General features: G+C 58.8%; 37 protein-coding genes. 1 reads left to right on the forward strand and 36 read right to left on the reverse strand.

The features are described 5' to 3' along the window. The 13 genes from HUN39_RS16650 to HUN39_RS16710 all read right to left on the reverse strand — a co-directional run. Positions 1 to 371: hypothetical protein (locus tag HUN39_RS16650; RefSeq protein ID WP_175095569.1), on the reverse strand; the 371-nt coding region annotated here is incomplete at its 3' end. Between the two features lie 946 nt (positions 372 to 1,317). Further along, a complete protein-coding gene (locus HUN39_RS16655) occupies positions 1,318 to 2,298 on the reverse strand; it encodes a Gfo/Idh/MocA family protein (RefSeq protein WP_210267029.1) in 981 nt (326 codons plus the stop codon). A gap of 34 nt (positions 2,299 to 2,332) precedes the next feature. After that, positions 2,333 to 3,688: a nucleotide sugar dehydrogenase gene (locus HUN39_RS16660; RefSeq protein WP_175095570.1), complete on the reverse strand. Its 1,356-nt coding sequence runs from the start codon at positions 3,686 to 3,688 to the stop codon at positions 2,333 to 2,335. 146 nt (positions 3,689 to 3,834) lie between these two features. Then, on the reverse strand, positions 3,835 to 5,643 hold the full coding sequence (locus HUN39_RS16665) for a carbamoyltransferase family protein (protein WP_175095571.1): 1,809 nt from the start codon (positions 5,641 to 5,643) through the stop codon (positions 3,835 to 3,837). Further along, a complete protein-coding gene (locus tag HUN39_RS16670) occupies positions 5,640 to 6,287 on the reverse strand; it encodes a class I SAM-dependent methyltransferase (protein WP_175095572.1) in 648 nt (215 codons plus the stop codon). Before HUN39_RS16670 ends, HUN39_RS16665 begins: the two co-directional genes overlap by 4 nt. Before the next feature lie 315 nt (positions 6,288 to 6,602). Continuing rightward, positions 6,603 to 7,400, reverse strand: coding sequence for a glycosyltransferase family 2 protein (locus HUN39_RS16675; RefSeq protein ID WP_175095573.1), 798 nt, complete (start codon positions 7,398 to 7,400; stop codon positions 6,603 to 6,605). Next, the gene (locus tag HUN39_RS16680; protein WP_175095574.1) at positions 7,393 to 8,574 is read right to left on the reverse strand and encodes a glycosyltransferase; all 1,182 of its coding nucleotides are present in this window, start codon (positions 8,572 to 8,574) and stop codon (positions 7,393 to 7,395) included. The genes HUN39_RS16675 and HUN39_RS16680 overlap by 8 nt, the downstream gene beginning before the upstream one ends. After that, complete coding sequence (locus tag HUN39_RS16685) at positions 8,574 to 10,043, reverse strand: hypothetical protein (RefSeq protein ID WP_175095575.1); 1,470 nt, start codon at positions 10,041 to 10,043, stop codon at positions 8,574 to 8,576. Before HUN39_RS16685 ends, HUN39_RS16680 begins: the two co-directional genes overlap by 1 nt. Before the next feature lie 544 nt (positions 10,044 to 10,587). Continuing rightward, positions 10,588 to 11,850: a glycosyltransferase family 4 protein gene (locus HUN39_RS16690; RefSeq protein WP_175095576.1), complete on the reverse strand. Its 1,263-nt coding sequence runs from the start codon at positions 11,848 to 11,850 to the stop codon at positions 10,588 to 10,590. After that, positions 11,843 to 13,018, reverse strand: coding sequence for a glycosyltransferase family 4 protein (locus HUN39_RS16695; protein WP_232366170.1), 1,176 nt, complete (start codon positions 13,016 to 13,018; stop codon positions 11,843 to 11,845). The genes HUN39_RS16690 and HUN39_RS16695 overlap by 8 nt, the downstream gene beginning before the upstream one ends. Further along, positions 13,018 to 14,241: a glycosyltransferase gene (locus HUN39_RS16700; protein WP_175095578.1), complete on the reverse strand. Its 1,224-nt coding sequence runs from the start codon at positions 14,239 to 14,241 to the stop codon at positions 13,018 to 13,020. Before HUN39_RS16700 ends, HUN39_RS16695 begins: the two co-directional genes overlap by 1 nt. Before the next feature lie 183 nt (positions 14,242 to 14,424). Beyond that, a complete protein-coding gene (locus tag HUN39_RS16705; RefSeq protein ID WP_175095579.1) occupies positions 14,425 to 14,820 on the reverse strand; it encodes a class I SAM-dependent methyltransferase in 396 nt (131 codons plus the stop codon). Positions 14,821 to 15,257: 437 nt separating this feature from the next. Next, positions 15,258 to 15,980 carry an FkbM family methyltransferase gene (locus HUN39_RS16710; protein ID WP_175095580.1) on the reverse strand — a complete coding sequence of 241 codons (723 nt, stop codon included), beginning with the start codon at positions 15,978 to 15,980 and terminating at the stop codon, positions 15,258 to 15,260. A 116-nt stretch (positions 15,981 to 16,096) separates the two neighbouring features. Here HUN39_RS16710 and HUN39_RS16715 point away from each other — a divergent pair, with 116 nt between their 5' ends. Then, positions 16,097 to 16,384, forward strand: a complete 288-nt coding sequence (locus HUN39_RS16715; RefSeq protein WP_175095581.1) for a hypothetical protein — start codon at positions 16,097 to 16,099, stop codon at positions 16,382 to 16,384. A 120-nt stretch (positions 16,385 to 16,504) separates the two neighbouring features. Here the strand turns inward: HUN39_RS16715 and HUN39_RS16720 are convergent, their stop codons facing one another. The 23 genes from HUN39_RS16720 to HUN39_RS16830 all read right to left on the reverse strand — a co-directional run bounded on the left by HUN39_RS16720 (position 16,505) and on the right by HUN39_RS16830 (position 41,150). Further along, positions 16,505 to 17,554 (reverse strand): glycosyltransferase family 4 protein, encoded by a 1,050-nt coding sequence (locus HUN39_RS16720; RefSeq protein ID WP_175095582.1) that lies wholly within the window; start codon positions 17,552 to 17,554, stop codon positions 16,505 to 16,507. Continuing rightward, a complete protein-coding gene (locus HUN39_RS16725; RefSeq protein WP_175095583.1) occupies positions 17,551 to 18,762 on the reverse strand; it encodes a glycosyltransferase in 1,212 nt (403 codons plus the stop codon). The genes HUN39_RS16720 and HUN39_RS16725 overlap by 4 nt, the downstream gene beginning before the upstream one ends. 67 nt (positions 18,763 to 18,829) lie before the next feature. Beyond that, positions 18,830 to 20,032, reverse strand: a complete 1,203-nt coding sequence (locus tag HUN39_RS16730; RefSeq protein WP_332310780.1) for a DegT/DnrJ/EryC1/StrS family aminotransferase — start codon at positions 20,030 to 20,032, stop codon at positions 18,830 to 18,832. Then, positions 20,010 to 20,591: an acyltransferase gene (locus HUN39_RS16735; protein WP_210267030.1), complete on the reverse strand. Its 582-nt coding sequence runs from the start codon at positions 20,589 to 20,591 to the stop codon at positions 20,010 to 20,012. The genes HUN39_RS16730 and HUN39_RS16735 overlap by 23 nt, the downstream gene beginning before the upstream one ends. Before the next feature lie 428 nt (positions 20,592 to 21,019). Then, the gene (locus HUN39_RS16740) at positions 21,020 to 22,363 is read right to left on the reverse strand and encodes a glycosyltransferase family protein (RefSeq protein ID WP_175095586.1); all 1,344 of its coding nucleotides are present in this window, start codon (positions 22,361 to 22,363) and stop codon (positions 21,020 to 21,022) included. Then, complete coding sequence (gene wecB / locus HUN39_RS16745) at positions 22,360 to 23,412, reverse strand: non-hydrolyzing UDP-N-acetylglucosamine 2-epimerase (RefSeq protein WP_232366167.1); 1,053 nt, start codon at positions 23,410 to 23,412, stop codon at positions 22,360 to 22,362. The genes HUN39_RS16740 and wecB overlap by 4 nt, the downstream gene beginning before the upstream one ends. Then, the gene (locus HUN39_RS16750; RefSeq protein ID WP_175095588.1) at positions 23,402 to 24,592 is read right to left on the reverse strand and encodes an N-acetyl sugar amidotransferase; all 1,191 of its coding nucleotides are present in this window, start codon (positions 24,590 to 24,592) and stop codon (positions 23,402 to 23,404) included. The genes wecB and HUN39_RS16750 overlap by 11 nt, the downstream gene beginning before the upstream one ends. Beyond that, positions 24,589 to 25,359, reverse strand: coding sequence for an AglZ/HisF2 family acetamidino modification protein (locus tag HUN39_RS16755; RefSeq protein WP_175095589.1), 771 nt, complete (start codon positions 25,357 to 25,359; stop codon positions 24,589 to 24,591). The genes HUN39_RS16750 and HUN39_RS16755 overlap by 4 nt, the downstream gene beginning before the upstream one ends. A gap of 2 nt (positions 25,360 to 25,361) precedes the next feature. Then, a complete protein-coding gene (gene hisH, locus HUN39_RS16760) occupies positions 25,362 to 26,000 on the reverse strand; it encodes an imidazole glycerol phosphate synthase subunit HisH (RefSeq protein ID WP_175095590.1) in 639 nt (212 codons plus the stop codon). A gap of 118 nt (positions 26,001 to 26,118) precedes the next feature. Next, positions 26,119 to 26,994, reverse strand: a complete 876-nt coding sequence (locus HUN39_RS16765; protein ID WP_175095591.1) for an FkbM family methyltransferase — start codon at positions 26,992 to 26,994, stop codon at positions 26,119 to 26,121. Next, a complete protein-coding gene (locus HUN39_RS16770) occupies positions 26,991 to 27,875 on the reverse strand; it encodes a class I SAM-dependent methyltransferase (protein WP_175095592.1) in 885 nt (294 codons plus the stop codon). The genes HUN39_RS16765 and HUN39_RS16770 overlap by 4 nt, the downstream gene beginning before the upstream one ends. A gap of 59 nt (positions 27,876 to 27,934) precedes the next feature. Further along, entirely contained in the window at positions 27,935 to 29,473 is a 1,539-nt protein-coding gene (locus HUN39_RS16775) for an oligosaccharide flippase family protein (protein ID WP_175095593.1), read from the reverse strand. A 1-nt stretch (position 29,474) separates the two neighbouring features. Further along, positions 29,475 to 30,233 (reverse strand): class I SAM-dependent methyltransferase, encoded by a 759-nt coding sequence (locus HUN39_RS16780; protein ID WP_175095594.1) that lies wholly within the window; start codon positions 30,231 to 30,233, stop codon positions 29,475 to 29,477. Between the two features lie 10 nt (positions 30,234 to 30,243). Beyond that, positions 30,244 to 32,109, reverse strand: coding sequence for an asparagine synthetase B family protein (locus HUN39_RS16785; protein WP_175095595.1), 1,866 nt, complete (start codon positions 32,107 to 32,109; stop codon positions 30,244 to 30,246). Between the two features lie 8 nt (positions 32,110 to 32,117). After that, positions 32,118 to 32,666, reverse strand: coding sequence for a class I SAM-dependent methyltransferase (locus HUN39_RS16790; protein WP_175095596.1), 549 nt, complete (start codon positions 32,664 to 32,666; stop codon positions 32,118 to 32,120). 251 nt (positions 32,667 to 32,917) lie between these two features. Further along, complete coding sequence (locus tag HUN39_RS16795; RefSeq protein ID WP_175095597.1) at positions 32,918 to 34,000, reverse strand: glycosyltransferase family 4 protein; 1,083 nt, start codon at positions 33,998 to 34,000, stop codon at positions 32,918 to 32,920. Between the two features lie 58 nt (positions 34,001 to 34,058). Beyond that, positions 34,059 to 34,418 (reverse strand): hypothetical protein, encoded by a 360-nt coding sequence (locus HUN39_RS16800; RefSeq protein WP_175095598.1) that lies wholly within the window; start codon positions 34,416 to 34,418, stop codon positions 34,059 to 34,061. Between the two features lie 13 nt (positions 34,419 to 34,431). Next, a complete protein-coding gene (asnB, locus tag HUN39_RS16805) occupies positions 34,432 to 36,282 on the reverse strand; it encodes an asparagine synthase (glutamine-hydrolyzing) (protein ID WP_175095599.1) in 1,851 nt (616 codons plus the stop codon). Next, positions 36,282 to 37,301, reverse strand: coding sequence for a UDP-glucose 4-epimerase GalE (galE, locus tag HUN39_RS16810; RefSeq protein ID WP_175095600.1), 1,020 nt, complete (start codon positions 37,299 to 37,301; stop codon positions 36,282 to 36,284). The genes asnB and galE overlap by 1 nt, the downstream gene beginning before the upstream one ends. Before the next feature lie 27 nt (positions 37,302 to 37,328). Further along, positions 37,329 to 38,021 (reverse strand): FkbM family methyltransferase, encoded by a 693-nt coding sequence (locus HUN39_RS16815; protein WP_175095601.1) that lies wholly within the window; start codon positions 38,019 to 38,021, stop codon positions 37,329 to 37,331. Between the two features lie 433 nt (positions 38,022 to 38,454). After that, positions 38,455 to 38,964, reverse strand: a complete 510-nt coding sequence (nusG, locus tag HUN39_RS16820; protein ID WP_175095602.1) for a transcription termination/antitermination protein NusG — start codon at positions 38,962 to 38,964, stop codon at positions 38,455 to 38,457. Between the two features lie 319 nt (positions 38,965 to 39,283). Next, the gene (locus HUN39_RS16825) at positions 39,284 to 40,360 is read right to left on the reverse strand and encodes an O-antigen ligase family protein (RefSeq protein WP_175095603.1); all 1,077 of its coding nucleotides are present in this window, start codon (positions 40,358 to 40,360) and stop codon (positions 39,284 to 39,286) included. A gap of 352 nt (positions 40,361 to 40,712) precedes the next feature. Continuing rightward, positions 40,713 to 41,150, reverse strand: coding sequence for a hypothetical protein (locus HUN39_RS16830; protein ID WP_175095604.1), 438 nt, complete (start codon positions 41,148 to 41,150; stop codon positions 40,713 to 40,715). Positions 41,151 to 41,252 lie beyond the last annotated feature (102 nt).

A 41,252-nucleotide genomic window follows, 5' to 3' on the forward strand; every position in this document is an offset into this window, starting at 1 on the left:
TCATTGGCGCTTCCTTTCGGAAGCTGTGAATCACGACATCGCGCCCAAGCCAACAACTTTATAGGTCCGAGCCCTAGTTCGATCTTTCTGGCCCGAGCCGCCTCGGCAGTCGCGCGAGCGGCGGCGAGCGCCTGCATATGATCATTGCGCGTGTCGGGGTTGCCATAGCCGTTCAAGGCGTGGCCGGTCGCTTTGCCCGCGTCGCTGAACGCGAGCAACGCCTGCATTGCCAGTTCGGTCGGATACTTGCGATACTTGTCTCGCTTGATCTTCGCGGTATCGAGGACCTGCTTCGCACGATCGCGCGAGAGGCCCGCCGCTTCCGCAAGCTCGGTTATTCCCGCCTCGGCCGGGAGCGTGTAATCGTGCATGCAAGGTTTCCCGTCAGGTGGAGGCGTAACGCCAATGTCGCCAAGTAGTCTCTTCGCCGTATCGACCATAGTCATCGCAGTTATGTTAAAATTGGCGACAGAACTATCGTGTCCACCCGCCTCCTAATGCCGCTGGATAGCGGCCTAATCCCACTGAACTTTCAAACTCCAGAGCAAGCAGCCGTCGCCCTCAAAGGTCTCCGAAACGGCACTTGGGCATTGTCAGTCGGCGTTCACGATTAGCGGCCATAAGAATGCGAACGGTCAATGGAGCAACAGCGCCTCTTAAAAGAGTATCCATTTTCGCCGAAATGCGGATTTAGGGGCGAACGCCCTCAATAAAGAATGCGTCAAAAATCTTGAGTTTTGAATATGCGGGCGGCCTCGCAAAGCGCGCTCGTACATAGCGCTGTAGCCAGCGAGGCTGCGTCGATCAGCCTAGGCATTGTCACTATCGAATTCGGGGGTGTTTTCAATGAAAATCATGCGGCAGCGGACCCGCGGCGCGTTTTAGGGCCTCGGGAAGGACCCGCTCACTCACCTTGTGAGGTGGTCGGGACTGTGCCACCCCCAAGGGTGACTCCAAGGTTCGCCGCAGCTTCGCGTCTCCGCCCGATTCAGAAAAGGCGGCCCTCAGCGAAGGGATACTCGGATGGCGCGATGATGCTAATTGCAGGGGTTGATAGCGGCGCTGCGGACTTGGGCATCGTGTTCGATGTCGTGTTGCCTACATTGGATGATGGACAAGGTTTTTTGCGACGACGAATGTCAGGTGCGCATCGAAGATGCGTCCGCCAATTTCAGCACATGCCAACAATCTGATCCGGCCCGCGCCGGGAACGGATTTTCACACGCCTCAAACGTATGACCGCTCTCTGGGACGCAGGACGAAATCGTTCAGCCGTTTCCCCTGGGCACGCCCAGCAGCCAAGGACGCTCTCGCAGGTCAAACTGGCCATCCATGCTCGTACCTGTGTTGATCGCGCTCTAATTTGGCGATGAAAGGATGAACCTGGTCGAAAGCTTTATCGACATCTTTGGTTCTGATCGCGGCGACGGTCTCGATCGAAGGCCGCACATCCGCCAAGCGGAAGCCGCGCCCGTTCAGAACTTTCTGATAGCTGGCAATATGGAGGTCGGTGAAGCCGTCCGAAAACTCAATCTCCTCCCCGTCAATCGTAATAGAACGATAGGTCTTCCTGGACGTTGCAACAGCTTCGGGAAGATCACGCGAATTAATCGAAAGGAACCAGTGAACCCGCGCCCGATCATACTCCAGGTAACCAGCGGCACAATCGATGGCACGATGATAAACGATATTCTCGCGCAGGTCGCCGAAAACGAAACTAAGCATGTCGTAGAAATGTACGCCGATATTGGTTGCGATGCCTCCCGACTTCGCCTCGTCGCCTTTCCAAGAAGCGAAATACCACCGACCACGCGATGTGATGTAGGTTAACTTGACGTCGTGCAATTTCGATTTCGGTTCGCCGGCAATCTTTTCCTTAAGGGCTATGATCGATGGATGAAGTCGCAGCTGCAGTATCGTGAATACATTTTGACCCGTTTCCCTCTCCAACTCCTCCAAGCCGCCAATATTCCACGGATTGAGAACCAGCGGCTTTTCGCAAATTGCGTCGGCGCGCGAGCGCAGTGCGAACCGCACATGCGCGTCGTGGAGATAATTTGGCGAGCAAATCGACACATAATCGATCTTATGCCCCTTCCGCCGCATGAGATCGATGTGACGATCGAAGCGCTCGAATTCTGTGAAAAAGTGCGCATCAGGGAAATAACTATCGATCACCCCCACAGAATCGGAGCGGTCGACAGCAGCCTTCAGGACGCCCCCGGTTTCTTTGATCGCACGCAGGTGGCGCGGAGCAACATATCCGGCCGCTCCGATCAACGCATAGCTTTTGATCATATTAGTCTCGCGGTTTCATGTCCGTACGAGCCCGTCACGCTTTGATGATGTTTGCGCCAGACAGATTTTTTCGCTGGCAGACGTTGCGGGTATCGACGATTAGTTTGGCGGACTCGACCACGAGAGGCCAATCTAGCTCGTCGTGATCTGTCGATACGAGCACGGCGTCGTAGGCCGCGATCCGCTCTGCAGTCAGTTGAATCGAGCGTCGGCCAGCGAGCTCGGGATGCTCGCGTGTGCGCGGTATTTCCGGAATGAAGGGGTCGTGATAGTCGACTAAGGCTCCGCGCTTCTCGATCAGCTTTGTTAGCTTGAGGGACGGGCTCTCGCGCATGTCGTCGATTTTCTTTTTGTAGGCCATGCCGATGATCAGAATGCGCGAGCCGTTGAGGGCGCGCTGGAAGCGGCGGTCAAGCGCTTCGGCGAGTCGCTCAACCACATAATGCGGCATCGAGGTGTTGATCTGGCCAGCGAGCTCAATGAAGCGAGTGGCGACCTCGTGCTCGCGCGCTTTCCAAGTTAGGTAAAACGGATCGATCGGGATGCAGTGGCCGCCGAGCCCCGGTCCGGGATAGAACGGCATGTATCCGAACGGCTTAGTTTTTGCCGCCTCAATCACCTCCCAGACGTCGATCCCCATCTTGTCGAAAACTATCTTGAGCTCGTTAACCAGCGCAATATTGACCGATCGGAAGATGTTCTCAGTGAGCTTGGCCGCTTCGGCTGTCGCGCTGGATGACACCGGCACGACCTTAACGACAAGCGCCTCGTAAACCGCCTTGGCGATCGCCAAAGAGGCCGGATGATCCGCGCCAATGATTTTCGGGATGGTCGCAGTTCCGTAATCCACGTTGCCTGGGTCCTCGCGCTCGGGTGAGAACGCGAGGAAGAAATCCCGTCCCTCCCTGAGGCCACCAGCCTCGAGAATGGGCTTCATGATCTCCGTCGTCGTCCCTGGCCACGTCGTCGATTCCAGCACCACCAACTGGCCTGGACGAAGAGTCTTGGCCACATCGCGAGCGCTCTGTTCGATATACGTTAGATCTGGCTCGCGATACTTATTGAGGGGGGTCGGCACCGCGATCAAGATTGCGTCCGGCGTCGACAACTCTCTGACATCGGAAGTTGCGCGGAAATGTCCGCCGGCGCGAGCCGCCACGATCGCATCGATGGGAATGTGCTTTATCGACGTTCGGCCAGCGTTCAATTCCTCGACGCGCTGCTCGTCGACATCGAACCCGAGCACTTTGAAACCGGCTCGAGCTGCGACTAGCGCCAACGGCAGGCCCACGTAGCCAAGGCCAATGATACCGATCGTATAGTCGCGAGCGGAAATGCGCGAAATAAGCATTTCCAGATTTGCGGTGCTCGTCTCAAGGAGAGTGGTCATTAGAACTCCGTGGCCCTCTTAAAAGTCAGAATGCGTGGGAAGGGGGCAGAGACCTTTTTGGCCCTGTCCGCCGTTGGCTTGTGTTGCACCGAGTGTCACGATGCTGCGCATTACTCGCAGGATGGCGCACAGCTTTCGATCGCGCTTCAGCTATTGGCGCGGTGCATGAACCAATCCCCCAGCACCAAAACATCCATTTTAGTGCGTAAAAAGCAGTCTAGCGCTTCGACGGGCTTGCAGACCACAGGCTCGTTCTCGTTGAATGAAGTGTTGAGCACCATAGGCACGCCTGTGATCTCCCGGAACGCCTCGATCAAGCCCCAATATCGCCGATTTGTCTGTCGGTAAACCGTCTGCAGCCGACCCGACCCATCGACGTGGGCAACCGCCGGCACGAGCGTGCGTTTCTCAGCGCGGATCTGGTAGACCTGCATCATGAAAGGCACGTCGCCGTCCTCCTCGAACCACTCGAGCACATGGTCTTTCAGCACTGAGGGAGCGAAAGGTCGAAAGCTCTCGCGGCGCTTGATCTTCAGGTTCAGGACGTCCTTCATATCGGCACGCCGTGGATCACAGACGATCGACCGGTTACCGAGGGCTCGCGGGCCCCATTCCATCCGTCCCTGGAACCAGCCGACAACCTCACCGCGAGCGATGGCCTCCGCCGTCATCTGGCAGAGGCGCGCCTCATCCGTGGCGCGTGTGACCCGGCAACCGCTGTCATGGATGTCTGCGCCTCGCTCCTTAAGCAGCTCTGCGATCTCGTCATCGTTTGCCGAAGGACCAAGGTACGCATGATCCATGACAGTACGTCTGATCAGCGCATCACCCGCCAGCACGCAGATTGGCGCGTCGGGGTTAGTAACGGTTGCTTCGGATTGCTCCCTTTGATGCCAAGCGTAAATCGCCGCGCCGATGGCGCCACCCGCATCTCCTGCAGCCGACTGCACGTAGAGGCGTCGGAAAGGCGATTGACGGACAACTTTGCCATTTGCCACCGAATTCATTGCGCAACCGCCGGCTAGCGTAAGGCTATCCAGCCGATGCTTATCGTGCAGATGATTAATGAGATGAAAAAAGGCTTCCTCATATACCGTTTGAACGGAGCGCGCGATATCCCGGTGTTTCTGCTCCAGCGGCTCATTCGTGTGGCGCGCCGGACCCAATAAGGCCTCAAGCTCTTGCGAGAAGAGCGTCCCCACGCGCGGGGCGCCACCCTCCCAGGCATAATCGATTTTTTCGCGATGATGCCGAAAGAAACGAGTGTCGATTTCGAAGCGGCCACTGTCACGGAGCTTCACGACGCGGCGCAAGGCGGCGACGTATTCCGGGCGGCCGTAGGGCGCGAGCCCCATGACTTTGTACTCATCGCCATAATGCGGAAAGCCAAGGTACTGTGTGAGTGCTTGATAGAACACACCGAGCGAGTGCGGGAAATGCACGCGCCCTTCGACGTTGATCGACTTATCGCGTCCGACGCCCCACGCGGCTGAGGAAAAATCGCCGAAGCCATCGATCGACGCCACGCAGGCTTCCTTGAAGGGTGAGACCAGGAATGCGGAGGCAATGTGCGCGAGGTGATGCTCTACGCGCTGGAGCTTTCCCTTGAAAGGCGCTGCGGGAAATGCGGCAGAGAGCTCGCTCTCTATCGATTGACGCTTGGCGTGATTGCGCAGGCGGTCTACGACGAAGCGGAAGTCGGGCCTCTGCCGTAGGGTAAACTCAATCTTCTTGAGGAAGCTAGCAGAAGGTTTCGAATTAATGGCGACGATGTCGACGTCAGCGAGCGTCGCGCGCGCCTCGTTGAGGCAATAGTGTATCGACTCGGACGGAAATCCGGCCCAGTGCTTGATTCGCCGAAACCGCTCCTCCTCCGCCGCCGCGACGATCACACCGTCGCGAACGAGACAAGCGGACGAATCGCCATGGTAGGCATTGAGGCCGAGGATGATCATGTTAAGTCTGAACTACCATTCTGTTGTGGCCGTACCGCAATCGCCATCAGGGATTTGGCGAGCGGGGGAACGCGTCCAACCCTTAAGAACCTGATCGACTCGAAGCCGACGTCGGCCAATAGCTTGCCTAGTGTCGCGATGGAGAAAAATTTGATGTGCCCACCGACCCAGAGCGCGCCAAAATGCCTGTCCATCTGGCCGGTGAGAGCGAGCGCGACGTTCTTGATATATCCATGGTAGGGCGTCGATATGATCGCTGTCCCGCCAGGCTCAACGAGGTCGAACAGCCTGGTCGCATAGCCGTGCGGATCATATAGGTGTTCGACGACTTCAACGCTTACGACCACCGGAAATCGACCATAACGTTTGGCGAGATCATCGTAAGCATTCGCAACCTCGAATCTGCAACGGGGGTGTGCGGCCGCGGCTTGAGCGATCCCGCTTTCGGACGTGTCAACCCCGATAACGTCAAACCCGAGACCATCTAGCATTCCACTGATATAGCCATTGCCGCAGCCAAGGTCGAAAATCCGACCTTTGCCGTCCGCACGAAGCTGTTGCACTTCCCGCGACAATGCTGGCCAGAGATAGCTGTCCGACCAAGTCGATGAAGCATGAGTGTATCTGTACTCGTCGCTTTCCACGTGATTTCCTAGCAGTCAGCGTTGGCCGTCGTCAGCATTTGCGACACGAAATTCGTAGCTTAAAGAATACTGCGTTTATATGGCTCATCTTTCTGAACCCAAGGCCAGAACGCCGCGCATTCTGTTGACGAAAACGACATTTCGTGTCCGCCGATTTCGAAGGTCATATCATTCGATTCGTCGAGCATTATGACGACATGATGATGATGAGAGCGATCAAGAAGGTTTGAAAGTCCTCCTCCTCCAATCGGCGGCTCTCGGTGTCTCAAAATTGCGACGACGAATGGTTCTTACTCCTACTGGCTCGTCTTCGCCTCAGTCACACCCCGAAGGTGGCCTTGTTGCATTAATCTTTCGGTCCACAAGCTCCAGCGCAATCATCGTCTCGGCCAGTGTGCGCTGTAGCACATAGAGCCAGCCCGGCCAGCCGTCGATCAGACAGCGCTTCAATATTAGGGTGTACAGGAATACGGCAATTGGAGCCGGCCAAGCCATCAGGCGGATACGGTCGGCCCAGCGTAGATCGCCTCGATTGCTAACCAGAAGATAGTCTGCCTCGCGCGCAGCATATCGTTGTTGCGATGAAAGCCAACGCGATAGCGGCTTACGATCATCATGATGAATTTTGCCTTTGAGCCGCCCCACGGAACCATCGATCTCCACTCGGTGGCCGTGCCCTTCGTTCCGGTACCGCGCACAGTCCCGGCGATAGAGCACGCGGCGTGGAGGATAAAGCGTGCCGCCCAAGGGATTACCGCAAACACAGTAAACGAAGGATGCCTCGTAGGCGGCAAAAGTGCTGGCCCGAAGCGTGCTAAACTCCGCTTCCAAGGCTGCGCTCAACTCGTAGTCCGCATCGAGAGACAATACCCAGCGCGTGTCGATGCTCGATAGGCCAAAATTGCATTGGCTCGCAAAGTCATCGAACGGACGCTTGACGATATCCACGTTGGGATAACTTCTAGCAATCTCCAACGTCTCGTCGTTGCTGCCACTGTCGATGATCAACACTCGGCTGGCCCAGCCGAGGCGATCGAGACAGCGCGCGATATTCGGCGCCTCGTTAAACGTTATCACCATGGCGGTGACTTGGTGCGCGATGAGTTCACTCATCGATTGATGCCCGATGCGGCGCTTGACACACCAAATCTTGGTAAAGCGCCTCCATCCGCGCAGCCACGGCGGACCACGAGAAGTGCTCCCGAGCGGCCGCTCGACCGGCCGCTCCCATTTGCCGTCGCAAGGCCGGATCGGCGACGAGACGAGCGATAGCTCGGCCAAATTGCTCAGGATCGCCCTGCGCCACGAGCCCGGCTCCAGTCCGCTCCACCACGTCGGCCAATCCTACCTCCGGCGTCACTACAACGGGGATGCCGCATGCCATGGCCTCGAGCACGGCTATCCCAAAATTCTCCGAATAGGAGGCAAGTGCGAAGATGTCGGCCCTGGCGAACGCCTGCCATTTCGCGGGGCCCTGAACCGCGCCAAGGAATTGGGTGCGCGGAGCGACGCCATGCTGCGCGATGAGCGCGTTGAGTTGGCGCGTATAACCCTCATCGTCGTTGCCGGCAATCAACAGGCGCGCGCCTGGCACATGCGCCATGGCCGGCACCAAGCGATCGAAGCCCTTGATCCAGCTAATGCGCCCTAGATGTAAAACGACGGCGCCATCGGTGCAAGACGGCTTAGCATCGGGCAAGATTGATACGGCTTCAGGCGGCAGATCGAAAGCATTGGGGATCATGTCAATCCGCTTGGGCTTTAACCCTAGACGGGTCAAGTTAACTCCCTCGATTTCCGCCGTGACGTGCACGCTCGCGGCTTCTGCAATATTGTGGCGCTCGAACAAATTAATCCATGCTAATTTCAGAAGTCTACTCTTTCGCTCTATCAGTTCGGGGACGAGCATTCCTCGAGGTGAGATGACATAAGGTATGCCGGCGAGCCGGGCCGTTGCCGCACCCGCAGCAGTTGGCCAAAGGAAAACCGAGTGCAGATGAACCACGTCGAAACGGCTCACGTTGCGTGACAGAACCGCAGCCATGTTTGGCGAGCGATAGAGTCGTCGTCCAAGGCCAGTCGCGAAGTAGGTGACGTTTACGCCATCGAGCAACACTGGCTCATTGAGCGGCACGTTAGAGACGCTTGGGCCATCCACGTTCGTGGTGTAGACGTCGACATGGTGCCCGCGGCGCGCGAGCCCGCGGCACAATCCGTGCACTGAGTAGATTGGTCCACCATATCGCCTCGCCGGCAGGTAGGTCGGGACGATGTGGAGTATCCGCATCACCGGCTTCCGCTCAAAGCGGGCGATAGTCTTCGCAAGAGATTGGGCAACGCGAAGCGATTAAGCAGCCAGACAACGAGGACCGATACCGCTAGAGCACCAAGCATCTTTGCCGAGCTGTTGCCTATGCCGGCAGCCGGCAGAAGAATTGCGGAGGAGAGTCCCATTCCAATAATGCCGCGAGAGCGACGACCGAATGTGAGCCAGAAATGGATCCTGCCAAGAGCTAGTCCAAGCGCGAACAGTGCCACCATCATTCCAAACTTGCCAAAGTCGATGTATGCCTCACCAATGTATCCAATGGACACCTGAGTACCCTGTTCTGATCCAGCAACTCCAAGGCCGGTGTATTTATTAGTGAGAGTGGACTCATCGATGGCAGATTTCGAGGGAAATAAAATGCGCGGCATGAAGGGTCTTGAGATGGCGTCTAGCCATATTTCTCCGTAGGCATGGGGTATCACGCGCGGCACATAGTCCAAGCTGGCCCCGAAAATCTCTACGTAGGATATACGAAGGATTAACTGGTGCACAGCATCGGATATTTGTCGAGAGTCGATGTTAGTCGCGAGTTCGACGAGTTTCCCTACCTGCTCGGTACGGCTCACAGTAACCATTTGACCTTTTTGGTCGCCGGCAACAAAGGATCGATAGCCCGGCTTGATCGCGGTCCAAACAACGCCAAGTGAAAGAGCGGCGACAGCAACGAGGGCTAATCCGGCTATTTGTGCCGCCTTGAATCGCACCCCACTGGCAGCGATACCGAGGAAAGTGAAAATAAATACAAACTTAAAGGATGAAAAATATCCACCAACCGACGAAATCAATTCTAGTAGAAACGCTATGAACCATGGGAATTTTAGACTCTCCGGTTTAACAAAAGTCGCAAACGTAAAGGCCACGAATGCAGCCCATTTTAAATTGACCAGCACGAGGAAAGGCTGGGACAATCCAGGTATGATCGTTGCTAAGATCTGTGCTGTCCAAGATATGACGAATGCCACTACATAGAGAAGGATCCAGGCGCGCGCGGGAGTTCGCATTACCTGGTCCCGCGATAGAAGCGATATGGATAGCCGTGAACGTCCTGCTGCTAAGCGCATGCCGGAGGCAAGCGCGAGCAGCCCCAAAAGCGTGAGTAGTGTGGCATTGAACATGTCAGCGCCAGTCGACGCCAACAGACCAATATCGAGTTCGCGGACGTTCGCGTAAAATATGGCGATCGATGCTTCAATCCATTGCATCACGAAAACAAAAAGAAGGATTGGCACTTCTCCCGGACGCCAAAGGAGTGCGGAACCAACAAGCAATATCAAAAGAGCAATGATTGTCAGATCGGTATTTGGACCGAGGCCGACGGTGAAGAAAATAATGGCAACGAGCGGCAGTGTAAAAGGAGGCAGCCAGCCAGAAGCTGGCTGCGTCGTTCTGACCGGGTGGGCCGCCCATATACTGTTTGACGTTTTCATTTGTTGCCAACAGAGGCTGAAGCAGTTCCGCTTACCGGTGTTTTCGTATTCACGAGCGACCGAATGAGGGCGTGCAGGATCGGGCGCAAGAAGGTCCTCAACCAAGCGAGGCTGATACGGAATTTGTAACCGCCGGCGGAAAGGACGACGTTCACGGCGTCGTCTTCGCCAACTTTAAGGCAGCAGCGGCGGGTATGGCGCTCATCCTTCACACTCCGATCACGCCTCGATAGAGGAGCGTCGCCTGAGCTCGCGCTTAATGACACCGGACACGCCGCGGGCTCGGCAGTTGGATTGCTTGGCGTGGGGCGTAGCGCCCCGCCGCCTGCTGGGCTGCGCTGGCTGACGCAGGCGAAGCCCGCTCGACAACAACGATCTACAGTGCTCGCAGACGTGTTCGCTTCAGACAGCGCGAACATCTGCTTGAACAGCAACAGCGGCATCAAAAACTGGCTCCCGATACCCGCCGAACCTGTAGAGCGGCAATCTCGCCGTCGAGCAGTCCCAGGGGAGCCTTGCTCGGCAGGCTGTCCCAGTTCGTGCTTCATTTAGAAGATCTGGTCGAGCCGCGATCGGAAAAGATCGACCGCCCCCGTGGGCGCCGATTCTTCGGCGGCATCGCCCTCGCTCTCCGCATTCCGTATTCTTCACTGGCGACTTGGTAAACATGCGCCCAGCGCTCAGCAAACTCGTGCACCCGCAAGTGTGCGAGCGACAGGCGCGATGCTTCACCGGCTGCCATGGCCTGATCGGGGAAGGTAAGATATGCCCTGAGTGCGCGGACAAGCGCTACCGCATCGGCGCTGTCACAAACAAGCCCGTCGACGCCATGCTGGATCAACTCCGGGATGCCACCGCGTGGGAACCCGATTACCGCCCGACCGGCCGCCTTAGCCTCCACTATGACGTTTGGCGAGGGGTCAGCGAACAACGATGGCACAACGACGAAAGCTGACTGAGCTAGGAAACAGGGCACGTCCTCGATCACCCCAAGAAATTCGACCCGATTTGCAAGCGGGGGATCCGCGAGCGTTCGGCTACGTAAGTCACGCGCCCAGGCGTCGCCCGCCCAATCGGAAATGCGGCCAGCTAGCGCAAGCCGCACATCTGGAAACTCCCCCGCGACATGTTTAAAGGCTTCGATCAACAGATGAGGGCCTTTATGTTCCGCAATCTGGCCCACGTAAGCGATGAGGCGACCAGCAAACGGCGCCCAAGCTGTCTGGTCTTCTTTTGCCATTTTCATGCGCTCGGGAGGCTTATTGTAAATAACTTCGATGCGATGCTCGGGAACACCGTTGGCAGCTAACGACTTTGCAACGAAGGACGAATTCGCCACAAACCTGTCCGTTCGGTGGACGACGTAACGCCACGCTGCCCGCCAAAACCAGTTATGCGTAGTCGGTTCGTCGCCCGCTCGGAAGACCAGTGGCCTGCGAAGCAGCGTCAGCCCGAGAAGGAAGTTCGCTACGAAAAACTGACTGTTGACATGGATGTGCGTCGGTTTGAAGTCGCGCACGGCGCGAAGGAAAGCGATGTTGGCCTGCACAAGGCGGCGTGCGTTTCCCCACAGCAATTTGTACCAAGTGAGTCCCTTGCCGATGCAAAGGTATGGAACCTTGCGCCACGCGAAGCCGCGTTCCTCAAGGGCTAGCGGGATGATCGTATTCCATCGCTCGTCCGATAATAGAAATAGAACCTCCGCACCTTGTCGCTTCAGAGCCACCAGCGCCTCAATATTACCGCGCTCGGCGCCGAACAGCGCGACGCCGCCAAACAGCACCAATATTCGCGGCGGGTCAGCCACGTCTGGCTCTACTGCGTTCGGTTGGCTGGAAGGCGCTCATGGCTTCAACAATGCCGTTGGCAGCTGTGTCGATGCTGTAGCGGTTAGCTTTGGCTGCGATAGCATCGTGCGACGGCGGCTGATCGATAAGTCGCCGCATCGATTGGGCAAGGTCGGCGACATCGCCACAATGAAAGACAGAGCCCGCAGTTCCGTCAGCCGCCAGGTCGTAAGCGCAACCACACCGATCAGATACGATCAATGGCTTGCCACAAGCCAACGCCTCGTTCGCTACTAAGCCCCAGGTTTCACTCTCCGATGCGAGCACCAAAATATCCGCAGCGGCATAGACGCTCGGCATTCGAGATTGATTACAGAAACCGAGTGCATGGTATGGGACGCCCGCCTCAGCAGCGACGTGCTGCAACGAGTCGTGAAGCTTCCCAGTGCCGGCTACCATCAGTTCAATGCGCTCGCCAGTCGCGCGGCACTGGGCCACTGCACCAACAATGTCGGCCACGCGTTTCAAGGGTTCGAGTTTGCCCGCAAACAGTGCCAGAGTAACGCCTTCCTCGACACCACAGGCCCGACGCAATTCTGCCCGAGCTCTCAACGTCGCGCGCTCGGCGAACCAGTCGTTATCGATGCAGTGCGGAGAGAAGTACATGCGGTCGGTTGGATAGCCGTAATGCAGCCAATAGCGGCGAGACTGCTCGCCTACATAAAGTGCTGCGTCAAATACTCTCAGCGCTAGCGGATAGACCATTGCCTTACCAACGCGCTTGATAAGTCGCCTCGGCGTATTCAGATGGCTGTCGCCCCGCACCATCACGGGCAGTTGTGCGCGGCGGCAGGCCCAAATGGACTGCCAATAGCACTTCAAGTGCCAGCCCATCAGCAGCACAGCATCTGGCGCGTATTGAACGAGGGCGCCGCCGACGTCCGGGGTATCGCATCCGCTAAACGCTTCGAGACTGGGCTGGCTGGAAACGTTCCGCATGAACGTGGAAGAGTAGCCGCTCGTCAGATCCACGTCCCAATCAAATGGGACCTCGAAACCGGCGGCGGCTTGGTCTGCTTTCGTTGCGCGATGCGCAAAAAGCACATGGAGGTCGCAGCGCTGCGCCAGAGCACGGAATAGCGGCGCCTGATACTGGATGGGGTGCGACGTGACGACGGCGAGACGCATCAAGCACGTTTCCGTTCAGCGGCAATACGTTCGAAGATTGCCGCGAATTGGGCAGAGATCGCGCGTGCCGTGTAGGGAGCATAAGTTGTCGGGACAGCACGACCGAGTGAGCCCGGATCAGTCACAAGACGCACGATGGCTGAACCTATCGCATCGCCCATCGCGGAGAGATCGTCGCTCGTTTCGAAAGCTAGCGAGATGCCTCCACCGGCAGCCGATAGGATCTCATGCGAGCTGCTGCGTTTGTGAAAAAGCGATAAGTACGGCCGGCCTGACATCAGGCCAGGGTAGATCTTGGATGCAGTATAGTGGACCTCGTCAGATCCAATAAGCAGAATGCCGTCCGAACGAGTAAGCGCGCCGATGGCCTCCATATAGGGCAGCCGCTGCGGTATTTCTCGGACGACGCCCCCGATGCCGAGCGCTTGCGCAATTGGCTGGACTCGGAAGTGGTCAGTATTATTTGGCTGGTTGCTGGTTCCGATGAACAAAAGCCTCACGTTGGCCATCGCGTTCGGCGATCTCCCGCGCGCCTCCGCGAAGGCGCTAAGAAACGCCCTCATCAGCGGCTCGGTGCGCGGCATGAACGTGCCGACGTAACTCAGCGTCACCACGCTCGGATCGAAAAGGCCAAACCTATCGTTGGCAGAATGCTGCCGTAGCATCTCGTAATCGTCCGGATCGCCGCCGATCGGAATTGGCGACAAGCGTGAGGGGTCCAGCCAGGGATAGCGTGCAGCCATCTGTTCATTCTGCGTTTCCGAAACCGATGTGATGAAGTCGGCTGCACGCACGGCCCTGGGTTCGAGGGCCACAGATAAGCGGTGCGATATGCCCGCCTTCGACCAGAGCGTCTGCTCGGCGCCCCACGCCGACACCCATGGATCCTGGAAATCTAGCACGACGGGTACGCCGAATCGTCTCTTGATTTCCGCTGCGAACAGCATTGGGTAGTACGGCGAGCCGGTAATGAGAACTGCGTCCACAGAGCGGGTGGCGAGCAACTTCATGACTGCGGCGCGCAGCGGCCGCCAAGCGCGCAGGCCAATTTCGCCTAGCCCCAATGGGCGGCAATATTTCGAGGAAAGCGCAGCTGCCTTCACCACCTCCACCGAAGAGGGAACCAACGCAGCAAGATCCCGATCGAGCCGCTCCTCGTGAAAGGCTTCGTCTACCGTAACTACAATTGGCGTCCACCCGCTTGCAGGCAGGTGCTTAGCCAAGTGCCGCGCACGATGCACGCCGGCTAGCGTCGAAGGCGGGAAGTAGGGAGATACGATGATCGCGGTGCGGCTCAATAGATTCGACCTGATCGCCTCAATCCGCCCCACGCAGCCATGCTGCTATCCCTTCCGCCAAACCAATCCATCAACGGCGCAAAGGTTCGAGGATATCCCGGCTGTTTCTCAACTTGCTTCAACATAGAGCGATTCCCCGCGTCGACTCGCTGTATCTCGAATCAGCATCGAGTCGGCGCCATCGCCATATGCGCGCTTCTCAACCTGCTTAAATCCACAGCTAAGCAATGCAAGCTTGAGCGTCGAAAAATCCCAAATGAACTGATGACCATGTTCTCTGAAAACAAAATTCACATCAATCATCGGAGTCTCAAAAGGAAATTTCCCATGAATATCGCCAGCATTCGGCATTTCAACCGGATGACCGGCTTGGTTGCTAGCGTACCGGGACAAATAAAGCTCCCCGTCGGGGACGACGATGCGAAGGACGGCGCCATCGCGCAAAACCCGCCGGAATTCCCCGAGTAGTTTGACGGCTTCTTCAAACGTAATGTGCTCCAACATGTGTTCGGTAAAATGCCCCCGAAATATTTGTCCGGAAATGGCAACCCGCGGGTGACATCCCAACACACGTCGACGCCGGGGCGCCACATATAATCCAGATTGCAAAAGGCCGCGTCAATGTTCGGACCACATCCAACATCCAAATAGGAACCCGAGGGCTTCCTCCTGGCAAAAATCGGTTTGTTGCGGATGATGGCGCTGATGGCGTACTGGACTTTGCCATAGCTAAAGATCGATCGCCCCAGGGAGATCCTTGTGTTCGAGAATTCCATCATCACTCCTGCCGTGAGCTGATTGATCACGAGCTGCACGGTCGGTGCGCAGCGAACAAAGCCAGCGTATATAGGCGCGCTGAAGTTATGGCGCCACACAACTGCCCGTTCGAGGCGGCAAACGGGCGAGACGATAATGCAGTCGCAGATGCAGCTAATGATGTTTTAACTGCGCCTTAAGTCTTCCGCGGCTCGCCATGCAATCGTGTCTCGACCGAACGCCTTTGTCCGGAATCCGAAGCTCGCCAGCCGATTCATCACCGACGCCATATCGACCGCTGTGAGATGCTTGTGTTCAAAAACGACGAAGCTCACACCTAACAGATTGAAGTCGATGTTACCCAGAACAGTCGCCTCGAGCCCCTCTATGTCCAACACGAGGCAGTCGACCAACTCACAACCGGCGGCCGTCAGTGCATCCGCGACCGTCAATGTCTCGATGACGATTGTCTCAATGAAAACACTGGGAGCATGCTTGACGATATTGTCGCGGTCGAACGAAGCAAGCTCCGCGTAGTATGCCGGTAGCCCGTCTCGCTCGATTGTCTCAGGCGATACGTAGTAAAACTCAGTTTTGCCGCCGGTGCTGGAGATCGCGCAGTTGACAAAGAATAGCCGATGCGACGCTTCCCGGTAGTTGGATTTCAAGCGCTCGAACGCCCAAGGCTGCGGTTCGACCAGGATGCCGCGCCAGCGCTCGTCTGCGACCACGATGGGCCGGAGCGGATCGCCCGCGATTCCATCATACGCGCCAATTTGTAAAAACGTGACTTCTTCCCTGTCAGCGTAGAAGGCCCTCAACCGAGATGTGGGAGTGTCGTGCCAGCTCTCGGGCAGATGACCGTACACCTTGCGAGCGAGGGGCCCGATTCCCGGCGCCCAGCGCACCAGCCATGTTCCTATGTCTCTTATCGTGATCACAGTAAGACCAACCTCATCGCTTCAATGTGGCTAAAAACTGGCGGCCCTCAAAACCACGCTTCGACATACAAGGAGTAGGGACGATGCCGGTCGCGATCGATGAAGCCGCCTGGGAACCGCCCCTCACGGAATGCGCGCCGCGCAACTTCCTTGAATCCGGCCCGCTTCAAAGCAATTGCGAGCGTCTCAAAATCGTACCCGCCATAGTGCTCATGCTGCTGAACCATGACATGGTTCAAAGCCTGCATCTTGGTTTCAAAGCAGTCTCGCAGAGACGCTCCTGGCGCGGCAAGGGTCTCAAGGCCTGCCCAGCCTTCCTTGCACGTAAGCATAGCGTTCGTCGTCTGGTCGGTTTACAGGCATTTTCATGATCAATACTGGGCCCAGCGCCTGCTTCAGGGTCATGCTTGCTTAATCTTAGATCAACTGCCCCTAAAAGTTCGCGTAAGGATTATGCAAAATAATTGCATCGAGAGGAGTGTCGCGCCGTCTCAATTCACGAGTGCTGCTGTCTGGCCTTTTTCTGCGCGGACCAGAGAGCGGTAGGTCTTCTCATAGTCCCGCGCAATCACGTCGTCGCTGAAGTGGGTTTCGCAGCGCTGGCGGACCGCGGCGCGATCGATGGCATCGACTGCCGCGACTGCGGCCGCCAGTTCCTCGACGTTGTCGACGACGTATCCGGTCTCGCCATGCGTGACGACTTCCGGCACCGCGCCGCGTCGGTAACCGATGACGGGTGTCCCGCAGGCCATGGCCTCGGCCATCACAATGCCGAACGGCTCCTCCCACAGGATCGGCATTAGGAAGGCCCGCGCGCCGCCCAGCAGCGCGCTCTTTTGTTCGTCGTTGACGGGGCCGACGTAGCGAATTAGCCGGTCATCGACGTGCGGGGCGACGTTGGCTTCATACCAATCCCTGTGCTCTTGCGGGATGTTGCCGGCGATAATAAGCGGGATGCCGGTGCGCTTGGCCACCTCAATGGCGATATGCGGGCCCTTGATCTCCTCGACGCGACCGAGGAAGGCCAGTGGCGCATCGGGCGCCACAAAAGCTTTGAAGTCATAAGTCGCCATCGGCACGCCGTTGTAGACAAGGCGCCAGTCGCCGACGTCCTCGACATGCCGCATCATCCACCGGCTGATTGCCGAGAAATGCAGCGTGCCGCGCGAAAGCCGATGGCCAAGCTCGATCGAGCGCCGGCTGATCGCACGCTGGTAGGTCATCAGCTTCGGAATTGGCAGCGGCAGAATCGGCGCCATATAGGCAATGCGTGAGAACGAATGAACGAGATCATACCGTTCCATCAGTACGGCTTTGCCGAGGGTGAGCGCATTTCTGACGGTGTCTGCACGGGAGAGACTCGAGGCGCCGGGCCACGGCACGAGCCTGCAGGCCGGCTTGGAGTCGGCATGGGCGAACAGCGTCACGTCGTGGCCGCGTTGGACCAATGAACGAATGAGCATGTCGATGACGCGCTCGATGCCACCGTAGTGATGAGGCGGTACGGGAAGCTCGGGGTCGGCCGTGATCGCGATCTTCATTCGCTTGCATACGCCCTGTTGTTGCTCAAGACCGACGCAACGCAATCAAGCAGAATCCGGCTTTCCCTCTCCCAATTGAAACGCTCCTGGCCCAGCGCAAAGCACCTGGCGCGCAACGAAGCAAGCCTCCCCGGAGCTTGCAGCGCCTCGTCCAGTCGGCTCGCCAACACCTCGGCGTTGTCGATCTCATAGACGAGAGCGTCCAGACCGCAACTGCGCGCAAAAGCACGTTGTGCCGGCGTGGCTGAAATCATCGGGGGCAGTCCGGCGAGCAGGAAAGAAAATATCTTGTTCGTCAAACAGATGGCGCGATTCTGTGTTTGCGCGGTCTCGGCGACGAGACCCAAGTCATAATGCGCCGCCAGCCGCTCCATTTTCTCCGGTGATTCGATCGGCAACACGTGGATCCGCGCAGCAACCTGGCTGCTGGACGCGGATGTACGCAGGTGATTGATGTAACCTGGCGTCTGGCGGCCCCTCAGGTAAAGATGAGGCTTGGAGCGCGCTTTACCGATTGCCGCCACCGCAGTTTCAAGGCCGCGATCGGGCCCGATCGTCTGCGAGAACCAATAGAGCGACGGACCAGGTTCAGCCGTGCCGCAAGGTGTGGGCCGCTCAGGTGCGTGGCTTAGCGGAAACGCGTTGAGAATCACGTTGGGGCGCATGATCCCGTATGCTCTTGCATAAGCGTCCGCTATGCCAGGAGACGCTGCGGTCACGTACGCGGCGCCAGGCAAATACGCGCCTTCAATCGCACGTAGGCGCTCTCTGTCATGCTCGTGCTCGGTTGAATCGGGCAGATCACCGAGATGGAAGTCTTCCGCGTCGAAGGCGTAACGCGCGCCGTGGCGTGCTGCCGCCTTTGCCGCTGCGGGAAGCGCAGCCGGATAATGCGCAATGTAGAGGTCCGCCTCGACGCCAAGCGCTGCAGCGGTGATGTCCGGCGAGGCGGGATGCCACTCAGCCTCACGCACGGTGTTGTTGCTACCAAACCCAATGGCCAATGCAGTGCGAGCGGCACGCTGGCGGACGATCTGCTTGATCCGAATGCGGGGAGACGCCAGGGGCCCGAACGGAATGCGCGCGGCGATCCGCCAAGGCCTTCCCACAATCGCTGCGTCGTGCTGCATCCCCCAATCGAGGAAGCTCGCGCAGATCACCGAAACCTCGTAGCCCGCTGCGCTCAATGCATCCGCCTCCTTGACCAAGCGCGGATTCGTGACCAAGTGACCCGGCGTAATCAGACATATGCGGCTAGGTCTCAAGCAGGTCGCCCTAGCCTTCGAGCGCGCGCGCGAGGTTGTCGCAGACGCGGTCCTGATCGGCGGCCGTGAGATAGGCATGCATCGGCAAGCTCAACACCTCTTCAGCCAACCGCTCCGAGTTCGCCAAGCCGGTCGCGGGAACTGGGCTCAAAGAATAGGGCATCTGGTGATGAAGCGGCTTGGGGTAGTAAACGGCGGTTGGGATACCTGCCGTCATCATCGTCGTAGCGATCGCGTCACGCCGTGTGGCGGGCAACCGCACCGTGTACTGCGCCCAGACTGACGTCGAGCCTTCGGGGACAGTGGGCGTCCGTAAGATTTTTGATAGCCGCTCCGAATAGCGCCGTGCAATGGCCTGGCGCGCGGCGATTTCCTCGGGATAGATCGCCAGCTTCTCGTTGAGAATGGCGGCTTGGATCGTGTCCATCCGTCCGTTGATTCCTAAGCGAACGATATCGTATTTGTCATCGCCCTTGCCGTGCTGGCGGATTGAGCGCATCGCGTGCGCCAGCGTATCGTCGTCCGTGAAGATCGCACCACCGTCGCCATAGCAGCCGAGTGGCTTTGCGGGAAAGAAACTCGTCGCCGTGACCCGGCCAATGGCGCCGACTTTGCGGCCGCGATACGTGGCGCCATAGCTCTGCGCAGCATCACATATGATCGCGAGGCCGTGCTCGGCCGCGATCCGCTCAATCTCAATATAATCCGCCGGCAGCCCGAACAGATCCACCGGCATAACAGCTTTCGGCACAAGGCCACGCTTCCTTGCCTCCATGATCGCCTCTTGCAGCGAGGCAGGATCAAGGTTGAACGTCTCGGGGATCACGTCAGCCAGCACAGGAGTGCCGCCGATCAGCATGACCACCTCGGGCGTCGCGGTGAACGTGAATGCGGGACAGAAAACCGCATCGCCGGGTCCGACGCCGAGCGCCATCAGCGCGATCAGGAGCGCTTCCGTGCCGCTTCCGCAGCTCACGCAGTGAAGGGCGCCGGAGAAGCGCGCGAGCCGTCCTTCAAGCTCGACCACCTCCGGTCCCATTATATAGGCGCCGTGGTCGAGCACGCGGGCGATCGCCGCGTCGAGGCGTTCGCGGATGCGCGCTTGCTGCGCCCTGAGGTCGACAAACTCCATTCTTGCCGACGTGGAGCGAATCGTATGTGCAACACCAGCAGCGCTGGACTGATGGAGTTTAAGCGACTCTGAGCTGGCCATCCGAGGTCTCTTTATAGCAGCTGCCGTCGATAGGACAGACGAGGTCGGACCCGAGTCGCGCGCCGGCCTTACTCATCCAACCGATTCGGCGCGCCGGCACGCCGGCCATTAGCGCGAATGGTTGAACGTCGCTGGCTACCAGGGCGGCGGCAGCAATGAATGAATACTCGCCAAGCGTGTGACCGCACACGATTGTCGCGTTAGCGCCGATCGTTGTCCCTCGTTTTATGAGCGTCTTGCGAAACTCAGTCTTGCGCTCGATCTCTGCCCGTGGGTTGTTGACGTTTGTGAACACGCAGGACGGTCCGCAGAACACGCCGTCCTCCAACTCGACGCCAGCATAGAGGCTGACGTTGTTCTGGATCTTGCAGTTGTCGCCGACAACCACATCGGGCCCGATCATCACGTTCTGTCCAATCGAGCAATGCGCGCCGATGTGGCAGCCCCTGAGGATGTGCACAAAATGCCAGATCTTCGTGCCCTCGCCGATCACTACAGGCGCGTCCACATAGGCGCTCTCGTGAATCGCAACTCCGGGAAAGCGCGGGTCCAGCCGCATTTGGGCGGCGGCGTCAGGGCTAGCTAGGCCGGTCAATCTATCTATTCCGTTGGCGCCGACGATAGAGCTCGACAAAGGGACGAACGCGCAGACGGTCCCCATCGACGGCCGAACCGAGCCGCCGCTTCGTGTGTCCGCAATCCGCCGATCAGTGAGTTAAGCGCCAGCAGGCTTCGCATATATCGCTTCACCGTCCGACCGACGCGAAGCGCGAGCGTATGGTGACGCAATTCGGCGAGCGATCGAGACGTCGAGAACACACCCACGATAGCCGCCTCACCCGTTCACACCGGCGTCATTTCCGCCCATAGCGCACCGCCCTATCCTTGATCATGCAGATATAACCGCACGCGATTTCAACCCATCGCCAAACACAGGCCGACGGCCATTGTCGCGTGGCCATCCACCATTCCGTTGTGCGGCGATCGTCAACAACCTAGCTCGGCCGGCGCTCCGGATACCTGCCGAACTATCTCGGCGAGCTGGCGCGTCGTGGATAAGCTCGTATAAGCACTAAGATATCTGAGGTCGACTTTCTTAGTTAAACCGTGTTCGACGAGTTCACCGAGTTGCCGGCAGCTTCCCTCAGTGTCATCCGGGTCGAACAGCACAGATATGCTGGACTTTTCAAGGAAGTCACGCTGCGTGCCCGGGCATACGAATCCTAGAACCGGCTTGCCTGCTGCGATGTAGTCAAAAGTCTTTGAGGCTAGACAGTAGTCCTCGCCATCGAGGACCTTGATCGATGTCGAAAGCAAAGCATCGCTACCTTCGAGGATCTCCTGTGTCTCCTGCTTTGGCTTTAAGCCGTGCCAAGTGCAGAAGCTACTAAGGCCGAAGGCATCCGCCATCTCGGACAACCAGTCAGGCAACTCGCCAACATAGTGGAATTCGAGCCTATTCCCCAGGTCTGGATTGATCTCGCGCAAACGGGCCCATGTTCGAAAAAAGAAGTACGGCGTGCGGTAGATCCAGCGTTGCCGAGTCGCGTAGTAGTGCAGCCAGCGGTGCGGTTTTTTCTTATACCATGGGATGATCCCATTAGCGTTCTCGTGCAGCGCGTTGAAGTAGAACTGCCCGGCATAGGAAATTCGCAGCCGCGATTTCGCTGGAGCGAGGCGCAACTCACTTGGTGGCGAGGTCTCGAAGTCAAAGGCGTTAGGGATCCAGTGAAATTGATCTTGGCGCTTACGCGTCAGCTGCCACTGCATTCGCGTAAGCTGTGGCGTGACACAGATGATGGCGTCGGCCGCGTTCATCAGCTTGACTTCATCTCTCAGCACGCGGCGATAGTGAAGCCATGTGCGAAACGGCGCCGATCCCCATTGCGACCAGGCATCTCGCATGTCGACAATCAGCGGCTTGTCAAGAGCATTGCGCGCGGCGAGCGCTAGACCAGCCACATTGAAGGGCGGGCATGTCGCCCAGATAGCGTCGATCGAATGCGTGGCTTTGAGGTGCGCAAACAATTCCTCGAATGATGCGCATCGTATGCCGTGAATGTCCGCTGCCGCGTCCTTCGATTCTGACAGCCTGTCCCGTTCGATAGCCCCCACGTCTAATATGTAAATCGGCGTATCATTGGGCACCTTCGCCGATAGTGCTGGGTTAAGAATGTGCACTTTCCCGTCGGCGAGCTGCACCGGATCGAACGTGACGACGATCGGGCGTATGCCGAACTTCGGCAGGTGTGTGACGAAGCGCAGCGGACGGAACGCCCCAGCCGCCTGGATTGGCGGAAACTGAAGCGCGATGACGAGGAGGTTTATCACGACAGTAGATGCTCGCGCATGCCGTCCGCAATGCGTACGCTCGCCTTTCCGTCTCCGTAAAGGGGCCGCCAGGCCGTGGTCGGCTGTCTATCCAGAACCGATTGCAGGGGCTCGGACAATGGGTCCCAAAGCTGGTTCCAACCGCCCTCGAGGGTTTCTACCCACTCGGTCTCGCTGCGCGCGGTCACGCAAGGCTTTTTGGCCCAATACGACTCCTTCTGGAGGCCGCCAGAGTCGGTGATCACGCAACTACACGCCTCAAGCGCGGCAAGCATCTCGAAGTACGACAGCGGCGCCACACAGCGCACGTTGGCCGGGAGGTCATTTTGCTTCATTCGTTCGTCGAGACGTGGATGAACGGGCCAGACGCAGGGAAACCGGAGTTCGCCAAGTGCTTTCACAATGCGCGCGAGCCGCTCGCGATCGTCCGTGTTAGATGGCCGGTGGATCGTCACGATCGCGAACGGCGAGCTTCCCGGGAAATGCGGTCGGACAGATTGCTGGGCGACGGGCATGAAGGTCTCGAATGCATCAAGCATCACGTCGCCGACATCGATAACCCTCTTTGCGACTCCCTCCCGAGCGAGCTGCTCGACGCCCTGCCCCGAGCTGCAGAACAAAAGGTCCGATAGATGATCCACGACGACGCGATTGACCTCTTCCGGCATAGAGCGGTTGAAACTCCTCAGTCCGGCCTCAACGTGTACAATAGGAATAGTTAGCTTGGCCGCCGCCAATGCCGCTGCGACCGAGGAGTTGGTGTCGCCATAAACCAGCACGGCCTTGATGCGCCGAGCATGCTCTAGCATGATCTCCTCAAGACCGATCAACATCTGTGCGGTCTGTTTGGCGTGGGAACCTGATCCGCAAGCGAGGTTGGCAAATACGTTATTGATGCCTAGCTCTCGCAGGAAACGGCCGCTCATCGCATCGTCATAATGCTGGCCGGTGTGAACGATCCACTCCTCGATCCCAGCGGCTGAGAATCCGCGTGAGACGACGGCCGCCTTGATAAACTGCGGGCGGGCTCCGACGACGCTAATTATCAACGCGCCAGCCTCCTTTCTTGGCGATCGTTGTAATCGGCCTGATCCAGCCCATGAACTCGCGCAGCAATCTGAGATCTCGCTCGTCCGTGCCGAACTCCTCATGCCGCCGGCCGGGCAGTTTAAGGAGATCCTCGAACTCCGTCCCCGAGAAACCGAGCTTCTTCGCCACGTAAATCTTGTCTTCTTCCTGAAGCTGTGGATCGTAGGTGGGCTGCTGCAGCTCGGCGAGCGCCTGCTCGCGCGTCATCTGCTGCGATAGGATGAGATTCGACAGATGCGCTCTGCGTTTATCGATGCCGTACTTTCGCGGGAGGATGTAACCTTGGTAGAAGCGCGTGAAGATCGATTCGTAGTGCTTGCCGCCATAGTCGCGCCAGCCGAGTTCAGACATCAGCAGGTCCTTGGCCTCCTGCTTCCTATAGTCGACGAGATCGAGCAACTTGATATCCTGCATGCGGAAGCGCATTTGGTACCAAGCCGACTGCCACACGCCGAGTGCCGGTAGGCGCTTCATCGGCAGCTCGCCGTAGCGGCGGTGGATGCCCTTGATGCTGACGAGATCGAATTTGCGATAGTACCACTCCCGCGGCAGCAGCCATTCGGTGCGGTGATTGTTACCTGATAGGATGAAGCGGATGCTGTTCTGCCTCGCAACTTTGTAAAGCGCGCCGAAGATCATGTGATCCGTCGGGACCTCGAGATCGAGCACCGATGCCTTAAAGTACGCGCGCTGCAAATCGCGGAACTCGGGCCAGTCCATCACGAATGTATGTAGCGGTAAGCGCAACCGGCGGCAGATCTGCTCGATATTGGAAACGGCAAGCTCGCTGTTCCAACCATTGTCGAAATGGACGAGAAGGGGCCTGAGCCCGAGCTTGACGGCTAGCCAAGCGAGATAAGAGCTGTCTACGCCGCCACTGAGCCCTAGAATACAATCGTATTTCCTGCCCTGACCATAAGTGCGCAGCCGCTTAACCGTGGCCTCCAGCAGCGCCGCCCGCGACTCGGCGTTCGGCTGTTTTGCAAGGAAAGCCTGGTGCTCGTGCCAGTAATTCGACACGCCTTCTTCGTCGAAGGTCACCTCGGGGTCGCTCGTGTCGATGACGAGCTTCGTGCAGATGCGGTACCGCCGACGCGCGCTCCCGGGAATGTCGGTCTCGGCTGGAAATAGGTGCGTCATGCCGCGAGCCTTTTGTACAAGCCCTCGAGCTCGGACTCGGATGGATAAGAGATCAGAACGCCTCGCGCCGCTCCGTGAAAAACGAACATACTGCCCGCTGCGACAGCGCTGCATCCGGCGTCCGCCACCGCTGCATGGAAATCGTCGAGATCGCGCGCGCCGCCGAGCGCGATCACCGGCACTGCAACGCTGCGCGCGATCGAGGCCAGCAACGGCACGTCGTAGCCCCGGAACGTGCCGTCACGGTCGACGGATTGCACGATGATTTCGCCCGCGCCGGCCTCGACGGCACGGCGGGCGGCCTGCTCAGGCGACAATTTTATCTTACCCTTGGAGCCGGTAACCAGGCTAGGGCCGAACATCCCGCGCTTGACGTCGATGCATACGACAACGCTCTGAGCCCCGGACTGCCGGGCTGTCTCGCGCACGAGCTCCGGATTCTCATGTGCCGCTGTCGACAGCACGACCTTTTCCAATCCGCAGCGTAACAGCCGTTGGATTTGTGCGGGGCGCGAAATCCCGCCGCCGTAGCCCACTGGCATGAAAGCCTCACTGGCAACGTCCTCGATCAAGGCGTAGTTGGGCTCACGTCCTTCTCGCGTGGCGTCAATGTCAAGCAAAATCAGTTCGTCGGCCCCCTTCTCGTTGAAGATGCGCACGGCGTTGATCGGGTCGCCGACGTAGGTGCGGTTGCCGAATTTGACGGTCTTCACGAGACCGGCAGCGGAGTCGATCAATAGGGTTGGGATGATGCGAAACCGCCGCATCGCTAGCGTTCCCCTCGCGCCAGCCCGTGCGTGCGTGCGAAGTTGTCGAGCAGCTGCTTGCCGAAGCGATGGCTTTTCTCCGGATGGAACTGGACCCCAGCTATGTTGCCGCGCTCTATGCCGGCCACGAATCGGTAGCCGTGCACGGCGTGGCATAACTCGTCCGTCTCCTCGTCGGCTACGATGTGGTAGGAGTGCACGTAGTAGAAGCGCGGTCTCGGTGCGGCGCCCGCGAACAGCCCGCTCGAAGCGCGGAACTCTGTGTCGGCCCAGCCCATGTGGGGCACGCGCAGCGAAACATCGAGCCGTGCCTCATCAAACCGCCGCGTATCAGCCGCAATCCAGCCGAGACCCGGCTCTGTCCCTTCGTCACTGCCGCGAGTCAGCAGTTGCGCGCCGAGGCAGATGCCGAGCAGCGGGACCTTCTTCTCGAGCGCCATCTCATCAAGCACCCCGCGCAGATCGAGCTGCTTGAGGCTGCGCATGCCGAAGTCGAAGTGGCCGACCCCCGGCAGGATTAGCGCTGACGCAGTCGCAATTTCGGCCCGCGCGCTCGTGATGCGTGCGGCGACGCCGAGGCTCCGAAGCATGTTCTGCACCGAGCGTAAGTTCCCGGTGCCGTAGTCGACGATCGTCAGCATGGGTCGAGAGTCATTCGCCGCATCGCAACTACTTATCGATGCTCAACTGTCTCTACGACGAATAGCTTTACCAGCAGCGCCTGGTCATGCATTGCCGTCCAACTGATCATCGGGGCGGTCAAGATGCGGAGCAATTCTTCGTTTTTACCGCGGAAGCTAAGGCGTGCACATCGTCCTTCGGACAAAACACATAGTCAGAAAGCTCGAGGCTGCCGTGAATACCGATCTCTTGAATCTCGGTCAGGCCATGCAGTGCTCCGGACTGCGTTTTGAAGATGCGAAACATGACATATTGCTCGTCGCGCATCATGGCCTCGATCTTGCGCTGCCTGTCGAGCCTGGCGACATTGTTCGCGGTATAGCAGGGCAGGATCTCGACGATCAGCCACGGCTTGAATTTGGAGAGTGCGTCACGCATCGAACTTATGACTTCCACCTCGGCACCCTCTACGTCAATCTTGACGAGCCCGAGGTCAGGAAGGGCCACGAACTCCTCTACGTCGGCAAAGCGCATCACCGGGACGAGCTTGGTCGCGTCAATGGCCTCGCCGGGCCTGAAGCCCTCGACCAATGAGGCCGACGGATCGCTTGTACTGCCATGATAGAGTTGCAATTTGCGTAGACCCGTAGCCTCGGCGAGTCCCACCGGGACGATCAGCACATCTGACAATCGATTGACCGCGATCAGTTTCTCGACATATGCGACGCACTCGGCATTCGGCTCGAACCCGATGTAGCGGCGGGTCGGATCGGCGGCTTTGACGGCAATCAGCGTCTGACCGATGTTGACGCCGCAGTCGCAGAACATACCGGCGCGCGCAGGCAGTAGCCGGCCGAGCAGTTCCACCATCCAAGGCTCCGACACATCGCACATGGAGCCGTTGATCATCGGCGTCCGGAACACTTGGCCGGAAAGCTCGATGGCTGCCGTGAAAAGACGCTCGTGCCTGGGCAGACGGCGAATTAGCTTCTTGTGTAGTGTCCTAAGTTTCATGATCTCTTCGCCGGCGTAGATGTGCTCCTCGCGACAGTTTGCAGTCGCGTGAAACGTCCGACGATCCAGTAGCCCGGCGTCGTCTGCCTCGGCCAGCAACGCTTTACGAGACCTCTTATTTTGCTGTTTCGCGGGCTGGTGGAGGCGGAGACGGCCGCGGATCGCTGCGCCGGGGTGGAATTTATTTGTGCTTGCTTTTCCTTCTCCGGGGTGTAGCCGCACAACGGGCAGAGCGGCGACATAAATAGCTCGGACCGATCGGGAACGCCCCGCAGCTTTCGCCATATACTATAATAGGTCCGAAACCCCCAGTAGTGTGTGTTTACCACCGGAATTGAACTCTCCTCCATCCGAAATCCGAAATCGGAAAGGAGCTCAGCGAATGTGCTATCGTTGAACGATCGCAGATGCAGATCGCGATTGAAGACCGTGCGACATTGCGGGCAAGTATCGACTTCCTTCTCAATCGCCTCATTGTAAGGCACGCTGATGATGACAGTATTTTTGGCGATCCGCGCCAGTTCCGAGAGGGCGTTTTTGTAGTCCCGTACTGTCAGGTGTTCGATCACCTCCAGGCACGACACGCAATCGAATGATTGGTCATCAAACGGCAAACTAGCAAGCTCGCAGCACATCTTTTCGTCGGCGTCGCGCACTTGCTCTAGAGCGGCTGAGCTGCGGTCGACGCACGTAATCTGGATTGAAGGGAACTTCTGCCTCACTATCCGGGCAAACACGCCATCGCCGCAGCCGACGTCGATCAGATTGACGCATCCCTCTGGAATGAGCCGCGCAGTGCCCTCGAGTCGCTTTAGGTCGCTCGGGTCGTCGACTATCCCGTAGCTCCAGAACGACTCGTAGTAGTCAGTCTCGAAAGTCAATTCGCTCGTCCTGTTGAGTGATCGCTCCCGGCGGAGCGTGGTCCTTACGGATCTTCCCACTATGGCGAAGTCGCAAGCCCCGGTCTGGGGCTCGGCAACATCAACGCTCGCGCCAGCAGAGGTCCTCCAGGGACCACCTCGAGGAGCTCTGTCAGCTGAGTCGAAAACACGAGGCGCAGCGTGAGAACGTAGGTGGTGGCAAGAAACACACCGTCAAGCATTAGGCGAAACAGGATTGCAACGTCCTCACGAGGTGACGAGCGCATAGCGAGCGTGACCGCGGCGCCTGCCAAACTGGCCATAGCCGCCGGGACGATGGCCATGGTCACCCCCTTAGCGGAAACCGCCCCGCGTTGAAGCAGCACCACGATCGTTATGCTTGCGAATGCTAATGCATGCAAAGCGAGGCCGGCGAGATACGCTTTGGCGCCATATGGCACCAGCAAGAACACCAAGCCGATGGTGGTCACGCCCGCCACTGCGTCGATCGATAACGTGGCTCGACTGTCGTCGTTAGCCAGGAGCAGGCCCGACAGCGTGTTCCAGGCGCCGACCATTCCCGTCGCCATAGCGGCGTACGGCAAGAGCGGTACGACGCTCTCCCACTTCGTGCCGTAGAGGAGCAACACAGTGTCGTTTGCGGTCAACGCGAGGAACGCCACCACCGGCATCGTCGTCCAGCATACGCCGCGCAAAACGAGGCTCGCGAGCCGCTGAAACCGCTCGGAGGCGCGCTCCGCCCGGGTAAGGACCGGGTGCAGCGCCGTAACGGTGGTCGCGCCAATCCGCCCAGCCAACAATACGGCGAGCCCGTTGGCGCGGGTGAAGATGCCGAGAGTGGCAACGTCGTAGATGTCGCTGACGAGTATGTTCTCGCTGAGGGCACGGGCGCGGCCAAACAGGCCGGAACCTATGCGATCCAACGCGAACCGTACGGTGGCCCGGTAGCGGGCCCAGCTCCACGTCCAGTCCGGCCTGAAGCGCTGCAAGACGAGCAAATCGAAGGCCGCAGGCAGTCCCAGCATTGGTGGCTGCAGGATGAGCGCCCAAACTCCGCCGCCAAGCAGCGCGACGGCTAGCCCCACGGCCATTCCCAGCAGTGTTCCAATGATGAGCTGGACGCGGAAGCGCTTCCAGTCGTGATTGGCCTCAAGCATGCGGGCGCGTAGCGTCGCGGGAATCTCCAAGAGCAAGACAATCCCGAGCGCCGCGAGCGGAAGCGCCGCATCGCGGTAGGTTGCTGTGAACGTCAACCCAAATGCGAGCAGAAGCACTACGCCGAACAAAAGAGTATTGATCACGGCCGCGGCCGTGAAGTGGGCTTGCCAATCGATGCTTTCGGGATTTCGGATCTGCAGTGCGTGCAGGGAAAAGGTCGAATACGAAACTATCGACACCGCGCCGATGATCGATTGGACGAAGGCGGCCGTGCCATAGTCCGTAGGGCTCAATATCCGCACGAGGATCAGCATCACGCCGAACTGCGCCACGTCGCGTAGCAGAGTGAAGCCGCCACCCCACAGCAATGACGCCCGCGCGGAGTGGCCGAGACCTTGCGCTTTAACAGGCGCAGAGAGTGGCTTCGCCGGCTCCAACAAATTACGAATCTCCCACCGCAACGCCGCGACTTACCACGGTCATCAACCCATTGGTGGTCACCTTGAATTCATCGAATTCAGAGCCGACGTGCTGCGGAAGATTTCCATAGTCTTCGATGAAGTAGACGAACCGGTCCGCCAAATGTGGCCGCACCGACCGCCAAGTCATCACAATCGCGTCAAGCGAGTGAAGCCCGTCGTCGATCACAACGTCTAATTTGGCGCCCTTCAGGATGTCCCCAAGCGCCGCTCCGCCGTCGACCAGCTGATCATACTCATGCACTTCAGGCGTCGTGCGCTGAAAGGCGCGACGTTGAATGAGTCGCGGCCGATTCTCTTCGAAGTGACTGAGATCGATATCGAAGCCCAGCACGCGCGCGTCGGCGAACAGATCGCACCAGATTGCGAGGCCGGTGCCCCTGAGAATGCCAAATTCTGCGACGGTCAGGCCCGCTCGGCCGATGAACGGCGTCAAGAAGCGAGAGTAGGTTGCGCCATAGCCGTGATGCAGCATCCGGTCTCCGCCGGTCATGCCGCCAAATGCTAACTGTTCGGGCGTGCGCCCGTCGAGCGAACTGACGCGGCGGCGCGTGACGTTGGTGACAAAGCCACCGTAATACGCCTCGCGTTGAATGAGCCAGTCTCGGCTGCCAAGAGGCGGCCTCCGGAGCAGATAGGGCAGCTCGACGAGCCGTGTGCGTGCAGTCTCGACCATCCGGCGAACCGGGCGAAGCCTCTTGCGAATGGCTTTGAACGACATGGATTCTTCCCTACGTCGCCACTACTGTTGCAAGGGATGGCAGCAAAGCCCGCTTCCGACGCGCTTCGCATTCGCGCCAATGGCATAGCAATGTCATCAGGCGAAACAATTGATTGCCATCATTTCGCCAAACCTCAATGGGGCGTGACCAGTGGTCAGTTCCGGTGATCAGCTCCATCCGGCACCGCTCCTCGGGCGAAATGCTATTCCACAAGCGCCGCAGCGTCTGACTGTGCACCGCGTACCAACCATAGTCTGGCCACGAACCGCTTGGGGGCGGTCGGTCTTCCGGCATCGGCGGAGCCGGCGCAGCGCGCTTAAGGCGGCGTCCGAACCAGCCCGTCGCAAACACGATAGTTTTTTCGAGCGAACCGGCATCGACGCGCCAACCCCAATTCGCGTCGACAATCCGCCCAGCACCGGCGCAGATGCGTGCGGCGGACTTGCCCCACGCCTGACGATTCAGCTTCCAATCTGGATGCAGCCGACTATAGCAGTCCGCAACACGCGAATCGGCGAAAAACGTGTCGTACGGGAAGATACGATACATGATCTGGCCTGAGACTGAGACCGTGTAGCAAGCCGGCCGAATGCGACGATCCTCGACGAGCAGCCTGTCGCGCGGCGTCGCCAACCTATCGGGGCAGCCTGCGAACCACGCGTCCATCCGCGCGTTGATGTCCTTGGCGAGAGCCGGCGGCGCCGGCAGCGGGACATTCGGCAAAAACCCCTCGCGACGGTGGTCGACATAGCGCAGAAAGGGCAAGCTTCTGCCAAGCAGCGGCACGTGCTCCTTCTCCATGCCGTAGCCCTTAAACACCCAATCTGTCGTGCAGGCGGTCATAACCAGATCTGGATCAAACTCGGCCAGACGCGCCTCCATGCCAGGATAGTGGCTATCCTCTGCCGACCACATGGCGCCTGACCAGCGTGCAATTTCAGGAAGATTACGGGGGTAATAGTCGTTGTCGCGTTGCAGGGCGATGAATTTGGCGCCGGCTGTCGCGCACAGGGCGCGCGCGATTTCGGTCTCCTGTTGCGCGTGTTCGAAGATGTTGACGCCCGCAATCTTGTTGCGATCTTCCGTGCTGAACAGCATGACGCGTGAGTCGGCGCCCCCGCTTATGAAGAACAGCGGACGCTGAGCAATTGCCGTTCGCTCCGCGATCGCGGATCTGACCGCCGCCGACAACGCATCAGCCGCTTCATCAATTGACGCGTAGAACGGCTGCTCAAACGGCGTCCAATAGGTCGAAGTCGAGATTTTGCTGGGGCGCAGCGCGACGGTGATGCATGTCGCGGCGCCAGCGTATTTCACCTCGTTGAAATAGGTGTGCGGAGGAGTCGTGCGCCAAGCGCGAACAAATTCCGCCATCGACACGTGATCGTAAGTAACGGAGGCGTTCGGGTCTGCAAGCAGCGCGTCCGGGAATGTCGTGATGATGCAGTCGGATGGGCTGTCGCTCCGATAAATGAAGCACGGATGATAGCCGAACTGATCCGTATAGACGTGATGGTCTTCAGACCGAGGATCATGGACGACCACGATGGTCGAGCCGTTGTAGGGCGCAACGCCGTCTACGCCGCTTTCCAAATACCGCTCGAGCAGAAGGCGCGGCCCGAGCCCGCCCTCATAGGGCAATCCCTCGGCCCGAGCCCAATCGTGCGCCGACCAAGCCAGATGACCGGAGCAGATCACGCGCACGCCCGTCGCAGGATCATATGCAGGCCCGAACCTCCGCTGGTTCCGCCCGACCCACAGAAAACCGCCCGAGCCCGATCTGATAATCGCAGTGTCGACTTCGCGCGCGATCTCTCGCGCGACGGATTTCAACCGCGCCTCGCTGATGTCGCGGGGGGAGTAGTACAGCGACATCGCCCGACCTACCGCTTCTTCAACACAGTCAGGGAATCCTGCTGGTTCAAGATCTCGAAACGCGGATCGTGCCGGATGAAATCGCGAAAATATTCAATGCTGCCGAGCGTGTAACCGGGCGGCTTCTCTGGCGTCAGTACCGTGTCGTGCAAGGCGACAATGCCGCCTGGCGCCAAACGTTCGCTCCAATAGGCCCAGTCAGCCTTGATGCCGTCGAGCGAATGATCGCCGTCGACGAATACAAAGTCGACCGGCGTCGGCACATCTCCATCGACTTCCGTGCTCAGCTTGGACACGAAGCGGACTTTGTTAGCGAGATACTTACCATTGTAACTGCGCGCAATCCGTTCTCCCCAGGAGATGCCGAAGCGGCCCGCGAAGAACGGATCGATCCCATATATTACTGCGTCTGCGTCGGCTCGCTCTGCAAGCATGCGCGTCGTGCGGCCCTCGAACACGCCGATCTCGACGATACGCTTTGCTCCCGGCAGGAAACTTGCCAGCAGTTCGCGCTCGGCGGCCGTGGTCTGTGTCTGCGGCTCATCAATGCCGAGCATGACCTTCGTATAATGCAGTGCTGAACGTCCAATCACGCACGTCCTCCGACTACTGCCGATTCTGCATCAATCATCAGAAGCGTTTGAATTGTAGGCGTTCGTCTGCGATTTGGCGGCACAGCCGACTCGAGCTCGACCATTCTTGTACTGCGCGAGATGAGATTGGCGGCGCCCTGCGCAACTGCGCCAAATCCGCGCCAGACATGCATTGTTCCAGCCGAAAAACAGCCGATGAGCGTTTCGTTGCGCAACTAGACGAGGCCCGGCGCTACGTTAGAGAGCGCTGCCGCGAGGCGCTTTTCAAAATTCGCGAATGAGAAGTAGTCGAGGCCCGGCGGAATCGCCTTCGGCCGCGAGAGGGCGTCGAGGATCGCCCGTTCAAGGGAATCGGCGTCTTTTGGATCGACGAGCAGACCGAGTTCGCCGTTGCGGACGGCCTCGCGGGTTCCGTCCTTCGTGCTCGCCACGACAGGAATGCCGCAGGCCAGCGCTTCCACAACGACGAATCCAAAGCCCTCCCAGCGGCTCGGCATGATATAGGCATCCGACAAACGGAAATGATCGGCCTTCCGCGATTCAGAGAACCGGCCAGTAAAAACCACTCGATCGGCGACGCCGAGCGACTGGGCTTTCGCTTCCAGTCGCATGCGGTCGCCGCCATCGCCCGCACATAGGTACACAATTGCTGGTTCCCGCTCTGCCAAACGCGGCAAAAGCTCGATGATCTCGTCGAAGCCCTTCGCGCGCTCGTTCGGATCCATGCGGCCAAGGGTCATGATAACGCGCCGACCGGCCAAACGATATCTGGCAAGAAGATCCTCGGCTTTGTTTCCCATGCCGTAGTCCGCGGCGCGAATTGCGTTCGGCACGATCGCAAGCTCGGCCCGTAAGGGCTTGGCCCAACTTTTGAAACGATCCAGCGTGAGCTGACTGATCGAAATCACGACGTCGACGCATGCAAGCGCAGCGCGAGTTAGCGCGCTGGGCGGCTTCGACCAAGCATCGATGCCGTAAATCGCAAGAACAAGCGGACGCCGCCGGATCTTGGTGATCGAGGCGGCAAGGGGGAGCAGATTCAAGTGCGCGCAGTAAACAAGGTCGTACGACCCGCGGAAGAGCCCCTCGCGCAAGCTGCAGAAAATAAACTTCAACAGGACGCCACTGGCGGAACGCACATACCGGGTCTTTGGCGGCGAAGCGAACTCCGGCGACGAGATGATTCGCGGCACGACGGTGATTTCCGCGACCGATGGCAATCCCGAAAGCGCGTCGATAACGTCGCGATTATACTGCGCGATGCCGCCGAAGCCACCGTGGGCGTCGGTTGCTAGCATAAGAATACGCAATCCACCTTGCCCGCTGTCACGATCTGATTGCATCAGGATTCGCAGCTCATTTCTCGGCAACCAGAAGTGAACCCATGTGCAAGCACCGTTGGTCATGGCTCGCCACGGTCGACGGTAAAGTGCGCTCGAGGAACGCCTTCTTACGACCGAGCGGCAACGGGATAACGTCGTTTTTCAGAACGCAGATACGAATCGGTTTGACATGAATAATCCGCTGCTTAAGGCGCCACTCTGCCGGAGTGTAAAGCCATCGGACTGACCTCCCCCACGATTTCTTCGCGCTTTTCCATGAGGCAAGCTCAGCTTCGTTTGATGGCAACTGCGTCGGGCGCTGGATACCATCAACCTTGCTCGAGAAGTTCTGCCCTTTGAAGTTGGGCTGCGATTCCTTGGATGAACGATTCATGGTGATGACTTTGTCACACAGCCAGAGCTTGCTCGAAGTATACCGACGACTGCCGTCGCCCCACCTCCCGCGCCCATCCACGCGTATACCCATAAGCCGACGTCCGCTTGCCGAGCGTCACGCTAGGGCTTACGCGCGCGAGCCACGCGCCCACGGGAACTCCGAAACCCGTCTTGCCCCGTTGAATGACGCTCGAAGGCAGCGGCGCCGAAGGGGCCAGCGCCAGCTCGGCTTTGGCTTGACCGTCCGTATCAGGCGGGCCAAGGGCGGCGATCTGCTTCAGCAACACAGCGTCGACCAGAGGCGTCCTGACTTCGAGGGAATGTGCCATGCTCGCCCAGTCCGCGTCGCGCAGGAGCTGATTGCGCATGTAGAGTGAAGCTTCCATGCACGCGACCCGCGCGAAACCCGTCGCGGGCGTGGGGTTGAGGGCGGCGCCGATGATCGCAAGCGGAGTCAAGCGAGATAATCCGGCGCTTACAATATCGCGATCGAGAACGCCCTCCAACTCCCACGGCATAAAGAGTCCCCGCCTGAGCAGCCAGGCGCCTTCGTAGGTTCCGCCATATTCCAGCATGCCCGCGACCTTGGGGCTGAGGTGAAAGTGGTCGGGACCGACAGCCATTAAGGCGCCGCGAACGAATTCGCCGAGACCGGGAATCGCCGCCGGCGCGGACAACCACCGGACCCATTTTGGAATGTCGCGGAACGCTGGATAGCCGCCCAGCAGTTCGTCGCCGCCGATCCCGGAGATCGCCACTTTCAGGCCTCTCTCTCGCGCAGCCTTCGACACAAACCACATGTTGACGCCATCGACGCTAGGTTGGTCCATAGCATCCAGGATGTGGGGAAGGTCCGCGTCGAATTCGGCCTTCGTGACCACACGCGTCGTGTGCCGCGTGCCGTAAGCCCGCGCAACTTCTTCAGCGATCGGCGCCTCGTCATTGGCGCTGCCTTCAAACTCTTTGAAAGCAAGTGTTACCGTCTCGATTTCGCTCTGGCCGACGTCGCGCATCAAGCCAACGAGCGCACTCGAGTCGATACCGGCGGACAGAAATGCCCCGACCGGCACGTCGGCGACGAGATGATGCCGTACGCTATCAAGCAGCGCCTCACGCGCCACCGCTTGCCGCGCTTGTCCCGTCGCCTGCGGCATCGTCTCGGCGCCCACGTAGACCTCGGCTATGGAGTAATAGCTCCGCAGCGAACCAACTCCGGCCGCGTTGATGCTCATCATGTGGCCAGCGGGAAGTGCCTTGATCTGTTCATAGAGCGTCAATGGCTCAGGCAGGCTGCCGAATAAATAAAAACCGACATGGCCGGCTGGGTCGCTTCTATCGTCGATGCCGCCTCCAGCGAGCAGCGCTTTGACCTGCGAGGCAAATCGGAACGTCCGCCCGTCATCAGCGTAGTACAGCGGCTTGATGCCGTAGGGGTCACGGGCAAGGAAAAGCTCGCGCCGATTGCAATCCCAGATCGCGAAGGCGAACATTCCGCGTAGGTCGTACACCATCTCTTGGCTCTTCTCGGCGTAGAGATGCAGGAGAACCTCTGTGTCCGACGTGGTCCGGAATACATACCCCTTTGTTTCGAGCCGACATCTAAGCTCGCGATAGTTGTAGATCTCGCCGTTGAACGTGACAACGAGCGCACCATGGGCGTTCGACATGGGTTGCGCGGCCCCGTCTGATAGATCGATGATCGACAATCGCCGATGGCCGAAGCCGACCCGACCGTTGTCGGAGATCCACTCTCCCTTCCCATCCGGGCCGCGCGCGGCCATGTGATCGCGCGTCCGCGCGAGTTCTGCGAGGTCGATCGGGTTAGCCTCGCGATAGGCGAGGATTCCGTTGATGCCGCACATTACGCTGTTGCGGTCCTGATTCCCGGCGATGCGATGCGTCTAGACTTCTGATGCCACGCCCACGCGGTCCTGACGATGTCGTCGATGCTTGCGATTTGCGGCTGCCAGCCAAGCTCGTCCCGCGCAAGAGCCGTATCGCTGACAAGAGCGGCGGGATCGCCGGCGCGGCGCTCTCCTCGCGACGCTGGCACGGTGAGTCCCGTCACCCGCTCGACAGCGTTGACGATATCGAGCACCGAAAATCCTTGTCCATTGCCAAGATTGTAGACTGCGGATTGGCTGCCCGTTTCGAGCGCGCTGAGTGCTTTGGCGTGGGCCTCCGCTAGATCTGTCACATGGATGTAGTCGCGGATGCAGGTGCCGTCGGGGGTGTCGTAGTCAGTACCGAACACAGTCACGTTGGGCCTGCGCCCAGATGCCGCGTCGAGAACGAGAGGCACGAGATGTGGCTCGGGATCGTGCCACTCACCGATCTCTCCGTCCGGGTCGGCGCCGGCCGCGTTGAAATAGCGCAGCACTATGGAACGAAGGCCATGCGCAGCGCCAAAGTCCGCCAGCATTCGCTCGATCATTAGCTTTGAGGCGCCGTAGGGATTGATCGGCCACTGAGGCGTGTCCTCGGTGATCGGCAACCGGTCGGGCACTCCATACGTTGCGCAAGTACTTGAGAACACGAACTTGTCGACGCCGTGATCGCGTGCGGCCTCTAGCAGGTTCAACGAGCCTACGACGTTGTTACGGTAGTACTTGCCAGGATCGGTTACCGACTCGCCGACATATGCGAACGCCGCAAAATGCATGATTGCGCTCGGCCGGTAGTGAGCGATCACCTCGTCAACGCGGGCACGGTCGAGAATGTCGCCCCGCTCCAGCGGGCCCCATTTCACGGCCCACTCGTGGCCGTAGACGAGACTGTCAAATACGATTGGCAGGCAACCTGCTTTCGAGAGCGCTTTACAGGCATGCGAGCCGATATATCCAGCGCCGCCCGTCACCAGAACATGACGGCAATCAGTCATTTCTGTCCAGCATCTGATCTCGCGAAGTCAAACAGCAACGCCCGCCACTTGCCGATATGCCGCGGTTTTTAGCCGCGCGTTGATCTGATCCAGGCGAACAAACAGCGTATTGGGCGAGGAAGCCGAGTTGCCGGACGAGCCATGTGAAACGATTGACCTTTCGAAGGGCATATAAGCGGCGCTAACGAAGCCATGTTTCTCCATGACTGATCGAATCGTTGGATCAACTGTCTCCGTGATCACGGCAACAAGGGACGTCTTCATGAGGGTGTCAGAGGCGCCAGCGAAGACTTGTGGCTCGTAGCCCTCGACATCCATCTTGATCAAAACCGGGTCTTCCTTGGCCAAAATTTCGTCGAGGACGCGAACCGCGACCTCGCGAGTCTCAAAACTGGTATCGGCAGTCACCCGATTGGTCGTGTCCTGGCCAATCGTGAAGCGCTCCGTTCCCGCCGCAGCGCCAACGGCCGCCTCGATGATGGTCACGCGGTCGCCTATGCGATTGGCGTCAATGTTTCTCTTGAGCGATTGAACCGTGCCGGGGTCGGGCTCGATCGCAATCGAGCGAGCGCCGCACACCGCCGAAGCAAGAATCGTATAGCTGCCGATGTTGGCCCCCACGTCGACGAACAGATCCCCTGGCCGCAGAAGGTGCAAGAGGAAAGCCATGTCCGTGAACTCATGAAGCCCACAATAGATGTTGCCCGTTGCGCCGGCCATGCCGTTTCGTGCGACGAGCTTCGATCCTGCGATCCAATCGAAGACGACCTCATCGCGCAATCGACTCTCAAGCTGCCAACGCACGTACCGCCAATAGGCGCCGAGTAGTCCTCGGGAGCTCAGCGGGTGGCGCGCGATGAATTGGAGGGTGGGAACGATCGACCGCATCCGAACCTAAAGGTTATGCCCCTGCAGGGCGACGCCGAAGCTCGATGTTCGAGCGCCAATGAACCTATGCGAACTCAAAAAAGAAATCCTTGCTCGCCACGCTACCGCCATTCGGGTGAAGGCGCGCCTCCATCCGCTATCGTGCCGATGACGCCCCGCCTATCGCGCGACGCTTATCCTTGACGAGCTTACGGCGAAGGCGGACCAAATCGCTCCATAGCGCCGCCGCCCGCGAACATTCGAGCCCGCTTGCTCGCCTGCTCGCTTAAGCCGCTTCCAGGGCGGAGCGGTCCAAATAGGCCGATACTTTACCGTTCATGATGTCCAATAGCACACGCACACGTCCATTGGCATCCAATCGTTCCAACACGCCTACGGCATGGGTGAAAGGACCCGCCAAGACGCGCACCGATTGACCTTCGCACAGATCGCGGTCGAAACGGATCAGCCCATCTTCATCCACGAGGTCGAGCAGACTTTCAACGACGCCCACCGGAACTGGCACAGGCGCTTCTCCTTGCATGATCAAGCTGGCGACGCCGATGGTGCCATTGATGCTTCGCCAACGGTCTCGCCCAATGTCGAGCGCGACGAACATGTAGGAGGGGAAGACCGGAGTAGGCGCGGTGCGCAGTTTTCGCGCGTGGCGAATCGTCTTCATGACTCGGGGCAGAAAGACTGAAAAGCCTTGCTGAAGGAGCTGAAATTCCGCTCTCGACTCCTGTCGCGGCAATGAGCGAGCCACATACCACTTCTTGCAGCTTTCAAAAGGCATTCGCTCGCTCCAATTTGGCCGAGGGAGAACGGATCATCAGCATCGTCGTACATGTCCGCCAAATCGCAATATTTTTTGATTTACTGCCATGACTGAAACGGCAAGTCAGCAAAATTTTTCTGCGTTTAGCCCGCCTCGCTCCCAGGCGAGTGGCCCGGGCAACGATAGTTTAATCTCCGGTTAAAGGCTTTTTTTTGATTGCGCCTTTTTGTGTCTGATTGGCGGGTCGATTTCTTTGCCAGCCTTCGTCCCCGCCAGTGGACCTCCAAGCGACCTGAAATCAGATTTGCGCGCGAAAAAAATAGCAACTCCGTCGTTCTTAGACGACGCTCATCGATGGCTGCCGATGAACGCGCGCCCTCCGCGAACGCGTGACTGGCGGGTCGATCAACAGGCCGCAAGCGAAGGCAAATAGCGCCGTCATGGCGCTCGTGCGAAGCGGATAATCAAGGAGCGAGTGAGCGAGAAGGAGAAGGATAATGAGAATCGATGCGCGGACCAACGCTCGGTCGACAGGCAGCAGATCGGAGTTAGGCTTCGCAAAGACGGCGATTCCTTTACGTGTCAGCCAAAAAAGAAAGAGGATGAGCAAAGTTGGACCCACCACTCCTGTTTCAAGCCACATTTCGAGCAAGTCATTGTGCGCGTGATTGACGTATCGTCCGGCTAGGAGATCCGCCGGCTTTTCGACAGTCGCATAGACGGACGGAAAGCTTCCTATGCCTGACCCTGTCGGCATAACGTTCGTCGCGGCTACGACGGTGTTGTGAGCAAAAATCAGGCGGGCGTCGGCCAGGGCGTCAACGTCAAATCGATCGAGCAGGCGAAATAAGGCTGATTGGCCAAGAAGCAAGATCGCAAGCGCGAAGATGGCCGCCAATCCACGAAAAACGTTCACATTAGCGCGGGCGCGATGACTCTCGACGCCGGCGACGATGCTCGCGAGCAAGGCGACGATCATCAAAAGGATGCCACCGCGCGAGCGCGCCATGGTTTCGCCGACGATGAGCGCGGCGAGCGCGACGCCCACGGCAAGGGCGCCTAAGGCGTATGTCGTCTCGACGCCTTTCCTTTGCTTGAACGACAGCCCCGTCAGTTGAGACACAAGCATCGTTGCGCTCAGTGCAATCGCGCAATAAAGCAGCGCCGCGAAGTGATTGCGGTTCGCGAAAAATCCCACGGCGTCGTCCCGATTGGTATTTTCGAAAAATCTCAATGGGCTCGTCGGTCCTTGCGCCAGTTGGAGCAGTCCCAAGAAAACGCTGACGACGCCAAAAGCAACGAGCGCGAGGCTCATCACTCTGCGTTCCCGCCGGTCGAGCGTGAGAGTGGCAAGAAATATCGCCACAGGCGGCAATAGCGAGAGGGCGGCGAGCAAGGTCGCTTCGGGCGTCATGCTTATGGGAGCCCATGATGGCGAGCGTCCGAGAAGCTCAAATGATTCGACGACGATTTCCCGATGCCTCAGATGCGTCCAGATCCAAGGCGGCAATGGGATAAGCTGAACTAGGGGAACGGCGACGATCGCGGCGCAAAACCCAAGCGCTAAAGATTTTTCGCGGCTTAGTGGCGCATCCAACACTCGCCAAAGCGCGGCCAAGAAAACTGGGATTGAAAGCAGCTGAAGAATGGCGTCAGAAAGAAAACCGTCTCTTGTCCCACCTCCCAAGAGGAGGCAGAACAAGAGTTCGGTGATAGAGAGCGAAAGGAACAATTCGACCTACCCAGGCGAGGCCGAAATCTCTTCCTTAGGGACTTGCTGCAAGAAACAGGGCTAACGCCGCTGCGTTGTTGTTATCGCCGCCGCCGCTAGAAAGAACCCCCGCGCCGGCAAGGGCGCCGCCTACCAGCGCCGTGCCTCCAACGCCAAGCATCAAATTTCCGCCCAAATCGCCATCGGCTCCGCCGACTTGGGCGCTGAACGAACACGGAGAATGTTTAGCGACCGTGGCCAGGGAGTTCGCTTTAACAGTGACGCTGCATCCATCAGGATAGACGACGCGCGCAACACTCTTGCTGCCAACTTTCACCTTGTCTCCCGGGGAGAGCTCAGCGGCCCCCTGGACCAGATCGAATCCCTTTTCGCGACCAACCCAAACCTGTCCCTTAGCGTCCACGAGTGAGGCCGCCTGAGCGGAGCCGCTAGCGACCATTGCCGCTAGAATGAAGATTTTGCCAACTTTCATGATCGCAACCCTCCTTCATTAAGCCTTTAGGGCTCGGACCTATAAAGTTGTTGGCTTGGGCGCGATGTCGTGATTCACAGCTTCCGAAAGGAAGCGCCAATG

It is taken from the genome of Methylocystis silviterrae, assembly GCF_013350005.1.
GTDB classification, from domain to species: domain Bacteria; phylum Pseudomonadota; class Alphaproteobacteria; order Rhizobiales; family Beijerinckiaceae; genus Methylocystis; species Methylocystis silviterrae.

Coding starts and splice junctions, on each gene's coding strand:
- HUN39_RS16655 (WP_210267029.1), bottom strand. CDS start 2,298: ATGATCAAAAGCTATGCGTTGATCGGAGCGGCCGGATATGTTGCTCCG.
- HUN39_RS16660 (WP_175095570.1), bottom strand. CDS start 3,688: ATGACCACTCTCCTTGAGACGAGCACCGCAAATCTGGAAATGCTTATT.
- HUN39_RS16665 (WP_175095571.1), bottom strand. CDS start 5,643: ATGATCATCCTCGGCCTCAATGCCTACCATGGCGATTCGTCCGCTTGT.
- HUN39_RS16675 (WP_175095573.1), bottom strand. CDS start 7,400: ATGAGTGAACTCATCGCGCACCAAGTCACCGCCATGGTGATAACGTTT.
- HUN39_RS16680 (WP_175095574.1), bottom strand. CDS start 8,574: ATGCGGATACTCCACATCGTCCCGACCTACCTGCCGGCGAGGCGATAT.
- HUN39_RS16685 (WP_175095575.1), bottom strand. CDS start 10,043: ATGAAAACGTCAAACAGTATATGGGCGGCCCACCCGGTCAGAACGACG.
- HUN39_RS16695 (WP_232366170.1), bottom strand. CDS start 13,018: ATGCGTCTCGCCGTCGTCACGTCGCACCCCATCCAGTATCAGGCGCCG.
- HUN39_RS16705 (WP_175095579.1), bottom strand. CDS start 14,820: ATGTTGGAGCACATTACGTTTGAAGAAGCCGTCAAACTACTCGGGGAA.
- HUN39_RS16715 (WP_175095581.1), top strand. CDS start 16,097: ATGCCGGTCGCGATCGATGAAGCCGCCTGGGAACCGCCCCTCACGGAA.
- HUN39_RS16720 (WP_175095582.1), bottom strand. CDS start 17,554: ATGAAGATCGCGATCACGGCCGACCCCGAGCTTCCCGTACCGCCTCAT.
- HUN39_RS16730 (WP_332310780.1), bottom strand. CDS start 20,032: ATGGCCAGCTCAGAGTCGCTTAAACTCCATCAGTCCAGCGCTGCTGGT.
- HUN39_RS16735 (WP_210267030.1), bottom strand. CDS start 20,591: ATGCGGCTGGACCCGCGCTTTCCCGGAGTTGCGATTCACGAGAGCGCC.
- HUN39_RS16750 (WP_175095588.1), bottom strand. CDS start 24,592: ATGACGCACCTATTTCCAGCCGAGACCGACATTCCCGGGAGCGCGCGT.
- HUN39_RS16755 (WP_175095589.1), bottom strand. CDS start 25,359: ATGCGGCGGTTTCGCATCATCCCAACCCTATTGATCGACTCCGCTGCC.
- hisH (WP_175095590.1), bottom strand. CDS start 26,000: ATGCTGACGATCGTCGACTACGGCACCGGGAACTTACGCTCGGTGCAG.
- HUN39_RS16765 (WP_175095591.1), bottom strand. CDS start 26,994: ATGAAACTTAGGACACTACACAAGAAGCTAATTCGCCGTCTGCCCAGG.
- HUN39_RS16780 (WP_175095594.1), bottom strand. CDS start 30,233: ATGTCGTTCAAAGCCATTCGCAAGAGGCTTCGCCCGGTTCGCCGGATG.
- HUN39_RS16785 (WP_175095595.1), bottom strand. CDS start 32,109: ATGTCGCTGTACTACTCCCCCCGCGACATCAGCGAGGCGCGGTTGAAA.
- HUN39_RS16790 (WP_175095596.1), bottom strand. CDS start 32,666: ATGCTCGGCATTGATGAGCCGCAGACACAGACCACGGCCGCCGAGCGC.
- HUN39_RS16795 (WP_175095597.1), bottom strand. CDS start 34,000: ATGCTAGCAACCGACGCCCACGGTGGCTTCGGCGGCATCGCGCAGTAT.
- HUN39_RS16800 (WP_175095598.1), bottom strand. CDS start 34,418: ATGAATCGTTCATCCAAGGAATCGCAGCCCAACTTCAAAGGGCAGAAC.
- asnB (WP_175095599.1), bottom strand. CDS start 36,282: ATGTGCGGCATCAACGGAATCCTCGCCTATCGCGAGGCTAACCCGATC.
- galE (WP_175095600.1), bottom strand. CDS start 37,301: ATGACTGATTGCCGTCATGTTCTGGTGACGGGCGGCGCTGGATATATC.
- HUN39_RS16815 (WP_175095601.1), bottom strand. CDS start 38,021: ATGGCCGGCGCAACGGGCAACATCTATTGTGGGCTTCATGAGTTCACG.
- nusG (WP_175095602.1), bottom strand. CDS start 38,964: ATGCCTTTTGAAAGCTGCAAGAAGTGGTATGTGGCTCGCTCATTGCCG.
- HUN39_RS16825 (WP_175095603.1), bottom strand. CDS start 40,360: ATGACGCCCGAAGCGACCTTGCTCGCCGCCCTCTCGCTATTGCCGCCT.
- HUN39_RS16830 (WP_175095604.1), bottom strand. CDS start 41,150: ATGAAAGTTGGCAAAATCTTCATTCTAGCGGCAATGGTCGCTAGCGGC.